The 41,820-nt window shown below is 68.0% G+C and carries 35 protein-coding genes and 2 rRNA genes (2 of these 37 cut by a window edge); 24 read left to right on the top strand and 13 right to left on the bottom strand.

Annotated elements, in window-relative coordinates:
* From AC1G9L_RS19515 to AC1G9L_RS19505, 3 genes are all read left to right on the top strand, one after another.
* Positions 1-2,245: ribosomal RNA gene (locus AC1G9L_RS19515) — 23S ribosomal RNA — on the top strand (it extends 635 nt beyond the left edge of the window).
* Positions 2,246-2,399: 154 nt separating this feature from the next.
* A 5S ribosomal RNA gene (gene rrf / locus AC1G9L_RS19510) occupies positions 2,400-2,514 on the top strand.
* 522 nt (positions 2,515-3,036) lie between these two features.
* The gene (locus AC1G9L_RS19505; protein WP_019800295.1) at positions 3,037-4,104 is read left to right on the top strand and encodes an alcohol dehydrogenase catalytic domain-containing protein; all 1,068 of its coding nucleotides are present in this window, start codon (positions 3,037-3,039) and stop codon (positions 4,102-4,104) included.
* Positions 4,105-4,420: 316 nt separating this feature from the next.
* Here AC1G9L_RS19505 and AC1G9L_RS19500 read toward each other — a convergent pair whose 3' ends face one another.
* Together AC1G9L_RS19500 and AC1G9L_RS19495 are read right to left on the bottom strand one after the other, a co-directional pair.
* Entirely contained in the window at positions 4,421-6,163 is a 1,743-nt protein-coding gene (locus AC1G9L_RS19500) for a M28 family metallopeptidase (protein WP_481069758.1), read from the bottom strand.
* A gap of 81 nt (positions 6,164-6,244) precedes the next feature.
* On the bottom strand, positions 6,245-6,907 hold the full coding sequence (locus tag AC1G9L_RS19495; RefSeq protein ID WP_019801184.1) for a hypothetical protein: 663 nt from the start codon (positions 6,905-6,907) through the stop codon (positions 6,245-6,247).
* Positions 6,908-7,010: 103 nt separating this feature from the next.
* Here AC1G9L_RS19495 and AC1G9L_RS19490 point away from each other — a divergent pair, with 103 nt between their 5' ends.
* Together AC1G9L_RS19490 and AC1G9L_RS19485 are read left to right on the top strand one after the other, a co-directional pair.
* On the top strand, positions 7,011-8,321 hold the full coding sequence (locus AC1G9L_RS19490) for a murein hydrolase activator EnvC family protein (protein ID WP_481069757.1): 1,311 nt from the start codon (positions 7,011-7,013) through the stop codon (positions 8,319-8,321).
* Between the two features lie 104 nt (positions 8,322-8,425).
* Entirely contained in the window at positions 8,426-9,925 is a 1,500-nt protein-coding gene (locus AC1G9L_RS19485) for a S41 family peptidase (protein WP_481069756.1), read from the top strand.
* Positions 9,926-9,988: 63 nt separating this feature from the next.
* Here the strand turns inward: AC1G9L_RS19485 and AC1G9L_RS19480 are convergent, their stop codons facing one another.
* Genes AC1G9L_RS19480 through AC1G9L_RS19470 form a run of 3 tightly spaced genes read right to left on the bottom strand, consistent with a single transcriptional unit; the run spans position 9,989 to position 12,028 of the window.
* Complete coding sequence (locus AC1G9L_RS19480) at positions 9,989-10,975, bottom strand: D-2-hydroxyacid dehydrogenase family protein (RefSeq protein ID WP_481069755.1); 987 nt, start codon at positions 10,973-10,975, stop codon at positions 9,989-9,991.
* Positions 10,976-10,979: 4 nt separating this feature from the next.
* Complete coding sequence (locus tag AC1G9L_RS19475) at positions 10,980-11,300, bottom strand: DUF1820 family protein (protein ID WP_019800616.1); 321 nt, start codon at positions 11,298-11,300, stop codon at positions 10,980-10,982.
* A 35-nt stretch (positions 11,301-11,335) separates the two neighbouring features.
* Complete coding sequence (locus tag AC1G9L_RS19470; protein ID WP_010340917.1) at positions 11,336-12,028, bottom strand: rhomboid family intramembrane serine protease; 693 nt, start codon at positions 12,026-12,028, stop codon at positions 11,336-11,338.
* A gap of 246 nt (positions 12,029-12,274) precedes the next feature.
* Here AC1G9L_RS19470 and AC1G9L_RS19465 point away from each other — a divergent pair, with 246 nt between their 5' ends.
* Positions 12,275-13,615, top strand: coding sequence for an outer membrane protein transport protein (locus AC1G9L_RS19465; protein WP_019800615.1), 1,341 nt, complete (start codon positions 12,275-12,277; stop codon positions 13,613-13,615).
* A gap of 131 nt (positions 13,616-13,746) precedes the next feature.
* Here the strand turns inward: AC1G9L_RS19465 and putA are convergent, their stop codons facing one another.
* Positions 13,747-16,938 (bottom strand): bifunctional proline dehydrogenase/L-glutamate gamma-semialdehyde dehydrogenase PutA, encoded by a 3,192-nt coding sequence (gene putA / locus AC1G9L_RS19460; RefSeq protein WP_481071196.1) that lies wholly within the window; start codon positions 16,936-16,938, stop codon positions 13,747-13,749.
* Between the two features lie 262 nt (positions 16,939-17,200).
* Here putA and AC1G9L_RS19455 point away from each other — a divergent pair, with 262 nt between their 5' ends.
* Genes AC1G9L_RS19455 through AC1G9L_RS19430 form a run of 6 tightly spaced genes read left to right on the top strand, consistent with a single transcriptional unit; the run spans position 17,201 to position 21,951 of the window.
* The gene (locus AC1G9L_RS19455) at positions 17,201-17,677 is read left to right on the top strand and encodes a DUF2244 domain-containing protein (protein WP_481069754.1); all 477 of its coding nucleotides are present in this window, start codon (positions 17,201-17,203) and stop codon (positions 17,675-17,677) included.
* A gap of 20 nt (positions 17,678-17,697) precedes the next feature.
* Positions 17,698-18,690, top strand: a complete 993-nt coding sequence (gene coxB, locus AC1G9L_RS19450; RefSeq protein ID WP_481069753.1) for a cytochrome c oxidase subunit II — start codon at positions 17,698-17,700, stop codon at positions 18,688-18,690.
* A gap of 31 nt (positions 18,691-18,721) precedes the next feature.
* Complete coding sequence (gene ctaD / locus AC1G9L_RS19445; RefSeq protein WP_019801217.1) at positions 18,722-20,332, top strand: cytochrome c oxidase subunit I; 1,611 nt, start codon at positions 18,722-18,724, stop codon at positions 20,330-20,332.
* On the top strand, positions 20,332-20,463 hold the full coding sequence (locus AC1G9L_RS19440; RefSeq protein WP_010341609.1) for a hypothetical protein: 132 nt from the start codon (positions 20,332-20,334) through the stop codon (positions 20,461-20,463). Before ctaD ends, AC1G9L_RS19440 begins: the two co-directional genes overlap by 1 nt.
* Complete coding sequence (locus AC1G9L_RS19435; protein ID WP_019801216.1) at positions 20,460-21,050, top strand: cytochrome c oxidase assembly protein; 591 nt, start codon at positions 20,460-20,462, stop codon at positions 21,048-21,050. The genes AC1G9L_RS19440 and AC1G9L_RS19435 overlap by 4 nt, the downstream gene beginning before the upstream one ends.
* A gap of 19 nt (positions 21,051-21,069) precedes the next feature.
* Positions 21,070-21,951 carry a cytochrome c oxidase subunit 3 gene (locus AC1G9L_RS19430; protein ID WP_010341611.1) on the top strand — a complete coding sequence of 294 codons (882 nt, stop codon included), beginning with the start codon at positions 21,070-21,072 and terminating at the stop codon, positions 21,949-21,951.
* Between the two features lie 102 nt (positions 21,952-22,053).
* Here AC1G9L_RS19430 and AC1G9L_RS19425 read toward each other — a convergent pair whose 3' ends face one another.
* Positions 22,054-22,272, bottom strand: a complete 219-nt coding sequence (locus AC1G9L_RS19425) for a twin transmembrane helix small protein (protein ID WP_010341612.1) — start codon at positions 22,270-22,272, stop codon at positions 22,054-22,056.
* 30 nt (positions 22,273-22,302) lie between these two features.
* Here AC1G9L_RS19425 and AC1G9L_RS19420 point away from each other — a divergent pair, with 30 nt between their 5' ends.
* The 5 genes from AC1G9L_RS19420 to AC1G9L_RS19400 all read left to right on the top strand — a co-directional run bounded on the left by AC1G9L_RS19420 (position 22,303) and on the right by AC1G9L_RS19400 (position 27,553).
* Entirely contained in the window at positions 22,303-23,061 is a 759-nt protein-coding gene (locus AC1G9L_RS19420; RefSeq protein WP_481069752.1) for an SURF1 family protein, read from the top strand.
* A gap of 27 nt (positions 23,062-23,088) precedes the next feature.
* A complete protein-coding gene (locus AC1G9L_RS19415) occupies positions 23,089-23,664 on the top strand; it encodes a hypothetical protein (protein WP_481069750.1) in 576 nt (191 codons plus the stop codon).
* Between the two features lie 10 nt (positions 23,665-23,674).
* Entirely contained in the window at positions 23,675-24,838 is a 1,164-nt protein-coding gene (locus AC1G9L_RS19410; RefSeq protein WP_019799724.1) for a COX15/CtaA family protein, read from the top strand.
* On the top strand, positions 24,835-25,728 hold the full coding sequence (gene cyoE / locus AC1G9L_RS19405) for a heme o synthase (protein WP_019799725.1): 894 nt from the start codon (positions 24,835-24,837) through the stop codon (positions 25,726-25,728). Before AC1G9L_RS19410 ends, cyoE begins: the two co-directional genes overlap by 4 nt.
* An 88-nt stretch (positions 25,729-25,816) precedes the next feature.
* A complete protein-coding gene (locus tag AC1G9L_RS19400) occupies positions 25,817-27,553 on the top strand; it encodes a methyl-accepting chemotaxis protein (protein ID WP_019799726.1) in 1,737 nt (578 codons plus the stop codon).
* A 195-nt stretch (positions 27,554-27,748) separates the two neighbouring features.
* Here the strand turns inward: AC1G9L_RS19400 and AC1G9L_RS19395 are convergent, their stop codons facing one another.
* Positions 27,749-29,335: a thioredoxin family protein gene (locus AC1G9L_RS19395; RefSeq protein ID WP_481069749.1), complete on the bottom strand. Its 1,587-nt coding sequence runs from the start codon at positions 29,333-29,335 to the stop codon at positions 27,749-27,751.
* 188 nt (positions 29,336-29,523) lie between these two features.
* Entirely contained in the window at positions 29,524-30,513 is a 990-nt protein-coding gene (locus AC1G9L_RS19390; RefSeq protein WP_019801128.1) for a bile acid:sodium symporter family protein, read from the bottom strand.
* Between the two features lie 248 nt (positions 30,514-30,761).
* On the opposite strand from AC1G9L_RS19390, the gene AC1G9L_RS19385 reads away from it, so the two are divergent.
* The gene (locus AC1G9L_RS19385; RefSeq protein WP_019801127.1) at positions 30,762-31,970 is read left to right on the top strand and encodes a lipase family protein; all 1,209 of its coding nucleotides are present in this window, start codon (positions 30,762-30,764) and stop codon (positions 31,968-31,970) included.
* A 102-nt stretch (positions 31,971-32,072) separates the two neighbouring features.
* Here the strand turns inward: AC1G9L_RS19385 and dnaG are convergent, their stop codons facing one another.
* From dnaG to rpsU, 4 genes are all read right to left on the bottom strand, one after another.
* Positions 32,073-33,815 (bottom strand): DNA primase, encoded by a 1,743-nt coding sequence (gene dnaG, locus AC1G9L_RS19380; protein WP_481069748.1) that lies wholly within the window; start codon positions 33,813-33,815, stop codon positions 32,073-32,075.
* Between the two features lie 69 nt (positions 33,816-33,884).
* Positions 33,885-34,799: a YhjD/YihY/BrkB family envelope integrity protein gene (locus AC1G9L_RS19375; protein WP_019799575.1), complete on the bottom strand. Its 915-nt coding sequence runs from the start codon at positions 34,797-34,799 to the stop codon at positions 33,885-33,887.
* 140 nt (positions 34,800-34,939) lie between these two features.
* Positions 34,940-35,386: a GatB/YqeY domain-containing protein gene (locus AC1G9L_RS19370; RefSeq protein ID WP_010341627.1), complete on the bottom strand. Its 447-nt coding sequence runs from the start codon at positions 35,384-35,386 to the stop codon at positions 34,940-34,942.
* A gap of 248 nt (positions 35,387-35,634) precedes the next feature.
* Positions 35,635-35,850 (bottom strand): 30S ribosomal protein S21, encoded by a 216-nt coding sequence (gene rpsU, locus AC1G9L_RS19365; RefSeq protein WP_003465342.1) that lies wholly within the window; start codon positions 35,848-35,850, stop codon positions 35,635-35,637.
* Between the two features lie 122 nt (positions 35,851-35,972).
* Here rpsU and tsaD point away from each other — a divergent pair, with 122 nt between their 5' ends.
* The 6 genes from tsaD to AC1G9L_RS19335 form a co-directional block, all read left to right on the top strand.
* Positions 35,973-37,055, top strand: a complete 1,083-nt coding sequence (gene tsaD / locus AC1G9L_RS19360; RefSeq protein WP_481069747.1) for a tRNA (adenosine(37)-N6)-threonylcarbamoyltransferase complex transferase subunit TsaD — start codon at positions 35,973-35,975, stop codon at positions 37,053-37,055.
* A 67-nt stretch (positions 37,056-37,122) separates the two neighbouring features.
* Positions 37,123-37,476, top strand: a complete 354-nt coding sequence (folB, locus tag AC1G9L_RS19355) for a dihydroneopterin aldolase (RefSeq protein WP_010341629.1) — start codon at positions 37,123-37,125, stop codon at positions 37,474-37,476.
* On the top strand, positions 37,473-38,789 hold the full coding sequence (locus AC1G9L_RS19350; RefSeq protein ID WP_481069746.1) for a mechanosensitive ion channel family protein: 1,317 nt from the start codon (positions 37,473-37,475) through the stop codon (positions 38,787-38,789). The genes folB and AC1G9L_RS19350 overlap by 4 nt, the downstream gene beginning before the upstream one ends.
* 79 nt (positions 38,790-38,868) lie before the next feature.
* The gene (locus tag AC1G9L_RS19345) at positions 38,869-40,317 is read left to right on the top strand and encodes a circularly permuted type 2 ATP-grasp protein (RefSeq protein ID WP_010341631.1); all 1,449 of its coding nucleotides are present in this window, start codon (positions 38,869-38,871) and stop codon (positions 40,315-40,317) included.
* Positions 40,317-41,258: an alpha-E domain-containing protein gene (locus AC1G9L_RS19340; protein ID WP_010341632.1), complete on the top strand. Its 942-nt coding sequence runs from the start codon at positions 40,317-40,319 to the stop codon at positions 41,256-41,258. Before AC1G9L_RS19345 ends, AC1G9L_RS19340 begins: the two co-directional genes overlap by 1 nt.
* 253 nt (positions 41,259-41,511) lie before the next feature.
* Positions 41,512-41,820 carry the 5' end (the start) of a glycoside hydrolase family 3 N-terminal domain-containing protein gene (locus AC1G9L_RS19335; protein ID WP_481069745.1) on the top strand. 1,869 nt of this gene lie beyond the right edge of the window, so the window shows 309 of its 2,178 coding nt (coding positions 1-309); its start codon is at positions 41,512-41,514; its stop codon lies off the right edge, out of view.

Here is a 41,820-nt window from a genome sequence, read left to right as displayed (position 1 = left end):
TAGTCGCGGGCAGTAGACCCGAAACCGGGTGATCTAGTCATGCCCAGGGTGAAGGTCAGGTAACACTGACTGGAGGCCCGAACCCACTCCCGTTGCAAAGGTAGGGGATGAGGTGTGATTAGGAGTGAAAAGCTAATCGAACCCGGAGATAGCTGGTTCTCCTCGAAAGCTATTTAGGTAGCGCCTCATATGTATCCTCTCGGGGGTAGAGCACTGTTATGGCTAGGGGGTCATCGCGACTTACCAAACCATTGCAAACTCCGAATACCGAGACGGACTGTATGGGAGACACACGGCGGGTGCTAACGTCCGTCGTGAAAAGGGAAACAACCCAGACCCACAGCTAAGGTCCCAAATTCACTGCTAAGTGGAAAACGATGTGGAAAGGCATAGACAGCCAGGAGGTTGGCTTAGAAGCAGCCACCCTTTAAAGAAAGCGTAATAGCTCACTGGTCGAGTCGGTCTGCGCGGAAGATTTAACGGGGCTAAGCAGTGAACCGAAGCTTGGGGTGCATCGCGATAAGCGATGCGCGGTAGAGGAGCGTTCCGTAAGCCTGCGAAGGTGGATTGAGAAGTCTGCTGGAGGTATCGGAAGTGCGAATGCTGACATGAGTAACGACAATGCGGGTGAAAAACCCGCACGCCGAAAGCCCAAGGTTTCCTTGCGCAACGTTAATCGGCGCAGGGTGAGTCGGCCCCTAAGGCGAGGGCGAAAGCCGTAGTCGATGGGAAGCAGGTTAATATTCCTGCACCTCGCGTAAGTGCGATGGAGGGACGGAGAAGGTTAGGTGTACCGGGCGTTGGTTGTCCCGGGGAAAGGCGGTAGGTTTGGATCTTTGGCAAATCCGGGATCCTTTAAGACCGAGCACCGAGACGAGTCTTTTAGACGAAGTCACTGATACCACGCTTCCAGGAAAAGCTCCTAAGCTTCAGCTTACGCAGACCGTACCGTAAACCGACACAGGTGGGTAGGATGAGAATTCTCAGGCGCTTGAGAGAACTCGGGTGAAGGAACTAGGCAACATGGCACCGTAACTTCGGGAGAAGGTGCACCCTTTTTGGTGGCTCGTGCGAGCTATAGCTGAAGAGGGTCGCAGAAACCAGGCCGCTGCGACTGTTTATCAAAAACACAGCACTCTGCAAACACGAAAGTGGACGTATAGGGTGTGACGCCTGCCCGGTGCTGGAAGGTTAATTGATGGGGTCAGCCGCAAGGCGAAGCTCTTGATCGAAGCCCCAGTAAACGGCGGCCGTAACTATAACGGTCCTAAGGTAGCGAAATTCCTTGTCGGGTAAGTTCCGACCTGCACGAATGGCGTAACGACAGCGGCGCTGTCTCCACCCGAGACTCAGTGAAATTGAAATCGCTGTGAAGATGCAGCGTTCCCGTGGCAAGACGGAAAGACCCCGTGAACCTTTACTATAGCTTTACACTGAACGTTGAGTTCGTCTGTGTAGGATAGGTGGGAGGCTATGAAACTGTGGCGCTAGCTGCAGTGGAGCCATCCTTGAAATACCACCCTGTCGTGCTTGACGTTCTAACCTAGGTCCGTAATCCGGATCGGGGACCGTGTATGGTGGGTAGTTTGACTGGGGCGGTCTCCTCCTAAAGAGTAACGGAGGAGCACGAAGGTACGCTCAGCGCGGTCGGACATCGCGCACTGTGTGCAAAGGCATAAGCGTGCTTGACTGCAAGATCGACGGATCAAGCAGGTACGAAAGTAGGTCTTAGTGATCCGGTGGTTCTGTATGGAAGGGCCATCGCTCAACGGATAAAAGGTACTCCGGGGATAACAGGCTGATACCGCCCAAGAGTTCATATCGACGGCGGTGTTTGGCACCTCGATGTCGGCTCATCACATCCTGGGGCTGTAGTCGGTCCCAAGGGTATGGCTGTTCGCCATTTAAAGTGGTACGCGAGCTGGGTTCAGAACGTCGTGAGACAGTTCGGTCCCTATCTGCCATGGGCGTTGGAGATTTGAGAGGGGCTGCTCCTAGTACGAGAGGACCGGAGTGGACGAACCTCTGGTGTTCCGGTTGTCACGCCAGTGGCATTGCCGGGTAGCTATGTTCGGAAGCGATAACCGCTGAAAGCATCTAAGCGGGAAGCGCGCCTCAAGATGAGATCTCCCGGGACACAAGTCCCCTAAAGGAACCATGTAGACTACGTGGTTGATAGGTCAGGTGTGTAAGTGCAGCAATGCATTGAGCTAACTGATACTAATGATCCGTGCGGCTTGACCATATAACCTCAAGATGCTTCCTCGAAGCATCCCTTAGCGCGACACACGTCGATCGCTCTCACTCGCTCGCTACATCACACCCTATGAGAGGCTGGCGCCCTGCCGTCCTCGGTCCAACAACCGAGTACACGCACGCGGCGACACTCCAACCGTCTCCCTGGTGAAATTAGCGCTGTGGAACCACCCGATCCCATCCCGAACTCGGAAGTGAAACGCAGCTGCGCCGATGGTAGTGTGGCTCAAGCCATGCGAGAGTAGGTCATCGCCAGGGGCTTTACCCCAAATCCCCGTCCGAAAGGACGGGGATTTTTTATTGCGCGTGCAAAAACCAACACGACGCGCGCAGACGAGCGGGGACGGGCGAAACCGCGCAATGACGGATCGGCGAGGCGCTGCGCGCGCCGCACCCTCACCCCAACCCCTCTCCCGGGGGGAGAGGGGCTCGGTTCCCTTGCCCCTCAGAAGACGTGCCGAGCGATGAGATGCGCAAGAGCGCGCATCGCGACGTGCCGCATCAGCATCCCTTCCGTAATGCCGTGGCTGAAGCGCCGGCATTTCGCCCGCACGCCATCGGTGAAGTGCGGCTACGTTCAGCCCAACGCGTGCGCCAGTTCACACTTGTTCGCTTCGACAGCGGATTCAGAGCAAGCGCATCGCACCGTTCCATGGGGCGATGCGTGCCTTTCATGCCACGCCGCTTAGACTTTTTCCCGATTTCGGCGACCGCGTGGGCATCTCTGCCTGATTCGCGCATCGCTTTTCGGCCCCTTTCACCCACCACGAGGCCTTCCCCATGAGCCAAGCCAATGGATACGCCGCTCAGGCATCCGATCAGCCGCTGACCCCCTTCACCTTCGAGCGCCGTGCGCTCGGTGCGCATGATGTCAGCATCGAGATCCTCTACTGTGGCGTCTGCCACTCGGATCTGCACACCGCCCGTAACGAGTGGCACAACACCCAGTACCCGTCCGTCCCCGGCCATGAAATCGTCGGCCGCATTACCGCGGTGGGCGATCAGGTCACTGCCTTCAAGGTCGGCGACCTGGCCGGTGTCGGCTGCATGGTCGACAGTTGCCGGCATTGCGCCTCCTGCGCCGATGGCGAAGAGCAGTACTGCGAGAACGGCTTCGTCGGTACCTACAACGGTCCGATGTTCGGCGGCGAGAACACTTATGGCGGCTACTCCGATCACATCGTGGTCAACGAGAAGTACACGCTGCACATCCGCCACGATGCCGACCAGCTGGCGGCGGTGGCGCCGCTGCTGTGCGCTGGCATCACCACCTATTCGCCGCTGAATCACTGGAAGGTCGGCCCGGGCAAGAAGGTCGGCATCGTCGGCCTGGGCGGCCTTGGCCATATGGGCGTGAAGATCGCCCACGCCATGGGCGCGCATGTCGTGCTGTTCACCACGTCGACCGGCAAGCGCGAGGATGCACTGCGCCTGGGCGCGAACGAGGTGGTCGTGTCGAAGAACGCCGACGAGATGGCGGCGCACACCAACAGCTTCGATTTCATCCTCAACACCGTGGCGGCACCGCACGACCTCGATGCGTTCCTGACCCTGCTCAAGCGCGACGGCACCATGACCCTGGTCGGCGCGCCGGCCGAGCCGCACCCGTCGCCGACGGTGTTCAACCTGATCATGAAGCGGCGCCAGCTGGCTGGTTCGCTGATCGGCGGTATCCTTGAGACCCAGGAAATGCTGGATTTCTGCGCCAAGCACGGCATCGTGTCCGACATCGAGACGATCGAGATGGCGCAGATCAACGAGGCCTACGAGCGCATGCTCAAGGGTGACGTGAAGTACCGCTTCGTCATCGACATGGCCAGCCTGGCGCAGACCAAGCAGGCGGCCTGAGCCGACGGCGACCGTGGCGGTCAGCCGCCGCGGTTACGTCATGCGTCATCGTCATTCCATGAAAGCCCGGGCAGCGCATGCCCGGGCTTTTCTGTAGCGGTGGCACTTGTCGCGACCGAAGTGCTCTGCACGTGGGCCTCTGATCGGCATTCGAGACGCTCGGAAAACGTCCGGCAACCGCGCACCACTGCGTGCGGAAAGCGATCTGCAAGAGGTGGTGGCAGCGAAGATGCCCGGTGCGCCGCGCGACCGATGGGGGCAGAGACGACAACGGCGCCGAAGCGCCGTTGCCATGAAGCTGGGGATAAGCCGTCGCCTACTTGCCGGCAGCAGGCTCGGCCGCCGGCAGCGACGTCGGCCGGCCCATCATCTTGTCGCGTGCGGCCTTGAACGGATTGTCCGGATACCAGTTCGGCCAGCTGTCGCCGGCGGCCAGTTCCTTGCCGACGCCGTACACCGCCTGCAGGTCGTCCATCACGCCGTCGAGCTTCCAGGTCGCCGGATCGTACTCGTCGGCCGGCGTGTGGTAGCGCTTGGCGTACTCTGCCGCGGCGCGGCGCCCGGCTTCGATGCCGCCGTCGACCAAGTCTTCGCCGCCGTCGATGTACAGCGCCGGCACGCCGGCCTTGGCGAAGTTGAAGTGATCGGAACGGAAGTAGAACCCGCTCTGCGGTGCGTCCTCGGAGTGCAGCACGCGGCCTTGCGCGGCGGCGATCGGCTTGAGCATATCTTCCAGTTGCGAGCTGCCGAACCCGTTGACCACCAGGTCCTTGGCGCGCCCGGCCACCGGCATCGCATCCAGGTTGATGACGCCGGCGATCTTGTTCAGCGGGAAGGTCGGATGCGCCACGTAGTACTTGGAACCGAGCAGCCCCGACTCCTCCAGCGTCACCGCCAGGAACACCACCGAGCGCTCGGGCTTGGGCTGCTGGTGCGCGAACGCCTCGGCGATTTCGAGGATGCCGGCCACGCCGGTGGCGTTGTCGACCGCACCGTTGTAGACGTTGTCGCCCGGCTCGCCCTCGTGCTTGCCCAGGTGATCCCAGTGCGCCATGTACAGCACCGCTTCGTCGGCACGGCTGCTGCCGGGCAGCACGCCGACCACGTTGCGCGAGGTCTTCTCGGCGATGGTGCTCTTCAGGTCCACCGAGAGCTTGGCCTTCAGCGGGACCGGCTTGAAGCCGCGCTTGCTGGCGTCCTTGTACGCTTGCGCCAGATCCAGGCCGGCATCGGCGAACAGCTGCTTGGCCGCCTCGGCGGTGAGCCAGCCCTGCACTGGGATACGCGGCTCCGGATCGTCCTTCGCCGGCAGGTCGTACTGCGCGCCGGACCAGGAGTTCTTGACCACGTCCCAGCCGTAGCTGGCGCCGGGCGTGTCGTGCACGATCAACGCGGCGGCGGCGCCCTTGCGCGCGGCTTCCTCGAACTTGTAGGTCCAGCGCCCGTAGTAGGTCATGCGCTTGCCTTCGAACAGGCTGCCGTCGCCGGTGTGGAAGCCGGGGTCGTTGACGAACATCACCACCGTCTTGCCCTTCCAGTCCTGGCCGGCATAGTCGTTCCACTTCTGCTCCGGCGCGTCCACGCCGTAGCCGACGAAGACCATGTCGCTGCCATCGAGCTTGACCTCGGGCTGGCCGGTACGCGTGCCCACCACCATGTCGCTGCCGAAGGCGAGCTGTCGCGCAGCGCCGTCGTGGTTGATGGTGAGCGTGGTGCCGGGCGCCGCGGTGGTCTCGGTCATCGCCACGTCCTGGAACCAGCTGTCGCCGTTGCCGGGCTGCAGGCCGATGCGCTGCATCTGGTCACGGATGTAGGCGACCGTCTTATCCTCGCCCGGCGTGCCGGGACCGCGGCCTTCGAAGGCGTCGGAGGACAGCGTCTTGACCAGTTCCGCGAAGTCCGCCGGTGCGATCCCGGTGGAGAACGCGTGCGAGGGCGCCGCAGCGGGCGCGGGCGCCGCGGCCGGTGGCGCGGTGTCGGCGGCCGGGGCGGGCGCTTCGCGTTTGCACGCGGTCAGCGCCGCGGCTGCGGCCAGGCACAGCACGAGCTTGCGGGACATGGGGGCTCCTGGTGGCGAGGGAACCCTGGATTCTATAGGCAAGCCGCGCGCGTCCGGGCACGCGCGGCACTACGGCACGGCTCAGTTGTTCGGCGCGGTGTCGCCATCGAAGGGCAGCGCGGTGGCGCCGGTGATCGGCCCGGTCTTGGCGCTGCGGTGCACGTACAGGGTTACTTCGCGCTCGAAGCGCAACGGGCCGTCGATGACCGCGCGGGGGCCGACGATGACCCGCGGCTTGCGCGTCGGCTTGAACGACATGCTGAAGCTGGGCTTGTTGATCGAAATGCCGCCGCCGACATGCGAATCGTGGCCGACGGTGATGTCGCCGTTGACCGTCTCGATGCCCTTGTCCAATTGCGTGGCGACCAGGCCTATGCTGCCGTTGACGCTTTCGATGCCGCCGCCGACGCGGCCGCCGCGGTCGACGAAGATGCCGCCGTTGACGGTTTCGATGGAACCGGCGACCTGCGCGCGCTCGCCGAGGGTGATGCCGCCGTTGACCGTGGACAAGCCCTTGGTCTGCGCGCCGTCGGCGACCTTGACGCTGCCGTTGACCGTTTCCACGCTGCCCACCTGGGCGCCGGACTGGACGTTGATGCTGCCGTTGACCGTTTCCAGGTCGCCGTACTGCTTGCCGGCGTCGGCAGTGATGCTGCCGTTGACCTTGCTGATGCCGTCGCCCGCGAACGCCGGACCGGCCGTCAGGGCCAGCGCCAGCACAACCGCCAGATGCATGCGTTTCATCCTTCACCTCCCGGGCGCCGACGATGCGGCGGCAATCAATCGTGAGGCGATCACAACACGCTTCGCTACAATCCACACCTGCCTGAAGTCACTGGACCCTCGCTTGCCCGCAGCCGCGCCTGTCCCACCGTATTCCGCCGCGCCCCGCGCGGCCGAGCGGCGTGCGCCCGTGCAATGGCGCGGGCCGTTGCGCAGCCTGCTGGCGGTGGCGTGGCTGCTGACCGCCGGGTTGGCCGCGGCGCAGAATCCGCGCGAGGCCGAGAAGCGCCTGGAGAAGGTGCGCAACGAACTGAAGAGCGTGGCCGAGGAGCGGCGGCAGCTGGAAGGCAAGCGTGGCGACGCCGCGCGCCAGTTGCGCGACGCCGACGAAAAGGTCGCCGCTACCGGCCGCAGCCTGGCGCAGACGCAGCAGGCGCTGCAGCGGCACCAGCAGACCCTGGCCGAGCTCGAGCGCAAGCGCGATGGCCTGCGCAGCGGTTTGACGCGGCAGCGCGCCGAACTGGCGCAACTGTTGCGGGCGGCCTATGCCATCGGCGGCAATGCGCCGCTGAAGCTGCTGTTGGCGCAGGACCGCGTGGCCGACGCCAACCGTCTGTTGGCGTACCACCGCTATCTGCAGCGCGAGCGCGCGCAGCGCATCGCCACGCTGACCCAGGAGCTGCAGGCGCTGGAACAGGTGCAGCGCGAGGTCGTCGAGCAGAAGCAGCAACTGAGCGAAGCCCAGCGCCGCCAGCAGGAACAGGCCCAGGCCCTGCAGCGCGACCGCAAGCAGCGCGCCAGCGTCGTCTCGGAACTGGACCAGCGCTACCAGGACCGCAGCGAACGCGAGAAGGCGCTGGGCCAGGATGCCAAGGCACTGGAAACCCTGCTCGCCAACCTGCGCGCCGCCGCCGCGCGCGCCGAGGCCGAGCGCCGTGCCGCGGCCAGGCGCGAAGCGGCCGAACAGGCGGCGCAGGCCAAGGCCGCGGCGAAGGCCGGGCGTGGCGGCGGCAAGGTGCTGCCCAAGGTGGTCGCCTCGGCGCCGCCGCTGAAGGTCGGTGGCCTGGGCTGGCCGCTGTCCGGCGACCTGATCGCGCGCTACGGCGGCCGGTTGCCCGACGGGCGCACCAGCAGCGGCGTGCTGATCGCCGCACCTGCCGGCAGCACCGTCACCGCGGTCGCCGACGGCACCGTGGTGTTCTCCGACTGGATGACCGGCTACGGCATGATCCTGATCGTGGATCACGGCAACGGCTACATGAGCCTGTACGCGCACAACGACACGCTGCTGCGCGACGCCGGTGCCAAGGTCAAGCGTGGCGACGCGGTGGCCAAGGTCGGCAATTCCGGCGGGCAGGGCCGCCCGGCGCTGTACTTCGAACTGCGTCGCAATGGCCAGCCGGTGGATCCGGCGTCGTGGCTGCAGCGCCGCTGAGCCACGCCGGCGCGGCGCGTTCAACGCGAATTTAGCTCGGCTTCGCGCATAATCCGGACAACCGCGCCGTGCACGGTGCGGGTCTTCCCCAATCGGAGTGCTTCATGCGCGTAGTCCTGTCCGCAGCCCTGTTGCTCGCTCTGGCACCGCTGCCGTCGATGGCGCAACGCGCCGAGGCGCAGACGCCCACGGCCCCGGCGGCCAGCGCCGACGATCCTGACGCCACCGAATCGGCCAGCGCCAAGGTGCCACTGGACGAGATCCGTCGCTACGTCGCGGTCTACAACGCGGTGAAGGAAGCCTATGTCGATCCGGTCGACGACAAGAAGCTGATGCAGTCCGCGATCCGCGGCCTGCTGCTGGACCTGGATCCGCACAGCACCTATTTCAGCAAGGAAGACGCCGAAGCCTTCGACGAGCAGACCAGCGGCGCCTACGACGGCATCGGCGTGGAGCTGCTGCAGTTGCCGGACAACACGCTCAAGGTGGTGTCGCCGATCGACGACACGCCCGCCGCGCGCGCCGGCCTGCGCTCGGGCGACATCATCATCGCCATCGACGGCAAGCCGATCAGCGCGGTCAAGGCGATGGAGCCGCTGCGCGGCGAGCCGGGCAGCAAGGTCGTGCTGACCATCGCCCGCGACAAGGTGGCCAAGCCGTTCGACGTGACCCTGACCCGGCAGACCATCCGCGTGGCCAGCGTGCGCAGCCGCATGCTCGAGCCGGGCTACGGCTACATCCGCATCAGCACCTTCCAGGCCGACACCGGTGCCGATTTCCACAAGCAGCTGCAGCAGTTGCAGGCGCAGGCCGGCGGCAAGCTGCGCGGGCTGGTGCTGGATCTGCGCAGCAACCCGGGCGGCCTGCTGACCGCGGCGGTGCAGGTGGCCGACGACGTGCTCGACAAGGGCACCATCGTCAGCACCCGCGGACGCATCTCGGTCAGCGATTCCAAGTTCGACGCCACCCCCGGCGACCTGCTCAACGGCGCGCCGACGGTGGTGCTGGTGGATGCCGGTTCGGCCAGCGCCTCGGAAGTGCTGGCTGGTGCGCTGCGCGACAACAAGCGCGCGCGCATCGTCGGCAGCCGCACCTTCGGCAAGGGCTCGGTGCAGACCGTGCTGCCGCTGGACAACGGCGACTCGGTCAAGCTGACCACCGCGCGCTACTACACGCCGAGCGGCAAGTCGATCCAGGCCAGCGGCATCGTGCCCGACGTGGTGCTGCACCCGGAGGCCAGCGCGGACGATGCCGACAAGCCGGCCGCGATCGCCGACTACAGCGAGGCGACCCTGCCGGGCCACCTGCATGGCGACGACGAGGGCGCCGAGGGCTACACCGCCGGCGACGTGCTGCCGGGCGATGGCCCGATCGCGCAGGCGCTGGCCGAACTGAAGCAGCCTGGCGCCGTGGCGCGGGCGGCTGCGGCGGCACCGGCCGGCAAGGGCAAGGCCAAGCCGGCACACAAGCCGGCGGGCGTCGCGCCGAAGGCGGCCCCGGCGAAGCCGCCGGCGGCGGAGCCGGCAAAGCCCGAGCCTGCCAAGTCGGAACCTGCAAAGACCGAGTCCGACAAGACCGAACCGGCTCCAGCGTCCGGGACCTGAGCCGGCGGGCGGCACCGTCGTCACCGCGCGCGGCGTGGCCGCTGCGCGGCGGCGGCCAGCGGCTCAGTCGGCGACGCTGAGCACCTCGGGATTGGCCAACCGCTGCGGCGTGCCGGCGGCGAAGGCCAGCACGTTGTCGAAGGCGGCGCCGAAATACAGCGCGTAGCTGCTTTGTTCGACGTAGCCCAGGTGCGGCGTCGCCAGCACCCGCGGATGCCGCAGCAGCGGATGCTGCGGGTCCAGAATCGGCTCCTGTTCGAACACGTCCAGCGCCGCCTGTCCCGGGCGGCCGGCATCCAGCGCGGCCAGCAGCGCGCCGGGCGCGATGAGTTCGGCACGGCTGGTGTTGACCAGCAGCGCATCCGGTTTCATCCGCAGCAGATCGTCCAATCCGATCTGGTGACGGGTGGCCGCGACCAGGCGGCGATGCAGGCTGAGCACATCGCTCTCGGCGAACAGCGCCTCGCGGCTGGCGGCGACCGCGAAGCCGTCGGCGCGCGCCTGCGCACAACTGTCCTCGCTGCCCCACACCTGCACGCGCATGCCGAAGGCACGCCCGTAGGCGGCGACGCGGCGGCCGATCTTTCCGTAGCTCCAGATGCCGAGGGTCAGGCCCTCCAGGCTGCGGCCCAGCTGCGCATCGCCGGTGGCCTGCCAGTGCCCGCCCAGCAGCGCATCGCGGTAGGCGGGCAGGCGCCGGCTGGCCTCCATCAGCAGCGCCCAGGTCAGTTCCGCCGGTGCCACCGGCGAGCCGACGCCTTCGGCCACGGCCACGCCGCGCGCGGTGCAGGCGGCCAGGTCGATGTGTTCGCCGATCCGCCCGGTCTGGCTGATCAGGCGCAACTTGGGCAGTCGCGCCAGCAGGGTGGCGTCGATGCGGGTGCGCTCGCGGATCAGCACCAGTGCCTCGGCCTCGGCGGCATGCCGGACCAGAGTGTCGCGGTCGGGCGCGAGCGCGGTCAGCACCTGCACGCTGTGCGCCTGCAGCCGCGCGAAGCAGGGCAGGTGGCGTACCGCATCCTGATAGTCGTCGGCGATCAGGATGCGCATCGGCTCAGCGCGGCTTGCCGGGCATCGGGAACGGCGTGACCACCTTCTCGCCGGTGGTCGCGTCGCGGATCGCCGACGGCCCCTTCTTCTCCACCTCTTCGATGCGCACGATGCTCTGCATCGGCAGGTGCAGCGTCTTGGTGGCGCCGAACTCATCGCGCAGGCGTTCCTCGGTGGGATCGATCACCAGCCCGTCGTGCACGTCGAACACCAGCGTGCCGATTTCGGTGAAGCCCCATAGATGGCTGCTGCCCACGTGCTGGCAGTACAGCTCGTAGACCTTGCCGTGGTTGAGGAAGGTCACTTTGTACAGGTGCTTGAACATGCGCGCAGTATACGGGCGCCGTTGCCGCAGGCGGCTCAGAACCCCTTGCGCTTGCGCAGCCGCCGCGCGATCGCCGCGCGCACGTACAGCCCGTAGACCATGCCGAAGGCGAAGCCGGCCAGGTGCGCCGACCACGCCACCATGCCGAACGCCGGGCCGATGTAGGCGAACACCACCTGCAGTGCCGCCCAGGTGCCGATCAGCAGCGAGGCCGGGGCGCGCACGAATTCCAGGAACAGCCCCAGCGGCAGCACCACGCCGAGCTTGGCCCGCGGAAACAGCGCCAGGTAGGTGCCGATCAGCGCCGACACCGCGCCGCTGGCACCGATGATGACCCGGTCCGGGGTGCCGATCGCGAACACCGCGGCCAGGTTGGAGATCGCCCCGCCGCCCAGAAACAGCAGCAGGAACCGCCACGGTCCCAGCACGCGCTCGGCGGGCAGGCCGAAGATCAGCAGGAACACCAGGTTGCCGAGCAGGTGCGACCAGTCGGCGTGCAGGAACAGCGCGGTGAACAGGCGCAGCACGCTGCCGTCCTGCACCGTCGCCAGCCAGTCGCGCGGGCTGCCGACACCGGCCGAGAGCGCGCCCCAGTCCAGCCACAGGGTCGCGCGCGCCTCGTCGGGGCGGCTGATCGACCACAGGAAGGCCAGCCACATCGCCGCGAACAGCAACGGGGTGGCCCAGCGCAGCGTGGTGCGTTCGCGGGAGGGGATGGAAACGAACATGCGAGGGAAGGGGGAACCGGAGACCGCCAGGGACGCCAAGATAAGGGCTTCATTCGGCTGAACGCACGCCGACTCCGCACGAACCTGAACGCATCATGTCGTTATTGTTTAGTTAACGGTGCGGGGTATACTCGCATACGGCGTCGTATGTCGGGAGGGGACTCCGGCGCGCATTCCTGGGCCTTTACGGTGCGGGGAGGCGCAGGCGCGAACACAGACACTTCGTCTTCCGGAGAAAAACTAGCCATGCAAAACGCAACCCAGTTCGTCCGTTTCACCGCTCTGGCCGTCGGCATCGTCGGCGCGCTGGCCATGGGCCAGGCGCACGGCGCCGCGTTCCAGCTCAAGGAGAACAGCGCCAAGGGCCTGGGCCGCGCGTTCGCCGGCTCCGGCAGCGCCCCCGGCGATGCCTCGATCATCGCCGTGAACCCGGCCGGCATGCGCCAGCTCGACGGCAAGGTGTTCCAGGCCGACGTCAGCGCCATCCAGTTCTCGGCCAAGTACCAGGGCGACGGCGGCACCTACGCCAACGGCCAGGCGATCTCCGGTGGCCGTGGCGGCGACGCCGGCATGATCGCCCCGGTCCCGGCCGTGTACTTCCACATGCCGTTCGGCGAAAACAACAACATGCACTTCGGCACCTCGCTGACCGTGCCGTTCGGCTTCAAGACCGAATACGACCGCGACTGGGTGGGCCGCTACAACGGCGTCAAGACCGAACTGCAGGCGATCGACCTGAACTTCGCCTTCTCCTACGACGTCAATCCGTACGTGTCGTTCGGCGCGTCGGTGTTCGCCGAGCGCCTGGACATCGATCTGACCAACGCCATCGACTTCGGCACCATCCTGGCCTCGCGTCGCGTGCCGGGCTTCGCGCCGGGCAGCGCCGATGGTTTCTCGCGCATCAAGGGCGACAACACCGAGGTCGGCTTCACCCTGGGCGGCCTGTTCAGCATCGACGAGAACACCCACATCGGCTTCAGCTACCGGTCGCAGGTCGAGCACAAGATCACCGACGGCGATGCCAACTTCACCGTGCCGGGCAATGCCGCCACCGTGCTGGCCTTCGCCGCGCCGGGCACCTTCGTCGACACCAAGGGCCGCGCCACGGTCAAGCTGCCGGCCAGCGCCACCGCCAGCTTCACCCACAACATCAACGAGCAGTGGACGGTGATGGCCGACGTCACCCGCACCGCCTGGAGCAAGTTCGACAAGGTCACCGTCGACTTCGCCTCCAACCAGCCCGACAGCGTGCTGGACTTCTCGTACCGCGACACCACCTTCGTGTCGCTGGGTGCCGACTACCGCATGAGCGATACGCTGACCCTGCGTGGCGGCCTGGCCTACGACCAGACCCCGACCACCGACCAGCACCGCGACGTGCGCGTGCCGGACGCGAGCCGCAAGTGGGTCTCGCTGGGTCTGACCTGGAAGCCGTCCGAGCAGGCCGAGTACAGCTTCGGCTACACCCACCTGTTCACCAACGATCCGAGCATCGCCACCACCAGCGCCACCGGCAACACCCTGGTCGGCGACTACGACGTGAGCGGCAACGTGCTGGCGGCCTCGGTCAACTACAAGTTCTGATCGAAGGCGCTTCGCGGTTCACGAAAAAGCCCCGCTTCGGCGGGGCTTTTTTGTGCCTGTCCGTAAGCATGCGCTGCGGCAGGCGGCGGCCGGCGCAGGTTCCGGGCGGAACGCTGCGCCGAGCGGGGCGGTCAGTCGCCCAGGGTCAGCAGCGAGGCGTTGCCGCCGGCGGCGGTGGTGTTGACCGTCACCACCTTCTCGGTGGCGAAGCGCAGCAGGTAGTGCGGGCCGCCGGCCTTGGGGCCGGTGCCGGACAGGCCCTGGCCGCCGAACGGCTGCACGCCGACCACCGCGCCGATCTGGTTGCGGTTGACGTAGACGTTGCCCACCGCCACGCGCGAGGCGATGCGCTCGATGGTCTCGTCGATGCGCGAATGCACGCCCAGGGTCAGGCCGTAGCCGGTGGCGTTGATCTGGTCGATCACCGCGTCGAGCTGGTCGGCCTTCCAGCGGATCACGTGCAGCACCGGGCCGAAGATCTCGCGCTGCAGCTGCGCCAGCGACTGCAGCTCGTAGGCGCGCGGGGCGAAGAAGCTGCCGTGCGCGGTGGCGTCGTCGGTGGCGGCAACCGCAATCGCGCGCGCTTCGCGGTCCATGCGCGCGGCGTGGTCGGTGAGGATCTGCAGCGCGTCGGCATCGATCACCGGGCCGACGTCGGTGGACAGCAGGCCGGGGTCGCCGACCTTCAGTTCGGCCATGGCGCCGGCGAGCATGGTCATCACCTTGTCGGCGATGTCGTCCTGCACGAACAGCACGCGCGCGGCCGAGCAGCGCTGGCCGGCGGAGATGAAGGCGCTGGAGATCGCGTCCTTGACCACCGCTTCCGGCAGCGACGAGGAATCGGCGATGAAGGCATTCTGGCCGCCGGTCTCGGCGATCAGCACGCCGATGGCGGCATCGCGCGCGGCCAGCGCGCGGTTGATCGCACGCGCGGTGTCGGTGGAACCGGTGAAGGCGACGCCGGCCACGCGCGGATCGCGGGTCAGCGCGGCGCCGACGGTGGCGCCGTCGCCGGGCAGGAACTGCACCACCGCCTCCGGCACGCCGGCTTCGTGCAGCAGCTTCACCGCGGCATGGCCGACCAGGTTGGTCTGCTCGGCCGGCTTGGCGATGACGCTGTTGCCGGCGGCCAGCGCCGCGGCGACCTGGCCGAGGAAGATGGCGAGCGGGAAATTCCACGGGCTGATGCACACGAACACGCCGCGGCCGTGCAGCTGCAGTTCGTTGGATTCGCCGGTCGGCCCGGGCAGGCGCTCGGGGGCGCCGAACTGCGCGCGCGCCTGGCCGGCGTAGTAGCGCAGGAAATCCACCGCCTCGCGCACTTCGGCGACGCCGTCGGGCAGGGTCTTGCCGGCTTCCTTGACGCACAGCGCCATGAACTCGGGCATGCGCGCTTCCAGCAGGTCGGCGGCGTGTTCGAGGATGGTGGCGCGGCTGGCGGCCGGGGTGCGGTTCCAGGCCGGATAGGCGGCTGCGGCATTGCTGAGCGCCTTCTCCACGGTGGCGGCATCGGCCGGCTTCCAGTGGCCGACGACCTGGCGGCGGTCGGCCGGGTTGGCGACCGGCAGCGCATCGCCGGCGATCACCGCGCCGGGCACCAGCGGCGCGGCCTGCCAGGGCTTGAGCGCGGTGTTGAGCTGGTCGGCCAGCGCGCGCAGATCGTTGTCGTTGGCGAGGTTGGCGCCCATGGAATTCTTCCTGTTGTGGTTCTGGCTGCGCAGCAGATCGACCGGCAGCGGAATCTTCGGATGCGGGATGGAGGCGAACGCGGACACGGCTTCGACCGGGTCGCGGATCAGGTCTTCGATGGCCACGTCTTCGTCGGTGATGCGGTTGACGAAGCTGGAGTTGGCGCCGTTCTCCAGCAGGCGCCGCACAAGGTACGGCAGCAGGTCCTCGTGCGAACCCACCGGCGCATACACGCGGCAGGGCACACCGAGGCGGTCGGCGGGGATCACTTCGGCATAGAGGTCGTCGCCCATGCCGTGCAGCTTCTGGTGCTCGTAGTCGCGGCCGCCGGCGATGGCGCGCACCGCGGCGATGGTCTGCGCGTTGTGGGTGGCGAACATCGGATACAGCGCGTCGCTGTGCGCGAACAGGCGCTTGGCGCAGGCCAGGTAGGACACGTCGGTGTTCTGCTTGCGGGTGAACACCGGGTAGCCCGGGTGGCCCTCGACCTGCGCGCGCTTGATCTCCGCGTCCCAGTAGGCACCCTTGACCAGGCGCACCGGGATGCGGCGGCCGACGCGGCGCGCCAGGTCGGCGAGGAAATCGATCGTGTACGGGGTGCGCTTCTGGTACGCCTGCACCGCCAGGCCGTAGCCTTCCCAGCCGTCCAGCGACGGATCGGAGAAGGTGGCCTCGATGATGTCCAGCGACAGTTCCAGGCGGTCGGCCTCTTCGGCATCGACCGTGTAGCCGATGCCGTAGGACTTGGCCAGTTGCGCCAGCTCCAGCACGCCCGGCACCAGCTCGGCCATCACCCGCGCGCGCTTGGCGTGCTCGTAGCGCGGGTACAGCGCAGAGAGCTTGATCGAGATGCTGGGCGCAGCGAACACCGCGTCCTTGCCGCCTTGCGGACGCTGCGCGGCGAAGTGCTTGCCGATGGCGTGGATCGCCTGGCGGTAGGCATCCAGATAGCGCTGCGCGTCCTTCATGGTCAGCGCGCCTTCGCCGAGCATGTCGAACGAATAGCGGTAGTGGGCGTTGTCGCCCTTCTTCGAGCGGGTCAGCGCCTCGCCGATGGTCCGGCCCATCACGAACTGGTGGCCCATGATCTTCATCGCCTGGCGCACCGCCAGTCGGATCACCGGCTCGCCGACGCGGCCGATCAGGCGCTTGAACGCGCCGGACACGTCGGCGCGGGTGAGGTCGTTGATCTGCACCAGCTTGCCGGTGAGCATCAGGCCCCAGGTCGAGGCATTGACGAGGATCGAGTCGCTCTCGCCCATGTGCTTCTTCCAGTCCGCATCGCCGAGCTTGTCGCGGATCAGCTTGTCGGCGGTGTCCTGGTCGGGGATGCGCAGCAGCGCTTCGGCCACGCACATCAGCAGCACGCCTTCCTCGCTGCCGAGGTCGTACTGGCGCATGAAGGCTTCGATCGCGCCCTGGTCCTGGGCGCGGGCGCGCACCCGGGTGACCAGGTCGGCGGCCAGCGCCTGCACCTTGGCCTGGTCGGCCGCGGGCAGGCGCGCCTGCTCGAGCAGTTCGCGCACGTGTTCGGCTTCGTCCTTGAGCCAGGCGGCGGTGATCGCCGCGCGCAGAGCCTGCGGTGCGGGCGGGAGTTCGGGGGACAGCAAGGGCGAAGGAGACGCGGACGGCATCGCCGGAATAGAGCCGGCGCCAGGCAGAGCGTTCATGCGGGAAAGGCCAGGGACAGAGCCCACCATTTTATGTCAGCGCCTGCACGCGCAGGGGGTTGCCGGTCTCTGCAAGGCGACGGCGGCAGCGCCGAGGCTGAACGCGAATCTGGTTGCGCTGCAGCATTTTTTATGGTGAACACGCGCTTGCCGCCGCGCAGGCCGGGGGCTACCATCCAGGCGTGCTCGCGGCTCGGGCGCGAGCGGTTCGGAAGCGCGGTTCGACATGATCGAAATGTTTCCGTTTTCTCCGGAGGGGTCGGGTACGCAGCTGCGGCTGCGACCGCCGCGGGCGTTGAATGCCCGGCAATTCGTTCTGTTGTTCCTCGCACTGGCCGGGGCGATGTGGGCCGTGGCTGGGCTGGGGTGGCTCGCCGGCAATGTGTTCGCGCCTGCGTTCGCCCTGTTGCACAGCACCGTGGTGGGGCTCGCGCTGCATTGGTGTTGGCGCGGCGGCGAGCGCGAAGAGGATATCCGGGTGGGTCCGGCCTGCGTGGAAGTGACCCGTCCGAATGCAGGAACGCCGGCGTTCCGCGCCCATCCGCATTGGGTGCGGTTGCGGATCGAAGGCGACGACAGGGTGGTGCTGGCATCCAGCGGCAAGCATGTTCGGGTCGGCGAATTCCTCGGCCCCGACGAACGCCGGCAACTGGCGCAGACCCTGGAAGGCTTGCTCGCGGCCGTGACCGGCCGCAACCGATGACGCTCCAAGGGGTCTAGGCAATGAAGCAACGCGGCGGGTGGGTGCAACAGGCGGTCAGGGGCGGGATGGCGTTGGCGGCGGCGATGGCCGCACCGCTGGCGTGGGCGCAGTCGGCCGATCCCAAGCCGTGGCAGCTCAACATGGGCAGGGGCGTCACCCAGAGCGCGCGCAACGCGTACGACGCGCACATGGTCGCGTTGTGGGTCTGCGTGGTCATCGGCGTGCTGGTGTTCGGCGCGATGGCCTACGCCATCTTCAAGTTCCGCAAGTCCAAGGGCGCGGTGCCGGCGCAGTTCAGCCACAACACCAAGGCCGAGATCGTGTGGACGGTGATCCCGGTGCTGATCCTGATCGTGATGGCCTGGCCGGCCACCGCCAAGCTGATCGCGATGTACGACACCCGCGATGCCGAGATGACGGTGAAGGTCACCGGTTACCAGTGGATGTGGCGCTACGAATACCTGGGCGAGAACGTGTCGTTCACCAGCCGCCTGGCGCGCAGTTCCGATCGCCTGCGGCAGAGCCATGCGGTGCCCACGCTCGAGCACGACCCGCACTACCTGCTGGACGTGGACAACCGGCTGGTGCTGCCGGTGAACACCAAGGTGCGCTTCGTCATCACCGCCGACGACGTCATCCACGCCTGGTGGGTGCCGGCGCTGGGCTGGAAGCAGGACGCCATCCCCGGGATCATCAACGAGGCTTGGACCAGCATCGACACGCCCGGCGTGTACCGCGGCCAGTGCGCCGAACTGTGCGGCAAGGACCACGGCTTCATGCCGATCGTGGTCGAGGCGGTGAGCAAGCAGGACTTCGAGAAGTGGCTGGCATCGCGCAAGCCGGCGCCCGCCGCCGCGCCTGCGCCGGCCACGCCGGCAGCGGCCCCGGCTGCTGCGCCGGCCACCGCCGAACCCGCTGCCGCGCCCGCCGACGCCCAGGCGCCGGCGTCGCCGCCGCAGGCGCGGCTGTCGCGTCCTCGTTCCGACTCGCACCTGATCGTGCAAGCCTCCTGATCTCCAGCATTCCTTTTCTGAGGTAGCCGCCATGGCCCATTCGGCAGTCGATCACCACGACGAGCACGGGCATCAGCAGAGCTTCGTCGAGCGTTGGTTCTTCTCGACCAACCACAAGGACATCGGCACGCTGTACCTGCTTTTCAGCTTCACCATGTTCGTCATCGGTGCGGCGATGAGCGTGGTGATCCGTGCCGAACTGGCGCAGCCGGGCCTGCAGTTCGTCAAGCCCGAGTTCTTCAACCAGATGACCACCGTGCACGCGCTGGTGATGATCTTCGGCGGGGTGATGCCGGCCTTCGTCGGCCTGGCCAACTGGATGATCCCGTTGCAGATCGGCGCGCCGGACATGGCGCTGCCGCGCATGAACAACTGGTCGTTCTGGCTGCTGCCGGTGGCCTTCACCCTGCTGCTGCTGACCCTGTTCCTGCCCGGCGGCGCGCCGGCCGGCGGCTGGACCATGTATCCGCCGCTGATGCTGCAGGGCGGCTACAACGTCGCCTTCTCGGTGTTCGCCATCCACGTCGCCGGCATCAGCTCGATCATGGGCGCGATCAACATCATCGCCACCGTGCTCAACATGCGCGCGCCGGGCATCGACCTGCTGAAGATGCCGATCTTCTGCTGGGCCTGGCTGATCACCGCGTTCCTGCTGATCGCGGTGATGCCGGTGCTGGCCGGCGCGGTGACCATGCTGCTGACCGACAAGTTCTTCGGCACCTCGTTCTTCAACGCCGCCGGCGGCGGCGACCCGGTGATGTACCAGCACATCTTCTGGTTCTTCGGGCACCCCGAGGTCTACATCATGATCCTGCCGGCGTTCGGCGTGATCAGCGAAATCATCCCGACCTTCAGCCGCAAGCCGCTGTTCGGCTACCAGGCGATGGTCTACGCGATCGCGGCGATCGCGTTCCTGAGCTTCATCGTCTGGGCGCACCACATGTTCACCGTGGGCATGCCGCTGGGCGGCGAGATCTACTTCATGTTCGCCACCATGCTGATCTCCATCCCCACCGGGGTGAAGGTGTTCAACTGGGTCAGCACCATGTGGCAGGGCTCGATGACCTTCGAGTCGCCGATGCTGTGGTCCATCGCCTTCGTCATCCTGTTCACCATCGGCGGCTTCTCCGGGCTGATGCTGGCGATCGTGCCGGCCGACTTCCAGTACCACGACACCTATTTCGTGGTCGCGCACTTCCACTACGTGCTGGTTACCGGAGCGGTGTTCGCGCTGATCGCGGCGGTGTACTACTGGTGGCCGAAGTGGACCGGGCGCATGTACAACGAGACCTGGGCCAAGTTCCACTTCTGGTGGACGATGCTGTTCGTCAACCTGCTGTTCTTCCCGCAGCACTTCCTCGGCCTGGCCGGCATGCCGCGGCGCATCCCCGACTACAACGTGGTGTTCGCCGACTGGAACCTGGTCAGCTCGATCGGTGCGTTCGGCATGTTCGTCACCCCGTTCCTGATGGCCGGCATCCTGCTGGCGTCGCTGCGCAACGGCGCGCGCGCAGAAGCGCGCTCGTGGGAAGGCGCGCGCGGCCTGGAGTGGACGGTGCCGTCGCCGGCGCCGGCGCACACCTTCACCCTGCCGCCGGTGATCAAGCCCGGCGACCTGGCCCACGACGACATCAGCCACTGATGACCGCGCAACCGCCGCTCGACGACCTGGTCCTGCGCCGCAAGCGTGCGGCGCGCACCGCGCTGGTGGTCGGCGCGGTGGCGCTGGCGATCTACGTCGGCTTCATCCTCTCGGGGGTGCTGGGCCGATGAACGCGCCAGCGCCGCGGGTGCACAGCAGCGCCGGGCTGTTCAAGCTGGTCGGCGTGGCGCTGGCGGTGTTTTTGCTGACGTTCTCGCTGGTGCCGCTGTACCGCATCGCCTGCGAGAAGGTGTTCGGCGTGCGCCTGGAACGCGGCCCCGGCGAAGGCCCGCAGGCCGGCAAACCGCTGGCGGGCAAGCGCACGGTCACGGTGCAGTTCGATGGTGGGGTGAATTCCAAGCTGCCGTGGTCGTTCCATCCGGAGCAACTGACCATGCAGGTGGTGCCGGGCGAGCTCAACGAGGCGCTGTACTACGCGCACAACGACGGCGCGCATGCCATCGTCGGCAGTGCGGTGCCGTCGGTGGCGCCGGCACGCGCCTCCGGCTACTTCACCAAGACCGAGTGCTTCTGCTTCACCGCGCAGACCCTGCAGGCCGGCGAGAAACGCGACATGCCGGTGCGCTTCATCGTCGATCCCAACCTGCCCAGCGACATCAGCACCATCACCCTGTCCTACACCTTCTACAAGAACGATGCGCTGAGCGCGGAACTGGGATCGCCGAAACTGGCCGGTTCCGCGCGCGCGGCTCCCTGACCCGACCGGAATGCCTGCCATGGCCCAGCCCAGCACCGACGCCACCGCCAATGCCTACTACGTGCCCAGCCAGAGCCGCTGGCCGTTCATCGGCTCGATCGCGATGTTCGTGACCATGATCGGCGTGGCCAGTTGGCTCAACGACGCGTCCTGGGGCAAGTGGACCTTCTTCACCGGCATCGCGATGCTGGTGGCGACGCTGTTCATGTGGTTCGGCGACGTGATCCGCGAATCGATCGCCGGGCACTACAACCGCCAGGTCGACGTGTCGTTCCGCATGGGCATGGTGTGGTTCATCTTCTCCGAGGTGATGTTCTTCGGCGCCTTCTTCGGCGCGCTGTTCTACACCCGCACCTTCATCCTGCCGTGGCTGGGCGGCGAGGGCGACGGGGTGATGACCAACGCGCTGCTGTGGGACGGCTACTCCGCCGCCTGGCCGACCAACGGCCCGGGCGGCATCGGCGGCCAGTTCCAGACCATCCCGGCCTGGGGCCTGCCGCTGATCAACACGCTGATCCTGCTCAGCTCCGGCGTGACCCTGACCATCGCCCACCACGCGCTCAAGGCCGGCCAGCGCACCCGGCTGATGGTGTTCCAGGCGCTGACCGTGGCGCTGGGCTGCACCTTCCTGTACTTCCAGGCCGAGGAGTACATGCATGCCTACAAGGAGCTCAACCTGACCCTGGGCTCGGGCATCTACGGCTCCACGTTCTTCATGCTCACCGGCTTCCACGGCGCGCACGTGCTGCTGGGCACGATCATGCTGCTGGTGATGCTGCTGCGGATCAGCCGCGGCCACTTCAGCCGCGACAACCACTTCGCCTTCGAAGCGGCGGCGTGGTACTGGCACTTCGTCGACGTGGTGTGGCTGGCGCTGTTCCTGTTCGTCTATGTGCTTTGACTGCTGGGAATAGGGAATCGGGAATGGGGAATCGCAACAGCGGCTTTCGCTTGCGCTCCCGCTTTGCCGATTCTCTTTTCCCGATTCTCCGTTCCCGGCTTCTCAGCGCCCGAGCCCATGAGGCTTGATCACTCCGGTATAGATGCCCAGGATCACCAGCAGGATCAGGCACACCGATAGGCCGATGCGCCAGGTCAACGCGTTCACCGTGCGCTTGCTCTGGCCGCGGTCCACCAACAGGTAGTACAGGCCGGCGCCCAGGTTCCACAGGATGAGCAGCAGGAACGCGACGATCAGCAAGGTCTTCAGCGAGTCGTTCATGGGCGTCTCGGCGCATGGTGTGTCCGCATTATGACCCTCGTCGCTGCCTCGCGCGTGGGCGCGCGCCGGCGCATGCCGTTGTGGCTGGGCTGGAGCGTCGCGCTGGTGGTGGCGCTGTGCTTTTGCATGCTCGGCCGCTGGCAACTGCAACGCATGCACGAGAAGCAGGCGCTGTTGGCGCAGGCGGCGCATGTGCGCGATCGTCCGCAGACGCTGGCCGATGCGCTGCGTGCGATGCCGCCGGGACAAATGCGCTGGGTGCATGGCGCTGGCCGCTTTCTGCCCGGGCAGATCCTGCTCGACAACCAGCTGCGACAGGGCCGCAGCGGGGTGAAGGTGTACCAGCCGTTCCTGGCCGACGGCGCGGCGGCGCCGCTGCTGGTGGAACTGGGCTGGTTGCCGCTGCCGGCCGACCGCGCGCTGCCGGAGCCGGCACCGTTGCAGGGCCGCTACACGCTGGTCGGCCTGCTCGGGCCGCCACCGTCGCATGGATTGACCCTGGGCCCGGCGCTGGTCGCGGCGCCGTCGCCGCAGCGCTGGCTGGCGATGCGCATCGAGCCGGGAGCGATCGGCGAGGCACTCGGCCGCCGCGACATTTTGTCGCAGGTACTGCGCCTGGATCCGGCCCTGCCGCTGGGCTATCCGCGCGACCTGGACCTGCTGCCGAACACGCTGCCGCCCGAGCGCCACTTGGGTTACGCGGTGCAATGGTTCGGCCTGGCGCTGGCGGTGCTGGTCACCGCGGCGCTGCTCAGCTGGCGCGCGCGCAGGGGACGGGGCGGGCGCTGAGCGCGCGCGCATGAGAAAATCCCCGGCATGAATGCTCCCACCCCGGCCCCGCGCCCGGCGGCCGCACGCGGCCGTTGGCCGCTGATCGTGTTGTTCGTCCTGTTCTTCGGCTCGATGCTGGTCGCCGGCGCGTTGCGCTTTTCCGGCTGGCAACCGGCTGCCAGCCGCAACCACGGCGAACTGCTGCAGCCGCCGGCCGACCTGCGTGCGCTGCAGCCGCGGCTGGCCGATGGCCGCGTCTACGCCTGGGAGCCGCAGCGGCGGCTGTGGCGCATCGCGCTGGCGCCGCCGGCCGACTGCGGCAGTGCCTGCGAAGCGCTGGCGCGCGACCTGGACAAGGTCTGGCAACTGTTCGGCCACGACGCCGACCACGTGCAGATCCTCTGGATCGGCACGCCGCCGGCCGCCGCGCGGGCCTTGCCGGAGGTGCAGGCGCTGCGCGCGGACCCGGCGCTGCTGGCGGCGTTGCCGCGGGTGCGCGATGCGGCCGGGGTGCCGGTCTACGTCATCGATCCGAACGGTTTCGTGGTGCTGCGCTATGCCCCCGGGTTCGACCCGGCCGGGCTGCGTGCGGACCTGGCGAAGCTGCTGAAACTCCTGTGAGCCGCTCCCTATGACCCTGTTCGCGCGCCCGGCGCTGTTCCGGCATTTCCACCGCATGGCCTGGCTGGCGGCGCTGTTCACCGCCAGCACCATCATGTTCGGTTCGTTCGTGCGCTTGTCCGATGCCGGCATGAGCTGCCCGGACTGGCCGACCTGCTACGGGCGCATCACCTGGCCGCAGACCAGCGCCGAAGCCGATACCCACGCCGCCAGCAAGATCCGGCCGCTGGAGACGCACAAGGCCTGGCGCGAGCAGATCCACCGCTTCCTGGCCGGTGCGCTGGGCGTGGAGGTGCTGGTGCTGTCGCTGCTGGCGGCGCGGCGGCGCCGGCTCGGCATCGCCCAGATCGTCACGGCGGCGGCGCTGGTGGCGCTGTCGATCCCGCTGTACATGTCCGGCTGGCCGGGGCTGGCGATGCTGGTGGCGGTCGGCGGCGAGGCGATCCTGCTGCTGGCGGCGCTGCGCTGGTCCAACGACGACCTGGCCCGCGCGGCGGTGCTGACCCTGTCGGTGGTGATCTTCCAGGCCCTGCTGGGCATGTGGACGGTGACCCTGCTGCTCAAGCCGATCGTGGTGATGGGGCATCTGCTGGGCGGCCTGCTGATGTTCTCGCTGCTGGTGTGGATGGCCTGGCGTGCCACCCACCTGCCGATCACCCTGGCCGATGCGCCGCGCCTGAAGTGGCTGCTGCGCCTGGGCGTGGCGGTGCTGGTGCTGCAGATCGCGCTGGGCGGCTGGGTCAGCGCCAACTACGCGGCGCTGGCCTGCGGCGGCGGCAGCTGGTCGGCCGACAACTTCCCGCGCTGCGTCAGCCAGTGGTGGCCGCCGCACGATTTCCGCGAGGGATTCACTCTCTGGCGCGGTATCGGCGTGGATTACGAAGGCGGTGTGCTCGACGGCGCGGCGCGCATCGCCATCCAGATGGCGCACCGGATGATGGCGATGGTGGTGGCGGCCTACCTGCTGTGGCTGAGCTGGCGGCTGAGCCGCACGCCGGGCATGCGCGGCTGGGCGGTGGCGCTGGCGCTGCTGCTGGTCGCGCAGGTGTGCCTGGGCATCCTCAACGTCAAGCTGGCGCTGCCGTTGCCGGTGGCGGTGCTGCACAACGCCGGCGCGGTGGCGCTGCTGTTCGTGCTGGTGTCGTTGCTGGCGCGCTTGCGGGCGCCGCAATGAGCGCGCACCGCGTCCACTGGCGCGACTACTGGGACCTGACCAAGCCCAAGGTGGTGGCGCTGATCGTGTTCACCGCCCTGGTCGGCATGTGCCTGGCGATCCCGGGGCTGCCGACCTGGGCGCAGGTGCGCACCGGGCTGCTGGGCTTCTTCGGCATCTGGCTGGCGGCCTCGGCGGCCGCGGCGATCAACCAGTTGCTGGACGCGCGCATCGACGCGCAGATGGCACGCACCTCCTGGCGCCCGCTGGTGGTGGGCAAGGTGCTGCCGTGGCAGGTCCTGCTGTTCGCGTCGCTGCTGACCGCGCTGTCGATGACCGTGCTGGTGGTGTGGGTCAACTGGATCACCGCGGTGCTGACCTTCGCCTCGCTGATCGGCTATGCGGTGATCTACACGGTGTTCCTCAAGCGCACCACGCCGCAGAACATCGTCATCGGCGGCCTGGCCGGCGCGGCGCCGCCGCTGCTGGGCTGGGCCGCGATCACCGGCATGCAGGGCCAGTGGGACTGGGCCTATGCCTCGCTGCTGGTGCTGATCATCTTCGTGTGGACGCCGCCGCATTTCTGGGCGCTGGCGATCTTCCGCCGCGCCGACTACGCCAAGGCCTCGATCCCGATGCTGCCGGTCACCCACGGCGTGGCGCATACCCGCCGGCAGATCCTGGTGTACACGGTGCTGCTGGTGGTGGTGACGCTGCTGCCGGTGGCGGTGGGGATGAGCGGGGTGTTCTACCTCGGCGGCACCCTGGTGCTGGACGCGGTGTTCCTCTGGTACGCCTGGCGCATGCTCGACCCACCGGACGAGATGTTCTCGATGCGCATGTTCGGCTACTCCATCGTGTACCTGATGGCGCTGTTCGCGTTCCTGCTGATCGACCACTGGATTGCCTGAACAGCGCGTTCATTTTCCCGCTCAAGTGTTGCCGGCCGCGGTCGTTACCGGACGAACGACCAAAATCGGCAAAGCCGCGGAGACATCCATGTGGGGCAAGAGCAAGCAAGACGCGGCGAAGCTGCAGGCACTGACCGAGCGCCTGCGCGAGGTAGAGGCCGAGCGTGACCGCACCCGTGCGCAGGCCGACAGCGCCCTCGCCAATCTGGACGAGATGCGCGTCCGTTTCGACCTGGTCACCAAGGCAACCACCGACGGCCTGTGGGAGATGAGCGTGATCGCCGGCGATCCGATCAACCCCGCCAACGAATTCTGGTGGTCCTCGCAGTTCCGCGCGATGCTGGGTTTCTCCTCCGAGCTCGACTTCCCCAACGTGCTCGACAGTTGGGCCTCGCGCCTGCACCCGGACGACAAGCAGGCCACGCTGGACGCGTTCGCCGCGCACCTGGGCGACCGCAGCGGCCAGACCCCTTACGACGTGGACTACCGCCTGCAGCTGAAGAACGGCCAGTACCGCTGGTTCCGCGCGATCGGCACCACCCAGCGCGATGCCCAGGGCACGCCCTTGCGCGTGGCCGGCGCGCTCACCGACATCACCGAGCGGCGTGAGCGCGAGGCCTTCCTGGATATCGTGCTGACCCGCTTCGAGCTGGGCCAGCAGATGCTCAACGACGGCCTGTGGGACATGAGCGTGATCGCCGGCGACCCGATCAATCCGTCCAACGAGTTCTGGTGGTCGCCGCAGTTCCGCTCGCTGCTGGGCTTCGCCTCCGAGGCCGAATTCCCCAACGTGCTCGACAGCTGGTCCTCGCGCCTGCACCCGGAGGACGCGCAGTTCGCGCTCAACGCATTCGCCGCGCACCTCAACGACCGTACCGGCCGCACCGGCTTCGACATCGAATACCGCCTGCAGCTGAAGAACGGCGAGTACCGCTGGTTCCGCGCGCGCGGCCTGACCAAGCGCGCCGCCGACGGCACCCCGCTGCGCGCGGTCGGCGCCCTGCTGGACATCCATGCCGCGCGCCAGCTCGGCGAGGCGGCGCACACCCTGCAGACCGCCGCCGCGGAAATGGTCGACGACAACAGCGACCTGGCCCGGCGTACCGAGCAGCAGGCGGCGGCGCTGGAAGAGGCGGCCAGCTCGATGGAAGAGATCACCGGCACCGTGCAGCGCAACGTCGAGCACGTCGGCCACGCCAACCGCCTGGTGGACGGCGCCAGCGACGTCGCCCAGCGCGGCGGCGAGGTGGTGCGCGACGTGGTGCAGACCATGGCCGGCATCGAGAGCGCCTCGCGCAAGATCGCCGACATCATCAGCGTGATCGACGGCATCGCCTTCCAGACCAACATCCTCGCCCTGAACGCGGCGGTGGAAGCGGCGCGTGCCGGCGAGCAGGGCCGCGGCTTCGCCGTGGTCGCCACCGAAGTGCGCAGCCTGGCCCAGCGCTGCGCCGACGCGGCCAAGGAAGTGCGCGGCCTGATCGCCAGCTCCAGCGAGCAGGTCGATCGCGGTTCGGCGCTGGTCGCACGCGCCGGCGCCACCATGGAAGAACTGCTGGGCTCGGTGCGCGAGGTGCAGCGCATCATGACCGACATCGCCGGTGCCAGCCGCGAGCAGAGCGCCGGCATCGGCCAGGTCAACCAGATCGTGGTGCAGATGGACACCGCTACGCAGCAGAACGCGTCGCTGGTCGAAAAGATGGCCGAGGCCGCGCGCGCGCTGGAAGGGCAGGCGCAGGGCCTGAACGCGCATACCGGCAGTGGCCGCCGTCCCGGCAGCCAGGGTGCCGGTCAGCCAGTGACGCCGGTTCGCGTGGCGGCCTGATCGGGAACGGTCGAGCGCACGGCGCGCCATGGTGCGCCGCTGCGCGAGGCCTGCCTACGGTTCATCGTGCGGCGTGGTGGCAATCGCGCCGCAGCGACGCGGCGCACCGGATCTGCAGAGAATGGCGACCGTGCAACGCGCCGGAGGCCGCCGCCAGCGCGTTGCACGGTCGCCGTGCGTGACGCGCCTCTCGCCTCACCCCAGCCAATGCTGGCAGTCGTCGCGCGCCTGGCCGCCGCAGCTTTGTTGCATCTTGTGCTGCAGCCGCGTCAGCACCGCGCGGCCGTCATGACCCTTGCTCCAGGCCTGCAGGGTCTTGGCCAGGGTGTCGAAGCGCTGCCGGGTACGCTGGTGATAGCCGTCCGGCTGGCCGGCCAATTCCCCGATCACTTGTCCGGCGGCCGCCTCGATCGCGGCCGCATTGTCCGGCTGCAGCCGGACCAGGCCGTCGACATAGAGCACGCCCCACTGCACGCGGGTGGCGGGGCCTTGCGCGCTCTCGTAGGCCTTCTTCAGCCAGAACAGCGCGGTCTGCTTGTCGCCGCGCGCCTCGGCCAGGCTGGCCAGTTCCGGCATGTAGTAATACGGGGTCTTGCTGCGCTGAAGCTCGGCCAGCAGCAGTTGTTCGGCGCCGGCGCTGTCGCCGGCGTCGTCGAGCAGGCCCGCCGCGGTGCTGATGGTGGACTGGCGCTCGTAGTCGGTCTTGGCGGTCTGCTCGGCCCATTGCACGCGCTGCTGCACCTTGGCGACCACCGCGGGCGGCAGCGGCGGATGCGGGCCGTCGCCGGCCTCGGCCGGCTGGCCTTGCGCCAGCCGCGCCAGGGCGATGTCCGCAGCGGCGGTGTCCAGGCGATCGCTGATCGGCAGGCTGCTGTCGGCGTAGACCTGGTCCAGCGCATGGGTCAGCGCGTTCGACAGCGCAGTGCGCTCGGCGGCGTCGCTGGCCGCGGCCTGCACCAGCTCGCGCGCCGCATAGGTCAGCGTGCTGCGATTGGCGCGCACCTCGGCCGGATCGGCCAGCACCGCCTGCAGCAGGGCGCGATCGGCGGCGCGGTGCCTGGCGTCCACGGCGGCAGCCTTGGCCGGGTCCTGCGCCGCCAGCGCCTGCAGCGCGAAACGGCGCTGCAATGCCGGCTGCGGCGCAGCGGCGGCCAGCCGCTTAAGCACGTCGGCCGCCTCACCCGGCTTGACCAACTGCGCCGCATCCACGGCCCAGCCGTATTCGCCGAGCAGGGTCCAGTCGTCGGCGCTCAGCGTGGCTGGCGCGGTCAGCGCCTGCTGCAGCAACTGCGCCGAGGTGGTGGTGCGGGTCGCGGCCACGCGCAGGGCCTCGGCCAGGCGCACGGTGTCGCTGTCGCCGGCCAGGCGGGTGATCTCGGTGCGGTCCGGGCGCAGCACGATGATGGTCGGATAGCCCTTGATGCCGAAGCGTTCGCCCCAGGCCTGCGCGCCTTCCGAATCGCCGTCCAGGTGTACCGCGACGAAGGCGCGGGTGCGGGCGATGAAGGCCGGGTCCTTGAACAGCGTGGCCTTGAGCCGGTTGCACGGCGGGCACCACGCGGCGCCCCAGTACAGCAGCACCGGCTTGTCGTGTTCGCGCGCTTCGGCGAAGGCATCGTCGACGTTGCCCTCGCGCCAGGCGATGCTGGCGCTGTCGGCGGCCGGCGCCGGCGTGGCGGCCTTGGGCGCGGCCGGTGCGGGCGGTTTCTGGCAGGCGCCTAGCGCCAGCAGCGTGACCAGGCTGGCGGAGATCGTCGCGGAACGGCGGAACATGCGGCTCATGGGGGCACCGGGTGGGGAGGGAGGCACGGCGCCGGCCGTGCCGGCCGTCTACTGTACGCAGCCCCTGCCGCGCTTGCACATGCCGCCTGCGCATCTGCATATGCCGTGGCGGCGTCGCGCGGGACGCCGCTCGTCCTGCGGTCGCGCCGGCATGGCCGCCGCATCGGCTGCCGCTGCGTGGGTGTTCGCTACTGCTGTGCGTCGACCTTTGCGGCACGCGCGTAGCGTTGCGCGACCACCGCGCAGACGATCAGCTGGATCTGATGGTAGATCATCACTGGCAGCACGATCGCACCGAGGCTGCCGCTGGCGAACAGCACCTTGGCCATCGGCACGCCGGTGGCCAGGCTCTTCTTGGAGCCACAGAACACGATCGGGATCTCGTCCTCGCGGGAGAAGCCCAGGCGCCGTGCGCCGAAGGTGATCAGCGTCATCGCCAGCGCCAGCAGCACCACGCCGACCGCGGCGACGCCGAGCAGCGCCGGCAGCGGCGTCTTGCGCCACAGGCCTTCGACCACGGCCGCACTGAAGGCGGTGTACACCACCAGCAGGATGGTGCTCTGGTCGGTGTAGCGCAGCACCGCGCGGCGGCGTTCGACCCAGCCGCCGATCCAGCGCTGCAGCAGGTGGCCGGCGACGAACGGCACCAGCAGTTGCAGCATGATCTTGCCCATCGCCTCCAGCGGATTGGACATGGCGCTCTGCGCGCCGCCCAGCAGGCCCATCAGCATCGGCGTCAGAAACACGCCGAGCAGGCTCGACAGCGAGGCGCTGCACACCGCCGCCGGCACGTTGCCGCCGGCCATCGAGGTGAAGGCGATCGACGACTGCACTGTGGACGGCAGCGTGCACAGGAACAGCACGCCGATGTACAGGTCCGGGGTCAGCAGCCAGTGCGACACTGGCTTGAACAGCAGGCCAAGCAGCGGGAACAGGATGAAGGTGGCGGCGAAGATGGTCAGGTGCAGGCGCCAGTGCAGCGCGCCGGCGACGATGGCCGCACGCGACAGCCGCGCGCCATGCAGGAAGAACAGTGCGGCGATCGCCAGGTCGGTGACCACGTCCATCACCGACGCCGCGCGCCCCTGCACCGGCAGCAGCGAGGCCAGCAGCACCGTGCACAGCAGCGCCAGGGTGAACGGTTCGATGCGCAGGCGCGCGAGCCAGGACTTGAGCATGGGGGAAAGTCGAGCGGGGGAGTCGTGCATTCTAGAAAGCATGGCGCCCGCACGCGAATCCGGACGCACGGCGTAGACAACTCGCAGACATGTTGCGCTGCCGGCCGTTTCGGTCAAATGCGCGTACCGGCCGCTTGCTAGATTGCGGCCACCCGGTCGATGGGGAGCGCGCCGGGCACGCAGGCGCGTCGTGCACGCGCATGCGCTTCCCGCTCCTCCAGGCATTGCCACGGACTAGGAGCTTGCACATGTCGTACGACCAGTACCAGACCGTTTTTGCGCTTTCGAGCCTGGCCAATTGGGTCAGCCGCCGGCATGGCGTCGCCTCGGCGATACAGGCCGACTATCAACGCGTGTTGCATGCAACGCTCGGTTCGGAGCCGGCAAAAACGGCGATCGGTACCTGGGACGTGGTATGGGGGCCGCAGATCTGGCAAGCGAAGGATTCGGTGCGCTCGGACAACGCGATGTTCGTCGCCAAGTCGAGCGACGTGAACGGCATTGCCGGCGATGTGTATGTAGTGGCGATCTGCGCGACCAATCCGTCTTCGCCCTACGATTGGTTGGTGGAGGATTTCGACGTCGCTTCCACGGTCGAATTCGCGAAGTACGACCCGTTGGCGTCGTCTCGACCCGTTGCGGCGGGCAAGCTGATTCCGCCGAAGACACCGGTCATTTCCATGGGGACCGCCCTGGGTGTCTGGCACCTGCTCAATATGGTGAGTCCCGCCTCGGCGGCCGCACCCGGCACCACGCTCGACGCGTTCCTGAAAACCGTGGAGCAAAGCGGCACGACAGTGGTCTTCACCGGGCATAGCCTAGGCGGCGCGTTGTCGCCGACCATGGCGACCTGGTTCAAGAGCAGAGGCCTGCTCGCTGGTTGCAAGGATGTGTACTGCTATGCCACCGCTGGCGCCACGCCGGGAAATGCGGCGTTCGCGGAAGTATGCGCACAGATGCTGCCGCCGCCGGCCATCGGCGAGAAGCCGTATCAGGCATGGAATCACGACATGTGGAATACGCTCGACGTGGTGCCGCATGCCTGGGTCCCGGAGATGCTGAGCGAGATCCCTCACATCTACGACAACGGAACGATCCCCGGCGTGGAGGCGTTCGTCTTCCTGGCCCGGATCAACGCGCTGGCGTCGGGCATCACCTACAGCCAGATCGCGAATCAATCCTTGCAAGGGACACGCAGCGGCTCCCCGCCGACGGATACATTCGCGTTTCTCAAGCAGATGGCAATCCAGCACGGAACCGCATACCAAACGCTGATCGCCGATTGGCTGACGCCGGTCGTGCCGTTGGGTTACGCGCTGCGCAGTGCGGAGATCGATACCGATGCGTTGTTGCAGGTGCAGGCGACCCGTCTGGACGAGGCTGCTGCGGGCATACGCGCGCTACAGGCAAAGGATCGTGCGGCGTTCACCGCGTCCACCGCTGCTGCGGGCGGCTGATTGTCTTGATCGACGGCTGACTGCAGGGACGATGTCTGGCATCGCGCCGGCCACGCACGTTGCGTGGCTGGCGCCGATGCCTGAAGCATTGGCGCATCGCAGCTAATGCAGCCCCGCGCGCGCCTTCAACAGCTCCCGCAGCTCGTACTTGTCGGTCTCGTCCAACCCTTGCGCGCGCTGCTTGGCCTGCAGTTCGTCCAGGCGCTGCTGCAGTGTCTGCTTTTCCAACTGCACGACCACGTCGTGCAGTTCCTGGCGCCAGCTGGCGGTCTCGCCGGCAATCTCCTGCACCGCCAGCTTCTGCAGCGCGGCCAGTTCCTCGCGTTCGTGAAAGTGTTCGAGCAGGGCGCCGGTGGTGATTTCCGGGCGCGCATGCACGATCTGCAGCAGTTCGATCATCAGTTCGATGCCGGGCAGGCGCAGGCCGGCGAACGGGTAGGGCGGCGGCAGGTCCAGCGCCAGCGAGGGCGCCTGCAGCAGGCGCACGATCGCCTCGCGCACCAGGCTGCGCTTGTGCGCCGGGCGCGGCGTGCGCGGCTGCGGCCTGTTCGCCGCTGCGTTGGCGGCCGCCGGTGCCGCGGCGCCGATGCCGGTGAGTTCGGCCAGGCGCTGGCGCATCAGGTCGCCGAAGGCGCCGTCGGGAATCTGCGCCAGCATCGGCCGCGCGCGTTCGGCCAGGCGCGCCTTGCCGTCGAGCGTGCCGAGGTTGATCTCGCGCGAGAGTTCGTCGAAGAAGAACTGCGACAGCGGCGTGGCCTGGACCAGCCGCGCGTCGAAGGCCGCGGCGCCCTCCTTGCGCACGATGGTGTCGGGGTCCTCGCCGTCGGGCAGGAACAGGAAGAACGCCTGGCGTCCGTCCTTCATCCGCGGCAGCACCGATTCCAGCGCCTTCCAGCCGGCGCGGCGGCCGGCGGCATCGCCGTCGAAGCAGAAGAACACGTCCGGCGCGTTGCGGAACAACAATTCGGCATGATCCGGCGTGGTCGCGGTGCCCAGCGTCGCCACCGCCTGGGTGACGCCGAACTGGAACAGCGAGACCACGTCCATGTAGCCCTCGACCACGATCAGCCGCTCGATCTTCTGGTTGGCCTGGCGCACCTGCCACAGGCCGTACAGTTCGCGGCCCTTGTGGAACAGCGCGGTTTCCGGCGAGTTCAGGTACTTGGGGCCGTCGTCCTTGTCGAGCACGCGGCCGCCGAAGGCGATGACCCGGCCACGGCGGTCGAAGATCGGGAACATCACCCGGTCGCGGAACTTGTCGTAGACGTGGCCGCGGTCGTTCTTGGAGAACAGCCCGGCGCGGTCGAGCAGCTTGAGCCGGCGTTCGTCGGTGCCCAGCGCGTCCTTCAGCGCGCTGTAGCCGTCCGGGGCGTAGCCGATCTGGAAGCGCGCGCGGTTTTCCGCATCCACGCCGCGGCCGTCCAGGTAGGCGCGCGCCTTGTCGCTGCCGTCGAACTGGCGCTGGAAGAACTTGGCCGCCGCTTCCAGCGCCGAGTACAGGTCGCGGTGGTCGTCGCCGGCGGCCTGGGCGGCGCCACGCTGCTGGGCGTCGCGCGGGATTTCCATGCCGGCGCGCTTGGCCAGCTCGTCGACCGCGTCGAGGAATTCGAGGCGGTCGTAGTTCATCAGGAAGCTGATCGCGGTGCCGTGCGCGCCGCAGCCGAAGCAGTGGTAGAACTGCTTGGTCGGCGACACCGTGAACGAGGCAGACCGTTCGTCGTGGAACGGGCAGCGCGCCGCGTACTCCTTGCCCTGGCGCTTCAGCGGCACGCGCGTGCCGATCACCTCGACGATGTCGGTGCGGGCGAGCAGGTCGTCGATGAATGCGTCGGGGATGCGGGCCATCCGCATAGGATGCCACGCGCGTGCGCCGTCACGCTGGGCGCGCTGCCTGCGTGGGGCAGCGCCGTGCGGTCAGGGCGACGGCGGCGCCTGCGCGGCGCTGCGCGGGTCGATCCCGGCGGCGACGAGCTTGCTGCGCGAGCGCAGGCGCTCGTCGATCACCGCGGTGATCAGCGCGCCGACGAAGAACACCACGGTGGCGTAGTAGATCCACACCAGCAGGATCACCAGCGCGCCCATCGAGCCGTAGGCGCTGCCCGGGGCGGCGGTAGCGATGTACAGGCCGATCGCGTAGCGTCCGGCCACGAACAGGCAGGCGGTGATCGCGCCGCCGATGATCGCCTGGCGCCATTCCACGCGGCGGTCGGGCAGGTAGTGGTAGAGCACCGCGAAGGCCAGCACGTAGATCGCCAGGGTCGAGACGTAGCCGACCGCCGGCAGCAGCGAGGGCATCCGCGCGAACACCACCTGCAGCACGGTGGTCAGGATCATCGAGATCAGCAGCAGGAAGCCCAGCCCCAGCACCACGCCGAAGGAGAACACGCGTTTCTTCAGCCAGGCCATGAGGCCGTCCAGGCGCTGCTTGTCGGTGCGGAAGATCAGGTTCAGCGCGTTCTGCAACTGCGCGAACACCGCGGTGGCGCCGACGAACAGCAGCAGGGTGCTCCACAGCCCGGCCAGCGAGCCGATGTTGGGCTGGTTCTTGGCGTTGTCGATCACCGTCTGCGCGACCTCGCGCGCGCCGTGCCCGGCCAGTTGCCCGATCTGCGCGATCAGCGCCTCCTGCGCCTGCGGATACAGCGAGGCGGTGAGCCACAGCAGCAGCACCAGCAGCGGCGCCAGCGACAGCAGCGCGTAGAACGACAGCGAGGCCGCCTGGGTCATCACGTCGATCTCGACGAAGCGCCGCACCAGCGCGGCCGGCAGGCTCTGCTGCAGGCGATCGAGATGTTTGTGCAGGCGATCGGACGACAGGGGCAGGGACATGGGCGCGGGACCTTCGGCGCGCGGCGTCGCAACGCCGGTCCCGCACTGCGCGCTGAAGGAGGCGCGGGCTTGCCGGGCGTTGTAGCAGCCCGGCGTCGAAAGGCGGGTGAAGCCCGCCGCCCGCCATGACCTCGATAGCGTCAGCCGGCCAGCTGCTGCTTGACCAGCACCGAGACCTGGCCCATGTCGGCCTTGCCGGCCAGCATCGGCTTGAGCACGGCCATCAGCTTGCCCATGTCGGCCGGGCTGGCGGCGCCGGTCTGCGCCTTGGCTGCCTGGATCGCGGCGACGATCTCGGCCTCGCCCATCTTGCTCGGCAGGTAGCGCTCGATCACCACGATCTCCTCGCGCTCCACCTGGGCCAGGTCGTCGCGGCCGGCGGCCTGGTACTGGCTCACCGAGTCCTTGCGCTGCTTGACCATCTTGTCCATCACCGCGATCACCGCGGCGTCGTCCATCTCCACGCGCTCGTCCACTTCCTTCTGCTTGATGGCGGCGTTGATCAGCCGGATCACGCCCAGGCTGTGCTTGTCGCCGGACTTCATCGCGGCCTTCATGTCGTCGGTGAGCTGCTGCTTGAGGGTCATGAGGGGCTCCACAGGGAAGAGAAAAGGGGAAGGGGCATTCTAGGCAAGCGCGCCGGCGCAGGCCGTGTGGCCGAGGCGGCGCGCGGGCGCCGAGGGACAGGGGCGGGGCCGATGCCTGGCGCGGGGCGAATCGCCTGGCCAAAGCGGCAGATGCACAAAAAGCCGGCGACGCTTGCGCGTGCCGGCTTCGTGGGCTTACCGTAGCGGATGCCGAAACCGGCACATCCCGCTACCGCAGGCCGCGATCCTCAGTACAGACGCTGGCGCTTGGTGACGTCGCGCGAGGTGCGACGCAGCTGGCGCTTCACCGCGGCAGCGGCCTTGCGCTTGCGTTCCTGGGTCGGCTTTTCGTAGAACTCGCGCTTGCGGGTTTCGGCCAGCACGCCGGCCTTTTCGCAGGTGCGCTTGAAGCGACGGAGCGCAAACTCGAAGGGCTCGTTCTCGCGGACTTTAACGCTGGGCATGGAATCTCCGGGACACAATGGTGACCGGGTCAGGCCCGGCGAGCCGCACATTATAGCGACAGATTTCGCGGCTGCAAGCACCCCGTTTGGCCTGCCGCCGATTCGGCCGCACAATGCACCCCATGAACGTTCTCGGCATCGAATCCAGTTGCGACGAAACCGGCGTCGCCGTCTACGACACCACCCGCTCCGGGGCGGCCGCGCTGCGTGCGCATGCGCTCTACAGCCAGATCGCCCTGCACGCCGAGTACGGCGGGGTGGTGCCGGAGTTGGCCAGCCGCGACCATGTGCGCAAGCTGCTGCCGCTGATCCGCCAGACCCTGGCCGAGGCCGGCCTGCGGGTGCGGGACCTGGACGGGGTGGCCTACACCGCCGGCCCGGGCCTGGTCGGCGCGCTGCTGGTCGGTGCCGGCGTGGCCCGCGCCCTGGCCTGGGCGCTGGAGGTGCCGGCGATCGGCGTGCACCACATGGAAGGCCACCTGCTGGCGCCGCTGATGGAGGATCCGGACCCGGTGCATGGCGCGCCGGCGCCGCCGTTCGTGGCGCTGCTGGTCTCCGGCGGCCACACCCAGCTGATCGCGGTGGAGGCCATCGGCCGTTACCGCCTGCTCGGCGAGACCCTGGACGACGCCGCCGGCGAGGCCTTCGACAAGACCGCCAAGCTGATGGGGCTGCCGTATCCAGGTGGCCCGCAACTGGCGGCGCTGGCCACGCAGGGCGCCTCGGGCCGGTTCCGCTTCGCCCGGCCGATGACCGACCGGCCCGGCCTGGACTTCAGTTTTTCCGGGCTCAAGACCCAGGTGCTGCTGGCCTGGCGCGACAGCGACCAGTCCGAGACGGTGCGCGCCGACATCGCCCGCGGTTTCGAGGATGCAGTGGTGGACACGCTGGCGATCAAGTGCGAACGCGCGCTGGAGGCGGCCGGCAGCGACACCATCGTGGTTGCCGGCGGCGTCGGCGCCAACCTGCGCCTGCGCGCCAAGCTGCAGGCGATGGCGCAGGCCCGCGGCGGCCGCGCCTGCTTCCCGCGCCCGGCCCTGTGCACCGACAACGGCGCGATGATCGCCTTCGCCGGCGCCCTGCGCCTGCAGGCCGGGTTGCACGACACCGCATCCGCGGTGCAGGTGACGCCGCGCTGGGACATGGCGGAGTTGCCGCCGCTGGCGGCAACTCGGGAATCGGGAATGGAGAATCGGGAATCGTGAGCGGCTCACGTCCGGTTTTTGCCTCTGCTCTTACCATTCCCTACTCCCTATTCCCCATTCCCTGCCCATGGATAAGGTTTTCATCGAAGGTCTGGAAATCGACGCGCTGATCGGCATCTACGATTGGGAGCGGCGGATCCGGCAGACGCTGCGCTTCGATCTGGAAATGGGCTTCGACAACCGCAAGCCCGCGGCCAGCGACGACATCGCCGATACGCTCAACTACAAGGCGGTGAGCAAGCGCCTGGTGGAGCTGGTCGAGCAGTCCGGCTACGGGCTGGTCGAAACGCTGGCCGAGCGCTGCGCTGCGATGGTGCTGGAGGAGTTCGACGTGCGCTGGTTGCGGCTGAAGCTGAGCAAGCCGGGTGCGGTGCGCGGGGCGCAGGCGGTGGGGGTCATCATCGAGCGTAGCCGCGCATGAGGTTGCAGGCGTTGTCGCCGTTCGCCAGCGCCTCGGCGCCGCTGCCCGGCAGGGTGTTCTTCGCCGACCTGCAGCACACCCTGGCGCCGTATCCCTGGGCCTACGACGCGATGGTGATCGTGGCGCTGCTGCTGGCGGCGTGGCTGGCCAACTGGGTGACCAAGCGGATCCTGTTGCGCGGGCTGCGGCGGGTGCTGCGCGCCACCGTGCTCAGCGACAAGGAAGTGAAGCTGAGCGTGATCCCGCGCCTGGCCAACGTGATCCCGGCACTGGTGCTGTCGCTGGGCATCGGCGCGGTGCCGCACCTGCCGGCGGCGATGGTCAGCGTGGTGCGCAACGTCTGCGCCGCCTTCATCGTGCTGACCGTGGCGCTGGCCCTGTCGCGCGTGCTGGACCTGCTCAACCACGTCTACGAACGGCGCCCGGACGCGCACAACAAGCCCATCAAGGGCTACATGCAGTTGCTCAAGATCGTGCTGGGCGTGGTCGCGGCGGTGCTGATGGTGTCGGTGCTGGTGGACAAGTCGCCGGTGATCCTGCTGTCGGGCGTGGGCGCGATGATGGCGGTGCTGATCCTGGTGTTCCAGGACACCCTGCTGTCGCTGGTGGCCAGCGTCACCATCAGTTCCAACGACATGGTCCGCGTCGGCGACTGGATCGAGATGCCGCAGCAGAACGCCGACGGCGACGTGATCGACATCGCGCTGCATACGGTCAAGGTCCAGAACTGGGACAAGACCATCACCACCATCCCGACCAAGAAGCTGATCAGCGATTCGTTCAAGAACTGGCGCGGGATGAGCGAGGCCGGCGGGCGCCGGATCAAGCGCGCGCTGTACCTGGACCAGCACAGCGTGCGCTTCCTCGACGATGCCGAGATCGAGCAGATGCGGCAGTTGACCGTGCTGCGCGAGTACATCGACCGCAAGCGCGACGAGATCGGCGCGTGGAACGGGGCGCTGGCCGAGCGTGGGGTGGCGCCGATCAACGGCCGCCGGATCACCAACCTCGGCACCTTCCGCGCCTACGTCGAACATTACCTGCGCGCCAGCCCGCACGTGCGCCAGGACATGACCCTGCTGGTGCGGCAACTGGAGCCGGGCGCCAACGGCCTGCCGCTGGAGCTGTACTGCTTCGCCAACGACACCCGCTGGGCGATGTACGAGCAGATCCAGGCGGACCTGTTCGACCACCTGCTGGCGATCCTGCCCAATTTCGACCTGCGCGTGTTCCAGGCGTCCAGCGACGCGATGTTCATGGACAGCGCGCGCATCCGCCGCGCCCCGGACGCGGTCCCGCCGCCGGCGGCTTGACGGCCGTCACGACTGCGGGCATGTTGCGGGACAACATGCCGGCGCCTTTCGCCGCCGGCCCACAGCAACAAGGGGCGCGATGGACTGGAGCAAGTACCGCACGGCCACCTTCGACGAGCTGATCCAGTCCGACGGGCAGCCACGTCCGGCCGCGCGCCGGGTCATCGAGTACCTGTCCAGCCTCAGCGGACGCGAATTGTCCGAACGCCAGCTCGCCGCCGATGTCGCCGCGCGGGTCATGGGCATCACCTTCACCGTCTACTCCGACGGCCGCAACGTCGACCGTACGCTGCCGTTCGACCTGATCCCACGGGTGATCCCGCTGCACGAATGGCAGCGTACCGAGGCGGGGCTGAAGCAGCGCATGCGCGCGCTCAACCTGTTCATCGGCGACATCTACGGCGCCCAGCGCATCGTCAAGGACAAGGTGTTCCCGGCGATGCTGCTGGAGCACTCGGTCAACTTCCGCCCGCAATGCGTGGGCATCACCCCGGCACTGGGGGTGTGGGCGCACGTGTGCGGCTCGGACCTGGTGCGCGATGCCGACGGCACCCTGTACGCGCTGGAGGACAACCTGCGCATCCCCAGCGGCGTGTCGTACATGCTCGAGAACCGCATGGTCGCCAAGCGGGTGTTCCCGGAGCTGTTCGAGACCAGCGCGATCCTGCCGGTGGACGATTACCCGGCGCAGCTCTACGACACGTTGGCGGCGCTGTCGCCGCGCCCGGGCGACCAGCCGGTGATCGCGTTGCTGACCCCGGGCATCTTCAACAGCGCCTACTTCGAGCACGCCTATCTGGCGCAGGCGATGGGCATCGAGCTGGTCGAGGGCGACGACCTGTTCGTGGCCGACGACGACTGCACCTACATGCGCACGGTGTACGGGCCGCGCCGGGTCGACGTGATCTACCGCCGGGTCGACGATCTGTTCCTGGATCCGGAGGCGTTCCGCGCCGATTCGGTGCTGGGCGTGGCCGGGCTGATCCGCAGCTGGCGCGCCGGCAAGGTGGCGCTGGCCAACGCGCCGGGCGCCGGCGTGGCCGACGACAAGGTGGTGTTCGCCTACGTGCCGAAGATGATCCGCTACTACCTGGACGAGGAGCCGATCCTGCCCAACGTGCCCAGCTACCTGTGCCACGACGACAAGGACCGCCAGTACGTGCTCGAGCACCTGGACGAGCTGGTGGTGAAGCCGGCCAACGAGTCCGGCGGCTACGGCATGCTGATCGGCCCGCGCTCGACCACGCGCCAGCGCGAGCAGTTCCGCAAGCTGATCCTGGCCGACCCGCGCAACTACATGGCGCAGCCGACCCTGGGCCTGTCCACCGCGCCGATCGTGACCGAGGCCGGGCCGGCGCCGCGGCACCTGGACCTGCGCCCGTTCATCCTCTCCCGCGAGGACGTCTACGTCACCACCGGCGGGCTGACCCGGGTGGCGATGGAGGAGGGCTCGCTGGTGGTCAATTCCTCGCAGGGCGGCGGTGCCAAGGACACCTGGGTGGTGGACCTGGACGAGGAGCTGGACTGATGCTCTCGCGCGTCGCCGACAACCTCTACTGGTTCAGCCGCTACGTGCGCCGCGCCGAGACCACCGCGCGGCTGGTGGGCGTGGGCAGCCTGCTGCAGCTGGACCTGCCGCGCTCGGTGCGCTTCGCCTGGCGGCCGATGATCGACACGGTCGGCGCCGGCGAGATCTTCGCGCTGTGGTTCCCCAATGCCGGCGACGACGTCGGCGATGCCGACGTGGTGCGCTTCCTGCTGCTGGACGAGCGCAATCCGTCCTCGCTGCGCAGCTCGGTGCGCTACGCGCGCGAGCTGCTGCGCAGCATCCGCGACACCCTGCCGCAGGAGATCTGGGAAGCGGTCAACGACCTGCACCTGCACATCGACGCCAACGGCGAGCGCAGCGTCGGCCGCCGCTACCGCATGGAGTTCCTGTCCCACGTCACCGATGCCTGCCTGAAGGTGTCCGGGCTGCTGACCGCCAACGTCAGCCGCGACATCGGCTTCCAGTTCCTGCGCCTGGGCACGGCGATCGAGCAGGCCGACATGACCACGCGCATCATCGATGCCGGCGCCTCGGGCCTGATCACTCCGCGCCAGGCCGACGACCGCGAGGCCTACCAGGCCATGCAGTGGATGAGCGTGCTGCGCGCGCAGGCCGCCTACCAGATGTACCGCCGCCACGTGCGGCAGCGCGTCACCGGCGAGCAGGCGCTGCGCTTCCTGCTGCAGAACAACGACTTCCCGCGCAGCGTGCAGTTCTGCCTGGTCCGCGCCCAGCACATCCTGCCGACCATGCCGCCGCGGCCGCCGGTGGAGCGCGCGCTGATGCGCATCAGCGGGCTGGTGCGCAATGCCGACCCGGCCTACCTGGCCGCGCACAACCCGGCCGGGTTCATGGACGAGATCCAGACCCACCTCGGCCACCTGCACAACGCCATCGCCGAGGCCTACTTCAGCTCCTGAGCCGCCGCGGGCGCCGCCGTGCCTGTGGCCGGCGGCCGCGATGCGGCCCTTGTGAGGCGGGGCATCTCGGCCGTGCCATCCCGTCGCTCTCCCTATGCGGCATCCGTCCGCAGGCGTATGGTGCGCGGCGGCCGGGCCGGACCCGGTCGGTAGACAGTTTTCTGAATAGGCGATTCCGGCGCCGGAACTTGCCCCATCGACTGGCCGCAGAGCTAGAATTGGCGGCTATGTAAACGTTTTCTCAAAGGACCCCATGGCTTCGGATCGTATCGAATCGCTCATCGCCCGCATGACCGTCGAGGAGAAGGTCGGCCAGCTCGGCGTCTTCGCCGACATGGTGCGCCCGTTCGCCCCCGACGTGAATCCGGAAGCCAACGTCCGCAATGCCGACGAGGTGCTGCAGCAGGTGCGCGCCGGCCGGGTCGGCTCGCTGTTCAACGGCGTCGGCGCGGAGCTGGGGCGGCGCATCCAGCAGGTGGCACTGGAGGAGAGCCGGCTGGGGATCCCGGTGATCCTGGCCGCGGACGTGATCCACGGCATGCGCACGGTGTTCCCGATCCCG

The organism is Xanthomonas sp. NCPPB 1132, assembly GCF_056629235.1.
Note: the sequence above shows the minus strand (reverse complement) of the source record. Positions and strands in the feature narration are given on the sequence as shown.

Excerpts from the sequence above, each read along its gene's own strand:
- AC1G9L_RS19400 (WP_019799726.1), top strand. The coding sequence starts at position 25,817 with ATGTGGGGCAAGAGCAAGCAAGACGCGGCGAAGCTGCAGGCACTGACC.
- folB (WP_010341629.1), top strand. The coding sequence starts at position 37,123 with ATGGATAAGGTTTTCATCGAAGGTCTGGAAATCGACGCGCTGATCGGC.
- putA (WP_481071196.1), bottom strand. The coding sequence starts at position 16,938 with ATGCCGTCCGCGTCTCCTTCGCCCTTGCTGTCCCCCGAACTCCCGCCC.
- AC1G9L_RS19415 (WP_481069750.1), top strand. The coding sequence starts at position 23,089 with ATGAATGCTCCCACCCCGGCCCCGCGCCCGGCGGCCGCACGCGGCCGT.
- ctaD (WP_019801217.1), top strand. The coding sequence starts at position 18,722 with ATGGCCCATTCGGCAGTCGATCACCACGACGAGCACGGGCATCAGCAG.
- coxB (WP_481069753.1), top strand. The coding sequence starts at position 17,698 with ATGAAGCAACGCGGCGGGTGGGTGCAACAGGCGGTCAGGGGCGGGATG.
- AC1G9L_RS19465 (WP_019800615.1), top strand. The coding sequence starts at position 12,275 with ATGCAAAACGCAACCCAGTTCGTCCGTTTCACCGCTCTGGCCGTCGGC.
- AC1G9L_RS19500 (WP_481069758.1), bottom strand. The coding sequence starts at position 6,163 with ATGTCCCGCAAGCTCGTGCTGTGCCTGGCCGCAGCCGCGGCGCTGACC.
- AC1G9L_RS19390 (WP_019801128.1), bottom strand. The coding sequence starts at position 30,513 with ATGCTCAAGTCCTGGCTCGCGCGCCTGCGCATCGAACCGTTCACCCTG.
- AC1G9L_RS19410 (WP_019799724.1), top strand. The coding sequence starts at position 23,675 with ATGACCCTGTTCGCGCGCCCGGCGCTGTTCCGGCATTTCCACCGCATG.
- AC1G9L_RS19420 (WP_481069752.1), top strand. The coding sequence starts at position 22,303 with ATGACCCTCGTCGCTGCCTCGCGCGTGGGCGCGCGCCGGCGCATGCCG.
- AC1G9L_RS19385 (WP_019801127.1), top strand. The coding sequence starts at position 30,762 with ATGTCGTACGACCAGTACCAGACCGTTTTTGCGCTTTCGAGCCTGGCC.
- AC1G9L_RS19485 (WP_481069756.1), top strand. The coding sequence starts at position 8,426 with ATGCGCGTAGTCCTGTCCGCAGCCCTGTTGCTCGCTCTGGCACCGCTG.
- AC1G9L_RS19495 (WP_019801184.1), bottom strand. The coding sequence starts at position 6,907 with ATGAAACGCATGCATCTGGCGGTTGTGCTGGCGCTGGCCCTGACGGCC.
- AC1G9L_RS19345 (WP_010341631.1), top strand. The coding sequence starts at position 38,869 with ATGGACTGGAGCAAGTACCGCACGGCCACCTTCGACGAGCTGATCCAG.
- cyoE (WP_019799725.1), top strand. The coding sequence starts at position 24,835 with ATGAGCGCGCACCGCGTCCACTGGCGCGACTACTGGGACCTGACCAAG.
- tsaD (WP_481069747.1), top strand. The coding sequence starts at position 35,973 with ATGAACGTTCTCGGCATCGAATCCAGTTGCGACGAAACCGGCGTCGCC.
- AC1G9L_RS19350 (WP_481069746.1), top strand. The coding sequence starts at position 37,473 with ATGAGGTTGCAGGCGTTGTCGCCGTTCGCCAGCGCCTCGGCGCCGCTG.
- AC1G9L_RS19505 (WP_019800295.1), top strand. The coding sequence starts at position 3,037 with ATGAGCCAAGCCAATGGATACGCCGCTCAGGCATCCGATCAGCCGCTG.
- dnaG (WP_481069748.1), bottom strand. The coding sequence starts at position 33,815 with ATGGCCCGCATCCCCGACGCATTCATCGACGACCTGCTCGCCCGCACC.
- AC1G9L_RS19480 (WP_481069755.1), bottom strand. The coding sequence starts at position 10,975 with ATGCGCATCCTGATCGCCGACGACTATCAGGATGCGGTACGCCACCTG.
- AC1G9L_RS19430 (WP_010341611.1), top strand. The coding sequence starts at position 21,070 with ATGGCCCAGCCCAGCACCGACGCCACCGCCAATGCCTACTACGTGCCC.
- AC1G9L_RS19440 (WP_010341609.1), top strand. The coding sequence starts at position 20,332 with ATGACCGCGCAACCGCCGCTCGACGACCTGGTCCTGCGCCGCAAGCGT.
- AC1G9L_RS19340 (WP_010341632.1), top strand. The coding sequence starts at position 40,317 with ATGCTCTCGCGCGTCGCCGACAACCTCTACTGGTTCAGCCGCTACGTG.
- AC1G9L_RS19435 (WP_019801216.1), top strand. The coding sequence starts at position 20,460 with ATGAACGCGCCAGCGCCGCGGGTGCACAGCAGCGCCGGGCTGTTCAAG.
- AC1G9L_RS19470 (WP_010340917.1), bottom strand. The coding sequence starts at position 12,028 with ATGTTCGTTTCCATCCCCTCCCGCGAACGCACCACGCTGCGCTGGGCC.
- AC1G9L_RS19425 (WP_010341612.1), bottom strand. The coding sequence starts at position 22,272 with ATGAACGACTCGCTGAAGACCTTGCTGATCGTCGCGTTCCTGCTGCTC.
- AC1G9L_RS19370 (WP_010341627.1), bottom strand. The coding sequence starts at position 35,386 with ATGACCCTCAAGCAGCAGCTCACCGACGACATGAAGGCCGCGATGAAG.
- AC1G9L_RS19395 (WP_481069749.1), bottom strand. The coding sequence starts at position 29,335 with ATGAGCCGCATGTTCCGCCGTTCCGCGACGATCTCCGCCAGCCTGGTC.
- AC1G9L_RS19475 (WP_019800616.1), bottom strand. The coding sequence starts at position 11,300 with ATGTTCAAGCACCTGTACAAAGTGACCTTCCTCAACCACGGCAAGGTC.
- AC1G9L_RS19455 (WP_481069754.1), top strand. The coding sequence starts at position 17,201 with ATGATCGAAATGTTTCCGTTTTCTCCGGAGGGGTCGGGTACGCAGCTG.
- AC1G9L_RS19375 (WP_019799575.1), bottom strand. The coding sequence starts at position 34,799 with ATGTCCCTGCCCCTGTCGTCCGATCGCCTGCACAAACATCTCGATCGC.
- rpsU (WP_003465342.1), bottom strand. The coding sequence starts at position 35,850 with ATGCCCAGCGTTAAAGTCCGCGAGAACGAGCCCTTCGAGTTTGCGCTC.